This is a genomic window from Natronomonas aquatica (assembly GCF_024449025.1).
GTDB lineage: Archaea > Halobacteriota > Halobacteria > Halobacteriales > Haloarculaceae > Natronomonas > Natronomonas aquatica.
The window spans coordinates 51,266-94,870 of sequence record NZ_JAHLKM010000008.1 but is presented as its reverse complement, the minus strand read 5'-3'; the positions used below and the strand labels follow the sequence as shown (position 1 = coordinate 94,870).

Below are 43,605 nucleotides of genomic sequence, written 5' to 3'. Positions count from 1 at the left end.
CTGGTGGGCGATGTCGATGGTGACACCTCGCTCTCGCTCCTCGGCGAGGTTGTCCATCACGTAGGCGAACTCGAAGCCGCCTTTGCCCTCTCTTCGGCTTCCTCTCGGTACTGCTCGATGACGTGTTCGGGTACGCTCCCCGTCTCGAAGAGGAGCCGCCCGACCATCGTGCTCTTTCCGTGGTCGACGTGGCCGATGACGGCCAGGTTCTGGTGTGGTTTGTCGCTCATTATTGTCTCACGCGCGGATGCGCTGTATCGGGATCATTTGTCGGTGCCCCGTAAAACGATTTCGAAAGGGATTCGCCCGAATCCGGGCGCCTCGGGCGGTTTGCGAGCCGATACCACGGGGAGCGACGACCGCTACGACAGTTCCGGTAGCCGGCCGATATCCGCGAGTACCGCACTCGCCGTCTCGGGGCCGCCGGCGCCCCGCCCCGAGATGTTCAACCGTCCGGCGTGGTTCGTCTCCAGTTGGACGATGTTGAGCGTCCCCGAGACCGCCAACGTTCCGTTTTCGGGGACGAGCCGCGGTCCGACACGGACGTTGCCGTCGGAGACCTCGCCGACAAGCCGGATCGTCCGGCCGTCCTCGGCGGCCAACTCCAGGGCGCTGCCCGGCAGATCCGCGATCCCTTCGACCTCCGCGTCGGCGAGCGTGTAGGTCCCCTCATAGAGGACGTTCGCGAGGATGACACACTTCAGCGCGGCGTCGGTTCCCTCGACGTCGAAGGCCGGGTCGGCCTCGGCGACCCCGAGGTCTTGGGCCTCCGCGAGTACGTGCTCGTAATCGATCCCCTCGGCGGCCATCCGGCTGAGTATGAAGTTCGCCGTCCCGTTGAGAACGCCGCGTGCCGCGGCCACCTGTCCGTTGAGGTCGTCGATCGTCGACAGGATCGGGATCGCGCCGCCGACGGCCGCCTCGAAGAGGACGGTCCCCCCGGAGTCGGCCTCCAGCGCCCGGACCTCGTCGTAGCGTTCGGCGACCGGTCCTTTGTTCGCCAACACAGCGTGACGGTCGCGTCCGAGCGCCCGCTCGACGTGCGAGAAGCCGGGCTCGGCATCCCCGAGCGTCGTCGGCGTCGCCTCGACGAGGACGTCGTAGTCGGCGCCGAGGACGGCTTCGGGCGTCCCGTCGCCGACGATCCCGCGCTTGCGCTTCCGGGAGACGACGCCGTCCGGATCCACTCCCCCGTCCTCGACGACGCCGCTCGAGGAGTCGGCGACCCCGACGACGTCGTGGCCGTACTCGCCGGCCAACTCGAGTACCGCGGTGCCGACGGCTCCGGCACCCATCACGGCGAGTCTCATGGCCCCTCCTCCGTTAGCGGCTCGATCAGACGCAGCCCCTTCTCGTCGGCGACCGTCCGGGCGGTCTCCAGAGCGTCGCCCGTCTGGCCCTCGATCGCCTCGAGTCTGAGCCGGGCACTGGATTCCCCTTCGGTTCCCTGCGGGGCCGAAAGCGACACGTCGCCGACCGAGACGCCGCCACACTCGGTGAACTGCCGGAGCGTATCCGAAAGATCCGTCGCCACGAGGTGGCCGACCAGGACGACGGTCAACTCCTCGCTGTAGCGCTCGGCGCCGGCCTGGATCACGTTGACGCCCGCCTCTCGGAGGGCCCCGACGATCGTCTCGAACTGTGTCTCCGTCGCCTCCAGGTCGACCTCGACCGGGATGTGCCCCCTGGGCGTGAGGTTCCCGCGCTCGTGGAAGATCGAAAGCAGGTTCCCCCCGTTGTTCGCGATCGGTTCGAGGGCGCGCAACAGCTCCCCCGGCTCGTCGACGAGTTCCAGCCGGACCGTATACGATCGGACGTCCGTCTCGCTCATCGGTTCACCTCCGTACGTTGATCCATTGTTCGTTTTCAAGACCGCCGGATATATGAACGCGGTCATTTACGCGGGCGATACCCTGTTCTTTGGCCGTCGTGACGTTCTCGCTGCCGCCGGCTTCGAGCGCTGTGATGGCGGCGTCGACACTGGCCGTGACTGGTCGTCCGGGCGATTCGTCGGTCGTTGCTTCGGTAGCTGTCGTGCGTTTTGACATCCGTTCGGCGGGTCTGTAGCGTCGCCGGCATACCGGCGATGGGGTTGGTTATCGGGCGTTTCGAACCGGACCGGATCGAGAATAGTATGATGGTGGGGCTACTTGAGAGCCCCAATAGTACCGTGGATGCCGACGACTGTGTTCCCGGAGTCACCGCTGTCGAAGCGTGCGTGCTCGGATGCGACACTCCGCGTCATGCGTTCGAAACAGGTGTCACCTGTGGTTATTAAACTTTCTGTCGCCGCCGCGGGCGGTGTTCAGATAAGGATGACGAGTGAGGCGGTGTGTTTTCTGAGTTGTTCATGCCCGAAAACACACGCCTCAGCGGTAGTATCGACCAGATCGAATTAGGTTTTGTGAAACGAGAAGCGACACCGAAATTGCTGATGAAACTCGGTATTCATCCCCATCTTGCTGGCTTGTCACTTTCGAATACAGTTTCTATTCTTGAAATATTTGGTGTCGAGCGGGCTCGATCAACCGTTCAGACCAGTACTTCCGAGGTTTATTACGGTAAAATTCACTCAGAAAGCGGTCGATAGCCAATTAAACCTCGGAAGTACTGCTATGACGCCCTCATCACTGTAGGCCAGCACAATGCTAAAGCCGTGGGGTTTCTCGCTGTTACCGCATGAGGCGGACGGTCGTAGCCGGTTCCCGACGAGCGACCGGATATTCGGTTTCTTTCGGCGTGTGAGTCTCCGTAGCGCCGTGTCGCGCTCTACTCGGAATCGATATCGAGTCGATTAGAAATTTGGATAATGTTTGTTTTAGGGATAGAATATTCATATAGAGCACCAATATCGGAGTATAACGAAACAATATGCTATCTATTCCCACGAAAGGTTTAATAAACTACACCGGGGATGTTCTGACGAAGCCCACATGTCATCCCGGACACTCACGGCGGCACTGACGCTGTACCGGAGCGGGACGCTCACACTCGAAGGCGCAGCCAAGCACGGCGACGTTTCGACGGCGAAAGTCGTATCGGCGCTACGCTCGCGGGGGATCGCGGTCCGTGAATGCGATCACGACGGGGTGGACGAACGTCGAATCAACTGACGGGTTCCCGAGAAACTACCTGATTCAAGCAGAGAGTCCCGTCGTTCACGGCGGGCGTGAATCCGACAACCCACCATACAGACAGAAGTTTTAATCCAATCAAACCCCTGTATTTAGATAGTTCACTTGGGAAAATTGGAAGTGGTTTGGCGTTCCTCCGTTATCAAAAACGCGAGCCTGCCCAACGTGAGACTCCGTCGTGAGGCTGAGTCAGGTCGATGGCACGGCCTGTGTGGTTCAAGCGGATACTCAAGCACACCACTCCCACCCGGGACCGACGAACAACACACAAACCAGAGTACCCGCGAGGGGAATCTTGCCTCCGGTGGTTCAGGAACGGCCTGTTCCATGCGAGAGGAAACCTCGGTGTTCACGCCGAGGAGGATGTCATACGCCGGCGATTACAGGGCGTTCTCGATCGAGGCGGCGACCTCCCGAGCCCGGTCGGCCAGCGGTTCCGAGACCTGGCCGGCCTCGACGGATTCGTCGAGTTCGTCGTCGTCGACCCGCCGGACCTCGCCGTCGGGGCCTTTCACGACGTCGACGTGGAGGTCGACGTACCGGACCGCGCCGGGGAAGACCTCGACGGGCGTACAGACGTTGACGTAGGTACCGCGGCGCTCGCCGTCGGCTCCTTTATAAACGGTCGCGTACCACCACCGCCCCTCGACGAACGTCGTCGTCGCGATGTCGCCTTCGACCCGCTCGACGCCGAGCGCGTCGTAGGTGCCGCCGCCGGACATCTCCCGTTCGAGCGTGATCGAACCGTCGGGATCGACCTCGGTGACCTCGCCGCGGCCAAGCGTGACGGTCCGGCCGTCCGGCTTGCCGTGTTCGATCGCGATCCGATCGCCCGCGACCGGCCCGAACTGCCGGGTAACGGCCCCGAACGGGAACTCGCCGGCCGGCTCACAGAGGGCCTCGACGAAATCGACCGCGGCGCTTGCGGCCTCGTCGGCGGCCTTCGTTCGGTGGTGGCCGGTCATAGTGGTCGCCACCCGGCGGCGATACTCGTCCAGTTCGAACCGGCTCTCGCGGCCGAACCACAGCCACGCGCCGGCCTGCGGGGCGACGATCCGGCCGGGATATTCATCCGCGTCGGCGACCGCCGCCGTGAGGGCCTCGGCCCGGTCGTTGACCCGCCGGAGCGCCTCGGCCATCGCATCGAGGGAAGCCTCCTCGGCGGCCGGCGACCACCGGGGCGTCCAGCCCTCGGCCGGGTCGACGGGGAGGAGCTGTGCCATCCGGGCGGTCTCGCCCCGCGAGCCGCTCCCGTCGCGGCGGAGTTCGACGAGACCGCCGGGAACGCGGAGATCGGTCGCGAGCGTCGGCCGACGGTCACTCCAGGGCGGGGCCGGGGACGCGACCTGTAGGCGGTAGCGGTCGCCCTCGTCGACGTAGCCGTCGACGCGATCGTAGGGGAGAAACCCCGACACCCGATCGCCGTCGACCGAGCCGAGATCGACGACCGCGCCGGAGCCGAGCGTCTCCGTGACCTCGCCGGCGAAAACGGCGCCTTTCGGCGCGGGCGCACGCCAGGCGAGCGTGTCCCGGCCGATCGACTCGAGCCGGCCCCGTAGCCCGGAGACGGCCTCGGGTTCGCCGGCCACGCCGATACCCAGCCGGTCGTCGGTCGTCCGGACCGTGGCGTCGGCGACGGCGGCCGGGAACGGCTCGTCGAACCGCTCGCGGATCGGCGGCGACGCCGAGACGATGTCGTGTTCGTCCCGGAGCAGCTCGGTGAGGGCGGTCGTGTAGATGCCGCGGATCCGGACGTTCATAGCTCGGTTCGGTCGGCCGCAAGGCGGACCCGATCGTGGATCTCCGGGCCGAGCGTCAACTCGACGACCGACTCCGAGAGGACGCGACCGTCCTCGACGTAGGCGCCCCACCCATCGAAGTGGACGTACCCCCGGAGGTCGGCGGCGTGGGTGTAGAGATCGACGCCGACGAGGTCGTGTTTGGGGAACTCCGCCGAGGAGTGAGCCATGTCCATATCCGAGTACACGGTATCGAGGTCCGCGAGAAAGCTCTCGATAGCGTCGGCCTCGGCGGCGGTCGCCTCGAGGACCGACCCGGAGACCTCGGCGATCTCCGCGGTCGAGAGCCCGAACTCCCGGAGCGCCGTCTGGGTGCGCTGGTCGAAGTGCATGCCCGCCGTTCGTGGCCGATCGTTGAAAGCGTCCCGGCTTCCCCCGGCCGGCGAGCAGCGGCGGGGGCGACGATAGGGCGGGAGACGGACGGTTGGCGGCGGAAAGGTTAGGGGGATACCGCGAGAGAGTCCTCGTATGAAAGATCCGGTCGAGACGCGAGCCGACGACTCGGAGGATCTCTACGACATCGCCGACTGGGAGCCACGGACCGCGCTCGATCGGCTCGCGATCCGGACGTATCGAGGGATCCTCAGGGCCGGACGGCGGTTCGTCGTCGCCCTCGGGGTGTTCATCCTGCTCGTCATTTTGGCCGTCAGCGGGGCCGGCGGGCTGATCATCGACGACCCCTTCATCCTCGGGCTGGCGGCGTTTTCGGCCGTTCCGGCCGGCGTCCTGGCGCTGTACATCTACCGGACCGATATCACGACTAGGGAACCGCCCGGATTGCTCCTGGCGACCTTCGTCCTCTCGGTGCTGTTTGCCGGCTTCGCGGCGATCATCAACACCGTCTTCGGCTTCGTCCAGCTGTTTCCGCTCGTGGGGATCGTCCTCTTTTTCTACCTCGTCGTCGGGCCGGTAGAGGAGTCGGTCAAACTGCTCGCCGTCTGGCTGTACCCGTACCGAGACAGCCGGTTCGACTCGGTCGTCGACGGCGCCGTCTACGGGGCGATGGCCGGGCTGGGCTTTGCCGCGATCGAGAACGTCCTCTATATCACCCAGAACCTCCAGACGCCGGCGTCGGTGCTGTTACAGACGAGTGGCGGCCTCGTGGGCGGGGTTACCGAAACGATCCAGGCGGGCGGGCAGATAGCCGCCGTCCGCGGGCTGGCGGGGCCGGGCCACGTCGTCTACTCGGCGTTCGCCGGCTACTATCTGGGACTGGCGAAGTTCAACCGCGAGAACGCCGGGCCGATCGTCGCCAAGGGACTGCTCATCGCGGCGTTCATCCACGCCACGTACAACACGCTGGTCGGACTGGTGCCGGGGCTCGTCAGCCTCCTCGTTCCCGGGGTGCCGGTCCTCGTGTTGTTCTTCGGGTTCGTCGTCGTCTACCAGGGCGTCTTCCTGTATATCCTCTACCGGAAGCTGAAACGCTACGAGGCGGCCTACCGGCAGGCCCACGAGGGCGCCGAGCGAGCCTCGGAGTTCGAGGTCGAGAAAACGGAGTTCGATCCGGCGACGCGGTGAGGCGGTGAAGCGGCGCCGACGGACGGTTACCGGAACTGCACGCCCAGATCCTGCAAGCCCTCGTTTTGCATCGCGACGTTTATCAGAAGCGGCGTCAGCGCCTCGATCTCCGGGGCGTTCGCGATGCCGCCGGCGTCGAGCGGACGGAGCCCCTCGATCTCCGCCGCGAGGTCCGAGACGGTCGCCGTCGCGTCGTCGTCCTCGCCGAAGACGAGCGTGTCCCACTCGAAGTCGTTGTCGAGGTCGGCCAGCCCGCCCGCCGGGAGGTTATGGAAGGCGCCGACCAGCGGGACGTCGTCGGGTTTCGCCGACGCCGCGAGGGCGGCGACGCTGCCGGCCCCGGGGCGGTTGTAGTGAAAGCCGTCCTCGTCGCGCCGCATCCCGACTGCCGGCGTGACCAGTACCGTCCCGGGGTCGAGACGACCGGCGACCGCCTCGACGGTGTCGACGAGGTGGTAGGCGGGCACGGCGAGGACGGCGACGTCGGCCCGATCGGCCGCCATCGCGTTCTCGAAGCCCTTGTAATCGGCCTCGATTCCGCGCTCGTCGAGTTCGGCGGCGTACGCCTCGGCCCGATCGCGCGCCTTCTCGGGGTCCCGAGAGCCGACGAGGAGTTCGTGGTCCGTATCGCGACCCCACCGGAGCGCGAGCCCGCGTCCGATGTCGCCGGTACCGCCGAGGAGTGCGATTCGCATACTCCTGTCTCCGGCCGGCGGCGGGTTAACGGTTGTGAGATCGGAGACCGTTGCCACGGACGGAACGGGAGGGCGATCACTCGATCAGGCCGGGCAGCTCGTTGATGCTCTCGATGACGATGTCGGCGCCGACGTTGCGGTACTTCCGGCGGCCGGTCTCCCCCCTGAGTCCCCCCGTGAGGACGCCGACGCTCCGGTAGGTCCGATCGGGGTCGGTCTCGACGGCGTTGTTTACCGTTCGGATATCGTCGAGGGTGTCGCCGACGAAGGCCGGCCGGTCGGCATCGAGCCGGTCTGCCAACTCGACGAGCGCGCCGGGGTCGGGTTTGCCTCCCTCCCAGTCGTCCATCGTGAACCGGCGCCTTTCGGGGATCGAGAGCCCGACGCGATCGAGGGCGATCTCGGCCTCCGCGGCCGGCCGCCCGGTGAGGACACCGAGGGGCCACGCCTCGAGCGCACGGCGGGTCTCCGCCTCGAGCAAAACCGGCTCGTCGTGAATGAATCCCTCGGTGTCCAGATCCGGCTCGCCGCCCTCGAGTTCTCGGTAGAGGTCGCTCCCCAGATACAGCTGCTGGAAGACGTCCCGGAGCCGCTCGCGGTCCCACTCCGAGAGGATCTGCTCGCGGGACGCCGGGTCGAGTTCGTCCGCGACGGCGGTCTCGGCAGCCGCCGGGCCGCCGCCGGAGGCCTTTATCAGCCCGGTGTAGGTCTCGATGCTGAGCCGCGGTTTCTCCCGGCTGGCCAGCACGTACAGCGCCGCGGCGTAGGTCAGCTCCCAGTCGTTGTTGAAGCCGCCGGCGTTCTTGAACAGCTGGATGTCGTCGTACTCGATCGTCTCGCCGTAGACGTGCTCGACCGATTCGACGATAGCCCGCCGGTAGGAGTCGGCGACGTCGACGAGGACGCCGTCGACATCCAGAACGATCGCGTCGGCGTTCATGTCGTGACTCCGAACAGCGTTCCCGCCGGAAGCGTCTCCGGGGTCGCCTCGACGACCGCCGGGTCGGCGCCGAGCGTGGTGAAAAGACAGTCCGCTCCGGCCGTTTCCGCCGCGTCGGCGAGCGGTCCCTGGAGTTCCGGCGGGCAATTGAGCGCATAGACCGCGTCGGCGCCGGCGTACAGCGACGGATCGGGGTCGGTCACGTCGTCGCGGACGAACCGGACCGTCGCGGGCACCGGCCGCTCGCGGAGGTCCGTCGCCGTGACGCGGCACCCGCGTTCGGCCAGCGCGGCCGCGACGTCGGGGCAGTCACCGACGCCGACTTCGATCAGTTCGTCGTATCGGGCCAGGCGGTCGACGAGCGTGGCCATCGGGTCGGGTTGCACGTCGGGATGTTTATGAGCAACGGTATCTAACAATTTCGCATGCACGTCGACATCGTGCCGGTCGGTGACCTCCCCGCGGTCGTAAAGCGGGAGGCATCGGGGGGGCTGCGGTCGGTCTACGACTGTGAGGTGACGATTCAGGACGGCCAGCCGATCCCCGACGGCGCCTACGACGCCGACCGCGAGCAGTACCGTGCCGAGGAGTTCATCGAACTCGCCGGGCGGATCGGCGACGGAGAAAAGAACATCGCAGTCACCGACAAGGACCTCTACTACCGCCGGCGAAACTACGTCTTCGGGCTGGCGTACCTCTCGGGGAACGGCTCGGTCATCTCGACGTACCGGCTCCAGACCTCTTCGGACGGCGGGTTCTCCGAGCGGTCCGCGGGCGATATCTTCGCCGACCGGGTCCGCAAGGAAGTCATCCACGAGATCGGACACACGCTCGGGTTGGAACACTGCGACAACTCCCGGTGTGTCATGAACTTCTCGCCGACGGTCCGGGAGGTCGACGTCAAGGAGGAACACCTCTGTGGGAGTTGTCAGCGGCTCGTGTTGTAACTCGGCGCTCACTCGTTTCGGACCAGCCGCTTCTTTCCGGCCCGCGAGAGCCCTTTGATCTCGTGTTCGCGGCGCATCGCGGCCGGGCGACCGTCGAAACGCTCCGTGTGAATTACCTCGACGGGCGTCCGCCCGCGGGTGTACTTTGCGCCCTCGCCCGCGTTGTGTTCGGCGAGGCGCCGCTCGACGTCCGTCGTGTAGCCAGTATAGAAGGTGCCGTCGGCACACTCGAGTACGTAGACGAAATGCGATCCGTCGGTCGGTGTCGGCATCGATATCAGTTGCCCGACGGCGGATAAAAGTCCGTGGATCGAACGGCTGCTCGCGGCCCGCTACGACCGTTCGCCGGCGCGGTCTCTGGAAACCTCTGCGATACCGGCGTTTGCGGAACAGTTGGGACACGCACGGACGCGTCCGCTCTCGTCGGCGAACACCCGGGCGAACCGCCCGGAAACGTGCGCGTCACAGTGGTCACATCTGGGCATTCTGTCCTCAGCGAGGGGTCACTCGCCTGTATTCATATGAAGGGCTTCGAGACATTAATACTCTCGGCAAACGGTACCAAACGACCGGATCCGAGGGGGTTAAGAGCCGTTATACCGAGCGAGCGTCGACGGTCGGAAGGCCGCAGGTCCCACCCCGGGATCGAGGCCCGCGGTCGAAACGATTTAAATAGGGAGCCGATCACCCCGATCCGGGGGGCACAGGGTGGGGGTGAACTACCCCTGCCTACTCACTCACGGCTATCGCTGTTCGTTCCTTGAGGCAGGGGCTTCCTGTTTCCACGACGGAACTTGCAGACACTTCATGGATGGCATCCGTGTCCACAGCGGTTCCAGTCTCCGCAGGCGTTGCTTCGGAGTGAACCACTCCTATCTTCCGCAAACCACGTTCCCAGACGTTCAACGCGGCATTATAGTCACGGTCGGTTTCAAAACCGCAACTCGGGCATGAGTGTTCCCGGACCCACAACGGCTTCTCGGTTTTCACACCACACTGATTGCATTCTTTCGTCGTGTCTTCCGGGTCAACTTCCACGACGTGACACCCACGCTTGTTACCGTGGTGTTTGAGAATAGTGATGAAGGCTCGCCATCCAACTTCGTGGGTGTTCCGACCGTTCTTGTCGTCTTCAAGCAGTGACTTCACGTTGAGGTCTTCCACAAACACAGCGTCGAACTCGCTGGTGTAGAACGCCGCAACCTTATGCTTGAAGTCCAGTTTCTTCTGCCGCATCCGCTTATGCACTTCAGCCACCGTCTGTCGCTGTTTTTCCCAGTTGTTCGACCGGTGTTCTTTCCGGGAGAGCTTCCGTTGCTCGCGTTCCAGCCGTTCTCGGTCACTGGATAGGTCGAGACGGCTGATTTGCCTGCCGTCAGAGTCATGGATGAAGTTCGTGATGCCGAGGTCCAACCCGACAGTATATTCAGTGTCTATCTCGCCGGGGTCGGGCTTCTCGGCGGCGTCTTGTTCGATGTTGAGGCAGGCATACCATGCACCCGTCTGGTCTTTTTTGACCGTGACGTGTTTCACGTCAACGTCGTCTGGGAGTGGTCGGTGGAGCCGTATCGGAACGTCGATGTTGTCGCCGTTGACTTTCTTGAGTGTCAGGAGTCCACGTCTATTGGGGCCACTCTTCTCATCGAGTTCGAAACCCCGTTGGCGATACGTGAAACTCCGATACTCATGTGGCGCTTTCCAGTTTAACGACCCAACCGAGTAGCCTTTCTGCCTGAGCTTCCCGAGGTTTTCGATGTTGGTGGCGATCTGCTCAACAGCCTGTTGAAGGACTGTCGAGTAGATGTTCGTCAGATCAGTCCACCAGTCTTTCAAATCGGGTATCTCATCTCTGACCTGTGTGACGCGCTGTTTGACAGTGCCCTCGGTTTCGGGTATCCGGTTGTAGCGGTGCAGACTGTGGTTGTAGAGTTGTCGCACGGTGTCACGCACCCAGTCCAGTTGCTCCCGCTGCTGACTGTCAGGAAACAACCGATACTTGAGTGCGTAATCCATGCGCCGTACCTTGATTATCTACCTGTAGAAACTTAAAAATAAGCATCCCTCGCAGGACGATTCATCCCCACCCTACTCGCTCCCATCGGGTCGCTCCTTGAGGGTAGGGGCTTCTCGCCCAATCTGCTAAACGGGCGATAGAAGCATCCATGCCGCCCGATTTTGGGAAAGTATATAAAGGGCCCGGAGAAACAAGACCCTGTATGGCAGACCTGATCGTCAAAGCCACTGTGAAGGAAGCGCTCGATGACATGAACGTTGCCTCGGACTTCTACGCCGCCCTCGACGACGAGGTCGAAGAACTGCTCGAGGACGCCGCCCGACGGGCAGAGGAGAACGACCGCAAGACGGTCCAGCCGCGCGACCTGTAAGGTCGACGGCGTTTACGTTTTTTATATCACCCGAAGAGCGGCGGGGCCGGACCGCGACTTACCGTGATCCGCGTTCGCGGACGTCGACGCCCGATTCGGTTCCGACGTGGATCTCCTCGGCCATTCCGACGAAGAGGCCGTGTTCGACGACGCCCGGCAGCGCCGCGAGGTCGGCAGCGAGATCGGCGGGCGTGGCGATCTCGCCGAACGCACAGTCGACGACGAGGTTGCCGTTGTCGGTGACGACCGGGCCGTCCTTGCGTTCGGCGGCCCGAAGCGTCGGGTCACCGCCGAGCGATTCGAGCGCCGGTTCGAGAACGGGGACGGCGTCGGGCAGCACCTCGATCGGGACCGGACGGTCCAGCGTGTCGGCGAGTTTCGTCCCGTCGGCGACGATCCAGAGGCGGCCGGCGGCCGTCGCAACGAGTTTCTCGCGGGCGTGGGCCGCGCCGCCGCCCTTTATCAGATCGAAGCCGGCGATTCGGTCGGCGCCGTCGATCGCGACGTCGGGTGCGGCGTCCTCGAGCGTCACGAGCGGGATCGACGCCTCGCGGGCGAGTTGTCTGGACTGATAGGAGGTCGGGATCGCACGGATATCGAGCCCCGACTCGACCCGCCGGCCCAGCGCACGGATCGCTTCGGCGGCCGTCGAGCCGGTGCCGAACCCGACGACCGAGCCGTCGGGAACGGCCGCGGCGGCGCTCTCGCCGGCCCGTCGTTTCTGTGTGTCCGTTCCGCCGGGCTGTTTCATGCCGGCGTCTCGGACCGACGCGGAAAAAGCACTTGTGGTGTATGCCGTGTGCTGTCGCCCGGACGGACGGGCAGAGTTTTGCCCGTGGCGCGAGTGCCGCCGATATGTTCGGAACCAGCGGGATCCGCGGGGCGGTCGGAACGGAGGTGACCGCCGCCCTGGCGCTTCGGGTGGGACGGGCCCTCGGCGCGGAGACCGACCGGGTCGTCGTGGGCCGGGATCCACGGGACAGCGGCGAAGTGCTCGTCGACGCGGCGGCGGCCGGGCTCCGGGAGCTCGGAACCGACGTGGTCGATCTGGGGATGGCCGCGACGCCGACGGTCGCACGGAGCGTCGGCTGGCTCGGAGCCGACGCCGGCCTCGCGGTGACGGCGAGTCACAACCCCCCCGAGGACAACGGGCTCAAGCTGTGGCAGCCCTCGGGGCAGGCCTACGACACCGCCGACCAGAACCGCATCGCGGAACGAATCGAGGCCGACGAGTACGACCTCCGGCCGTGGGACGGGCTCGGAACGCGGACCGCCGCCGACACGTCCGCCCGGCACGTCGGGACGCTCCTCGAGGCCGCAGGCGGGGCCGACGCGCTCGATCTCGAGATCGCCGTCGACCTCGGTAACGGCGCCGGCGGGGTCACCGTCGAGGCGCTCATCGAAGCCGGGTGTGCCGTCGAGACGCTCAACGCCCAGCCGGACGGACGGTTCCCGGGGCGGCCCTCCGAGCCGACCGAAGCGAACTGTCGCGCGCTCGCGGCGCTGGTCGCTGATGGCGCCTACGATCTGGGGATCGCCCACGACGGCGACGCCGACCGGACCCGGGCGGTCGCGGGCGACGGGACCTTCCTGTCGGGCGATGCGCTTTTGACGCTCTTTGCGGCCGACGCCGCCGAGGCGGGCCGGCGTGTCGCCGTCCCCGTCGATACCAGCCTCGCCGTCGAGGACTTTCTCGCCGACCGCGGCGTGGCCGTCACCCGGACGCCCGTCGGTGACGTCCACGTCGCCGAGGCCGCACGCGCCGAGGACGTCGCCTTCGGCGGGGAGCCCTCCGGCGCCTGGATCTGGCCCGAGGCGACGCTGTGTCCGGACGGCCCGCTCGCGGCGGTTCGGCTGGCGGCGCTCGCGGCGGCCGAACCGATCGGGAAGCGACTCGAGGCGATCCCCTCGTATCCGATCCGGCGGGCGAGTATCGAACGGACGGACAAGGCGGCGACGATGGCGGCCGTCGAAGCGGAGGTGCTGGAAACCTACGAGTCGGTCGGGACCCTCGATGGCGTCAGAGTCGAGCGCGACGACGGCTGGTTTCTGATCCGTGCCAGCGGTACCCAGCCGCTCGTTCGGCTCACGGCGGAAGCGCGCGCGTCGGGACGGGCCGAGGAGCTGCTCGCGGAGGCCCGTTCGCTCGTCGAAGACGCCGACGGCGGCGGCTAAACGTCACGAACACGAAAGAACGAAGAGTCGGGCGGTCAGGTCACGTCCGGCGGGTCGAACGGGCCTCGCGGACGTCCGATCCGTCCCGGATCTTGTCCTCACACTGTGGACAGACGCGCGGGTTCTCGACACCGTTCGGCGTGAAAACCCGTGCGTACGCTGCCGTCACGAACGCGCCGCAGTTCTGACATTCCGGCATACATACCTGGAAGGTCCGAATACACATAATTATAGTGTGAGAGACTGTACCGCGCCGGAACGGCCGTCACGGGGGCGCGGGCGGGCGGCGGTCAACACAGCTCTAGGAGCGCGTCGATCTCCTCTGCGGTGTTGAACGCGTGGACGGACGCCCGGATCACTCCCGAGGGGAGATCGCGGACAGCTATTTCAGCCGCCTCGGTTCGCTCGAGGAACGACCCGGTATCGTCGACCTCGAAGGCGACCAGCCCGGATTCGTAGACGTCTGGCGAGAGACACCTATCGCCGAGGCCCGCCTTGAGCCGATCGGTGAGCCGTTCGATCCGGGCCTCGACCGTGTCCATCCCGACCGACTCGAGCAGGTCGATCGCCTCGATCAGGCCGGCGTAGGGGGCGACCGCGTTCGTCGAGACCTCGAGACGGCTCGCATCGGGGTGATACTCCAGGCCCTCTCCGGTGGGATCGGTCACGCTCCGGTAGCCGATGTGGCGGGGGCGGAGCGCCGAAAGCGAGTCGGGGGCGACGTACACGAACCCGGCGCCCCACGGCCCGAGCAACCACTTGTGGCCCGACGCACAGACGACGTCGGCACCCCACGCCTCGACGTCGATCGGGTGCTGGCCGACCGTCTGGACGGCGTCGACGACGACGAGCGCGCCGGCGTCGTGGGCGATCTCGACAGCCTCGGCGACGGGGAGCCGCGTTCCGTGGAGCCAGCTTTCGGAACTCAGACAGACCAGCCGTGCCCCCTCGACGGCCTCCCGGTAGGCGTCCATCGGCAACCGACCCTCGGGACAGGAAACCGTCGTGACCTCGATGCCCGTCTCGGCGAGGCGCCGCCACGGCAACACGCCCGAAGGGTGTTCTAGGTCGGTCCGAACGACCCGATCGCCCGGTTCCCACTCGAGAGCGTTGGCGATCCGGCTGATCCCGTCGCCGGTCGCATCGACCAGCGCGATGTCGGCCGGGGTGGCGCCGACGTGGGGCGCGATCGCCCCCCGGGCTTTTTCCTTGAGGTCTGCGGCGGCGGTGTAGTGACCGACCGAGCAGACGTCGAATTCCTGGCGTCGCTGGGCGTCGGCGACCGCCTCGACGACGGGTTCGGGACACGGTCCGCTGGCGCCGGTGTTCAGGTACGCACACGACTGACAGGCGGGAATCTCCGCGCGGAGATCGGTCGGATCCATGGGCCGGGTTCGGCCGCCGGCGGAAAAGGTCTACCCCATCCCGTCGCCGACAGGGACGGTACTCCACAACCACAGTCGAGACGTAAACGGTTTATCCTATTGTCCCCCACTCGGAGACGACACAGATGGTCCCCCCAACGCGACGCAACCTCCTCCGGACAGCCGCCGCTTTGACCGCCGGGCTGGCCGGCTGTGGGCGGTTCACCGGCGAGGAGTCGAGCGTCTCGCGGTCGGCCTCGGACGGCCCCGGGCCGTCGACCCGCGGTGAGAACAGCGAAACCGACCCCGACAGCCTCCTGCTCCGGACCGACGCGGCCGAGCCGTCGATCCGGCTGGCAGGTGCCGACGGGACACCGGCCGGGGCGGACCGACAGTCCAGGTATCACACACACACGGTCGTCGACAGCGGATCGCGGGCCGAGAACCTCGTCGTCGCCGACGGCGCCGACGCGACGGCGGTCTCGTCGTTCATCTCGGCGACAGATTTCGAAAACGAGACGATCTATCTCGAGACGGTACGCGTCGCGGAGTGTTTCCGGCTGAAGCTCTGTTCGGTCTCGTGGGCCGTCGACGAGGTACAGACGAACTACGTGCGGCGTGGGCGCCCCTACGACGAGCGCTGTGCCGCCGACGCGGAGGTCTTCGAGTCACGGCTCGTCCGGATCCCCGCGAGCCTCGCCGAATCGGAGGTCAACGGCTACGGCTCCAGCATCAGCGGACGCGGGTCCTGCCACGGCGACGGTCCCGCCGGTGCCGAGGGCGCCGACGGCGGGTCCACGGAGGACGCGGCGAACGCCACCGACGGGGGGACGGAGCGATGACCGACCCGACCTGGACACGGCGGAGGGTCCTGCTTTCGGCCGGGGCGGCGGCGGCTCTTTCCGGCTGTAGCGGACTCGGCGGGCGATCGGACGACTCGGCCGAAGCGATCCCGATCACGCGGCTTCCGGACGTTCCCGATCCCGACGAGTCGACGCCGATCGTCGAAGCGGACCTCCCGGTCGACATCGAGCGCGACCGGCTGGCCGGAACCGCGAGCCGTGTGACGGACCTGCTCGGGCGGCTCCCGATGCCGCTGGGGCCGGAAGACATCCCCAACGGGCACGTCCGGGAGGAACTCGTTGCGGCGGCCGAACGGGCGACGGACCGCCTCGATGCGGCCCGATCGGCGGGAACGCGGCTGTCGGCGATGAGGTCGCTCCGGCGCGCACGGACCCAGGCTCGATACGCCGCGGCGGGGTGGGCCTTCGTCGCCGACGGGCGGACGGAGCCGGACCTGCGTTCGGCCCACCGGGAGACGCTGAACGAGGCGAACGCCTTCCGGTCGGAACACGAGTACCGCGGCGAGGATCCGGTCCGTGCCGTCGTCGTCCACGCCGGCATCGAAGAGACCATCGAGCGGATCTTCGGAGGTGATCCGGCACCCTACGGCGATCCCGGCGCGCTCCTGACGGTCGCCGAGTGGGGCGAGAGCGCGGAGTCGGCACGGGCGGGCCTCGAGGACAGCCGCTATCTGTACGGGCGGTTCGGGGCCTCCCTGCCGTCTGACGCCGGCGACCTCGCGTCGACGTTCGAGGCGTCGGCCGAATCGCTGACCGGGACGCTCGAACGCCACCTGGCGGAACTGCCGGCCGCCCCCGAGGAGAGCGACAGCCGATTGCGTATGCGGCTCGAAGGTCGCCTCCACGACGAGGCCGAATCGAGCGCCCGGAGCGCGAGAGACATCGAGAGCCCGGCACGGACGGTACAGTCCGCCACGGAGGCGCTCGTCGACATCCTCGCGTACGATCGGCTCCGAGACCGGATCGACGAGGGCGAGCGCTTCCGCGCCGAAACCGGCGAGGACGTCCGTGCGATACGATCCGAGGCACTTTCGGCCATCCGGACAGGGCTCGAGGAGAGCCCCCGTCCGGCGCTCGTCCGCGGCGCCCTCGCCGACGCGGCGTGGCTCGTGGTCCACGCCGACGACGAGTTGGCGCGTCAACACAGCAACGTCAGGCCCGCCGGCCTGGACGATACGATCCGGCGGTACGTCACGGCGACTCTGCGGGCCCGGAACGCCCCGGCCGCGTGCCGGGAGGTCCTCGACACGCTGGAGTCCTGAAGGCCTCCGAACCCGCCTCGACGGGCAGTTCTATCCGTCGGCGTCACGAAACGCCGTCCATGCCGACGGTCACGACTGACGGGACGCGGCTCCGATACGAACAGTCCGGGCCGGCCGATCGACCGGCTATCGCCTTCGTTCCGGACGTCGGGTTCGGCCCGTGGGTGTGGGGCTGGCAGGCGCCGACGCTCTCGGGACCGTACCGGACGCTCGTCTACGCGGCGCGCGGCACCGACGGGTCCGACCGGAGTAGCCCCTACACCCTCGATCGGTTCGCCGCCGATCTGGAGGCGGTCCTCGCCGCGGCCGGTCTCCGGCGGGTCCACCTCGTGGGGGCAGGGCTCGGCGGGATGGTCGCGCTCCGACACGCGAGGACGTACGGCCGCGCCCGGTCGCTTTCGCTTTTCGGCGTGCCGCCGTCGGGCGATCGGATCGACGCCGACGCGCTCGCGGCGCTGCACCCCTCGGACCCATCGCGGCTCCGGTCGTCGCTGTCGTTGGCGTTCACCGACCGGTTTCTGGCCGAGTCGAACGCCGTCGATCGGATCCTCGAGTGGCGGAAAACCGAGGACGCGGCCGGCGAGGCGCTCGCCGGACACCGCTCTGTGGCGCTGGGGTTCGATCCCGGACCGCTGTACGAACTGTCGGTCCCGGCGCTGGTCTTCCGTGGGACCGACGATCCGGTAGTGCCGAAGACGGCCGGCGAGACTCTCGCCGAGACGCTCCCGCGGGGACGCTTCGAGGCCGTCGAGGGCAAGCGGTGCTGTTATATCGAACACGCCGCGGCCGTGACTGACGCGATCGAGGGGTTCCTCGGCCGCGTCGAATCCGACGAGGTGTAACCGGCGTCGAACCGGGGCGAAGGGAACCGAGATCGGGGACGGGGGACGGGAGACGGGCTTCGGGGACAGGTCACTCGATCCGTTCGCGGAGGTCGGCCGTGACAGCCCCCGTTCCCGACGTGCCGCCGATGTCGGGGGTGCGCGGGGCGTCGGGGTCGGCGAGTTGGTCGGCCACCGCGTCCCGCAGCTTCGAGGCGGCCGAGGCCTCGCCGAGATGCTCGAAGAGAAGCGCCCACGATCGGACGGCGCCGATGGGGTTTGCGATCCCCTCGCCCGCGATGTCGAAGGCGCTGCCGTGGACCGGCTCGAACATCGAGGGGTGTTCGCGGGTCGGGTCGACGTTCGAGGAGGGCGCGAGGCCGAGGCTCCCGGAGATACCCGCACCGAGGTCGGTGAGGATGTCGCCGAAGAGGTTCGAGGCGACGAGCACGTCGAACTCCTCGGGCCGTCTGACGAGGTCCATACTGGCGGCGTCGACGAGCAGCCGCTCGACGGAAACCCCGGGGTACTCCGCGCCGACCTCGTCGACGATATCGTCCCAGAAGACCATCCCGTGGGCCTGTGCGTTGGACTTCGTGACGTTGGTGAGCTCGCCGTCGCGGTCGGCTGCGGCCTCGAAGGCCGCCCGAACGATTGTCTCGGTTCCCTCGCGCGTAAACAGCGCGCTCTGGACGGCGACTTCGTTGTCGAAGCCCCCGTACTCGCGACCGCCGATGTCGGCGTACTCGCCCTCCGTGTTCTGTCTGTAGACGACGAAATCGATCTCCCCGCCCGCATACTCCCGCAACGGGCTCGTAACCCCCTCGAACAGGTGGGTGGGACGCTCACAGACGTGCTGTTTGAACCCCTTCGTGATCTCGAGGCGGAGCCCGCCGAGCGTCACGTAGTCCGGCACTTCGGGGTGGCCCACGGCGCCGAGAAAGATCGCGTCGTGATCGCGGAGCCGATCGAGACCGTCCTCGGGCATCATGGCCCCCTCCGCGAGGTACCGTTCGGAACCCCACCCGTAGTCGGCGGTTTCGATCGACACGCCGGCGGCGTCGGCGGCCGCCTCGGCGACCGGCAACGAGCGATCGACGACTTCGGTGCCGATACCGTCTCCCGGGATGACTGCGATGTCGTTCGGCATCAGTTATCGGGCACCGTCGAAACATAAATCGGTTACGGTGTACGCCAAAGCGACTTCGGTAACGGTAAAGAGTTTCTCCCGTCCGAAAAATTATTGTTATATAACTACTAACAGTTACCTGATTACCGAACCGTAATCGATATCTAATGCATCACACGATCGGAACTCCCCCATCGACGAGCCGAAGTATCCCCGCCGAGGAACCATCCGTCGCGGTCGGTGGTGAGCGTCGATGACCGGCCGGGAGCGGGTTTCGGACCGTCCGCCGGACGAACGGGAGATGGATCCGGACGGGACGACACGGGACGTCTGTCCGGAGTGCGACGGCGACGTCGTCGGCGGCGACCGCGAGGAGCGCGTCTGTACGGAGTGTGGGCTCGTCGTCGACGGCCAGCAGATCGACGCCGGCCCCGAGTGGCGCGCGTTCGACGCCGCCGAACGCGACCGGAAGTCCAGAGTCGGCGCCCCGACGACGAACACCATCCACGACAAGGGGCTCTCGACGACGATCGGGTTCGACGCGACCGACGCCTACGGCAACGCCCTCGGAGGACGGAAACGCAGACAGCTCCGGCGGCTGCGGACCTGGAACCGCCGGAGCCGAACGGAGGACGCCCAGGATCGAAACCTCAGACACGCCCTCGGAGAGATCGACCGGATGGCGTCGGCACTGGGGCTGCCCGAACCGGTCAGAGAGACCGCAAGCGCCATCTACCGGCGGGCGCTTTCGGCGGATCTCCTGCGGGGCCGATCGATCGAGGGGATGGCGAGCGCGGCGCTGTACGCCGCCTCCCGGCTGGAGCGCGTCTCCCGATCGGTCGACGAGGTGACGCGGGTCAGTCGGGTCGAACGCCTCGAGATCGAACGCGCCCATCGGTATCTGGCCCGGGAACTCGAACTCGAGATCCCGCCGGCCCACCCGGGCGAGTACATCGGCCGGTTCGCCTCCGAGCTCGACTGTCCGGAGTCGACCGAACGGCTCGCTCGCGACCTCATCGAGACGGTCGTCGAGGCGGGCATCCACAGCGGCAAGAGCCCGGTCGGGATCGCCGCGAGCGCGCTCTACGCGGCCGGGCGGCTGCGCGACGACGGGCTGACGCAGGCGGACGTCTCGGAGGCGGCCGACGTCAGCAAGGTGACGATCCGGAACCGCTACCGGGAGGTGCTCTCGGTCGCGGAGATCGAGTGAGACGGGCGGAAACGACCCGGCGAGTCAATCGAGCCACTCGGGGAAACTCCCCTCGATGAGCGTCCCCGACTGGGCGTCGATGTAGTCGGCCTGCATCCCCCAGATCGCCTGTCCGAACGGCTCGCCGTCCTCCATCCGCGCTTTCACGCGGTCGTGTTTCCAGCGCGCCGGCGTCATCCGCCGGTCGACACGCTCTCTGAGCGGCTGGATGTAGCGGTTGGCCTCGGCGGCGTCGAGTCCCCGCAACTCGAGGCCGTCGCGGGCGAGTTCGAACAGTTCGGCGTAGATCTCCTCGGTGTCGGTCGTTTCGGTCCCGTCGGCGGTCACCCACGTCAGATCGGCCTCGAGCCCGTCGCGGACGGCCCGATAGAAGTTCGCCTCGGCACGCTCCCAGGGCTGATCGAAGACGGGGTGTTCGCGGCGGGGGAGACTCTCGAGCAGGCCGGCGAAGACGGCCAAAAGCGCGACGGTGCCCCGGACGGTCGGCTGGCCGGGCAGCGGCCGGAACTCGATGCGGGCGTTCGCGCTCTTGCGTGTCGATCCGTCGAAGACGGGGCGGACCCACCGCCAGAAGCTCCCGTGTGTGTGTCTGAAGTGGGCGAACTCGTCGTCGAAGCGGCCCTTCGGATCCAGATCGGCCGGCACGACCGTCGCGTCCTCGGCGATCCGGTCGATCGCCTCCTCGACGCTGTCGATGTCCTCGGGGAACGTCACCTTCTCGGCGTCGGTTGGATTCAGCACCGACTCGAAGACGGGGACCCGGTTTTCCATCCAGCACTCTTCGAGGACCGTCTCGCCGTCCTCGTCGTACAGATCCGGCGGGAAAAAGGGGGAGTTGACCGCGACGGCCAGGAGTGGCCCGGCGATCCGGAGCGCATACCGGAAGTTCTCCGGCAGGTCGCCGGCGTGGGCGACCTGATAGTGTGGCTGGATCGAAGTGATGAGACTCTCCGGCATCACGGTATCGGCCGAAAGCGAGACGTGTGGCGCCTCGAGTTGGAGTTCGGCGGCGTAGTCGGTGTTGGCCATCGCGTGATACCGAACCGCCCGCGACATGTTGGTCGCCATCCGGACCCCCTCCTCCTCGATGCTGTCGGTGAGATACTCGGAGGCCGTCTCGCCGATCGGCGGGACCGTCCAGAGGCCGTCGCTGACAAGCGCCATCCCCTCCCGGTTGACCTCGGTCCTGGCCGCATCGAGTTTCGCCTGTACCTCCGCCTCCTGTGCGCGGAGGCCGTACCGGGACAGCGGCTGGGGCGTCGTCGAGAGTTCGGCGTTGTGGAGCCCGAGTTCCTTCTCGAAGCCGATGTACTCCAACAGTCGGCGCGGCACCCGCATGAGAGCGTCCGTCTCGGCGTCGACGGCATAGAACTCGTACTCGAGGCCGACGATCGCCTGCGGGTTATCGAAGATCCCGTCGGCGACCGCCTCGCACAGCGCCTCGGCCTCGGCGTCGACCTTGGCTTCGAACGCATCGGGGTCGACGTCGAGTGCCTCCTTGATTTCGGCCGCGAGTTCCGAGGCTGACATACCGGCCTCTGTGAGCGGGAGGGATTTGAAACGTGTGGCTCGCCGGCGCGATCTACTCGAGCGCCTCGGCGAGCAGTTCGATCGGCGTCGGCGGCTCCTCGCTTTCGCCCTCGCGGTTGTGCAGTTGCGTCCGACACGACGCCCCGGGCGCGACGACGCGGTCGGGGTCGCTGTCGTCGATCTGACCGTAGAGGATCTCCGCGATCGCGTCGCTCATCGAGGCGTGTTCGGCCTCGTAGCCGAAGGAACCCGCCATCCCGCAACACCCCGAATCCAGCGGCTCGACCGCGTACCCGGCCCGACGGAGAACGCCGACGGCGTGGTGGTCCTTCTTCGTCGCTTTCTGGTGGCAGTGACCGTGATAAGCGAACGGCTCGTCGTCGGAGGAAAACGAAAGCCCCCTGTCGAGTCCGAAGGTATCGAGATACTCACAGACACCGTAGGTGTTGGCCGCGACCCGCTCGGTGACCGAATCGGGGTACAGATCGAGGTAATCCGACTGGAACATGACGGCGTCGGAGGGTTCGATCACGACCACGTCGTAGCCATCCTCGACGAGCGGGCCGAGGGCGTCGAGGTTCTCCCTGGCGGCCTCCCGGGCGGTATCGAGCATTCCCTTCGAGAAGGCCGGGCGGCCGGTGTCGCCGATCCCGTCGGGGACCGTCACCGCGACACCCGCCGCCTCAAGCACCTCGACGGCGGCCTTCGCCGCGTCCCGGTTGGTGTAGTTCGTGATCGTGTCGGGATACAGCACCGCTCGCCGGAGCGGCCCCTCGTCGGTGGCCGAACTCGCCCGCTCTGTCGAGGCGACCGCCCCGCCGCGATCCTCGAACCACTCGGCGAACGTCGTCCGGTGGAACCGCGGGAGCGGCCGCTCGGCGTCGATCCCGAGCGTCCGTTCGAGCAGCCACCGCGCGCCCGGCAGTTCCGAGGCGACGTTCGAAAGCGGCGCAGTCGCGCTCCCGAGGCGGGCGAGGAACTCGAAGTTCGCAAAGAGCCGATCGCGAAACGGCGCCCCCTCGCGCTCGTGGTGTTCGTGGGTCACCTCGGCTTTCAGTTTCGCCATGTCGACGCCGCTCGGACAATCGATCTTACAGCCCTTACAGCCGATACAGAGGTCGAGCACCTCCTCTCTGAACTCGGTCGTGAGCGCCTCCTCGGGGTCCAGTTGACCGCTCATCGCCTCCCGGAGGGCGTTGGCCCGGCCGCGGGTGCTCGTGATCTCCTCCTCGCTCGCCCGGTAGGTCGGACACATCACGCCGCCAGTCGTCTCCTGTGGCCCCCGACAGCCCCCACAGCCGTGACAGAGTTCGACCATCCCCTGCATCCCGTTTTCGTTGTCCCACTCGAGTGTGGACTCGAAGCCGGCTTCGAACCGGTATTCGGGATCGAACCGGAGGTTCTCGGTCATGTCGGTTGGGTTCTCCGCCCGGAAGACGACCTGTCCGGGGTTCAAAAGCCAGTCGGGATCGAACGCCGTTTTGAGTTGCTTGAACGTCTCCCAGAGTTCGTCGCCGTAGAGTTTGTGGTTCCACTGGGTGCGGGCACGGCCATCGCCGTGCTCGCCCGACACCGAGCCGTCGTATTTCACGACGAGATCGGTCACCGCGTCCGCGATCGACTCCATCGTCTCGACACCCTCGACGGACTTGGTGTTGATGAGCGGCCGGATGTGTAACACTCCCGGCCCGGCGTGGGCGTAGAAACTGGCGTAGGTGTCGTGAGACTCGAGGATCTCCTTGAAATCGGCGACGAACTCCGGGAGGTTTGCCGGCGGGATCGCGGTGTCCTCGATGAACGAGCCGTGTTTCTCGTCGGTCGTCCGGCTGAGCAGGATCGGGAGCCCGGACTTGCGGAGCTTCCAGATCTTCTTCCGGCTCTCCTCGTCGTAGGCCTCGATGGCGTCGAAGGCGTAGGTTCCGACGTCGGCGTTCGCCTCGGGGACCGTCCCGTCGGGGTCGGCCTCCGGATCGTACTCGGGCAGCCGGTCGTCGAGCAGCGTGGCGACACTCTCTTTGGCCTCGGCGTTGCTGTCGGCGTAGAACTCCACGATGAGCACCGCTCCCGTCCCCTCGGGAAGTATCTCGGTGACGGGTTCGAACTCCGGGGTGTCACGGGCCAGATCGAGGAGGACGTCGTCCATCACTTCCGTCGCGGCCGGGCCGTGCTCGACGATCGGGGCGACATCGCGCATCGCGGCGTCGAGGGATTCGTAGGCCAAAAGCGTCATGCCCTTCGTCTCGGGGATCGGCTCCAGCGACACCGTCGCCTCGGTGACGACGGCCAGCGTCCCCTCGCTGCCGCAAAGCAACTTCGCGACGTTTACCGTCCCGCCCTCGGCGTCGGGTTCGCCGATGCCCCGTTCGGCCCCGCGTACGTCCTCTAAGAGCCAATCGAGGTTATACCCCGAGACGTTCCGTTTCAGATCGGGGTACCGGTCCTCGATCAGATCGCCCTCCTCGTCGATGACCCGGGCGATCTCGGCGTAGATCGCCGCCTCGAGACCCTCGCCCTCGGCCAGTTCCGGCAGCTCCTCCAGTGGGACTTCCCCGAAGGTCGTCACGGTCCCGTCGGCCAGAACCGCCTCGACCGATTCGACGTAGGCGTCGGTCTTGCCGTACTGCAGCGAGTGGGCGCCCGTCGAGTTGTTGCCGATCGCGCCGCCGAGGGCGCTTTTGTCCCCCCAGGCCGGATCGGGCGCGAACTTCAGGCCGTGGGGTTTGACCGTCTCGTTGAGCGTGCCGAGATAGATCCCGGGCTGGGCCGTCGCCGTTCCGGCGTCGGGGTCGACCCCCACGAGGTCGTCCATGTGTCGGGTGAAATCGAGGACGACCGCCTCGTTGACCGTCTGTCCGGCGAGGCTGGTACCGCCGCCCCGGGGGAGGACCGGAACGCCGCGTTCGGCGCAAAAAGAGATCGTCGCGGCGACGTCGTCGGTCGATTCCGGGAAGACGACGCCGATCGGCGTCATCTCGTAGATGCTGGCGTCGGTCGCGTACATCGACCGCGAGTACGAGTCGAACCGAACGTCGCCGTCGACGACCGCCTCGAGGCCCGATAGCAGGTCGGGTCGCTCGACCGCGTCGTTCCGATAGTCGTATCCGGCCCTGGCGTCTGCCGCCGGATCCCCTCCAGTGGTCGGCACACCGTGTTTCGACATGGCTAAAGAAACGGCGGGCGGGGTAATCAGGGTGACGACAACTCGATCGTGGCCTCTTCGATCGCTTCGGTCGTCACTTCGTAGACGGTCCCGCCGACCTCGTAGTAGCCGTCGGGGGACCCGAACACGGGATTGATACCGGTGTACTCCTCGATCCGGACGGTTTCGGCGTCGAACTCGATCGCCAGCGCGACGGCGTCCCGGAGTTGGTCGTTCCGGAGGACCTGTTCGGCGATCAGCCGCGTCATTTCCCCATCGGTCGGGAGATCCCCGTCCGAGCCGGCGTCTCCGATCCGACGGAGTTCGTACGCGGCGAGTTGGCCCGTCTCGGGATCGCCCCGGTCGGATTCGGCGAGGAGGGTATCGCCCTCCCGGCGCGTCCCGACAATCGCGTTCGTCGGCGTGATCGACAGCGCGGGCGCGTCGACGTCGAACGTCGCGCCGAAGGCGTACGTTCCGTCGTCGTAGCCGCCCTCGAACCAGCCCCGGGCGCGGAAAGCGTACTGTCCCCCGCCCAGCGCCTCCAGCGAGAGGTCCTCGGTCCCGGTCTCGCCGCTTCGGTCGACCGGCTCGCTCGCATCGACCGCGTCATCGGCGACGGCCAGCCGCCAGGTGTGCGTTCCGCCAGGATCGATCGCCATCAGCGGCTCCGGATACTCCTGTGGCGCGATGTGGAACCACTCGCCGTCGACGCGCTTGTCGAGCCGCCAGTTGTGAACCCACCCCGAGGTCAAGCCTCGGGGCTTCCTGCTTCTACGACGCGCTTTGCAGGAACCGAGAGGGTTCCCGTAGGGAGCGCAGTCTGCACAGGCGTTGATTCGGAGCGTCCCGCCCCTAGCTGTGAGCGACCACGAGAAAGGATGTTCTTCGCCGCGTTCAGGTCCCTGTCCTCAGTATGACCGCACGCTGGACAGGAATGTTCTCGAATCCAGAGTGGTTTCGACGTTTCCACACCGCACTCCGAACACTCTTTGGTCGTTCCTGCTGGTTCGACTCGAACGACCTGAGTGCCATGCAGGTCGGCTTTGTACTCCAAGAGGTCCAGAAACCGCGACCATGCGGCGTCCTGTTTGTTCTTGGCGTTCTGGCTGGTTTCCAGCATCGGCTTCACGTCCAAATCCTCGACTGCCACCAAGTCGTACTCCCGAACCAGCCACGTCGTGAGTTTGTGCTGGTAGTCCAGCACTTCCCGCTTGATTTGCCGCTTCGCCGTGGCGACCTTCTGCCGTTGTTTCTCCCAGTTGGTCGACCCGTGTTCTTTCCGATCGAGTTTCCGTTGTTCGCGCCCGTAGCGGTCATACTCGTCGGACAGGTCGAGCATATCCACCGCCGTATCGTCGCTGGTGTGGATGTACGAGAGAATCCCGAGGTCCACGCCCACGCAGTCGGCAGAGTCGAGCGTATCTGGACTGGGTTTTTCCGGAAGGTCCTCGTCCGGGCGTTCCGTGACGAGACACACGAACCAGTCGCCGGTTCGCTCCTTCTTCAACACGACGCGCTTGATGTTCTCGGTCGCGGGAAGCTCCCGGTGCGCTCGAATCGGGATGTAGCCGATTTTTGAGAGTCGAAGTGTTGCGTATCCGTCTTGACCCGTGGTGTGATTCACGTCGAAGCCTTCAGACTGATACGCGACTGACCGACGTTCGCCGCTTCCCTGCCACTTCAATCGCCCTGTCTTGTGGCCGTTCTCCCGCCGCCCCTTCTGCGTCTCGACGTTCTTGTGTATCTCCGAAACGGTCTGTTGAGCGGCGTGTGCCGAGACTTCCGAAAAGAGCGGCCACTGCTGTTTCCAGTCGGTGAGTTTGCGGTGCTGGTCGTAGGCGCTTGGCCGGTTTCCGTAGTCGTAGGAGTAGTAGTCGCGGATGGCGTGGTTCCGTATCTGCCGATGGATTTCGATGTGACGCCACGTGGTTCGAAAGAGCGAAGCTCTTTCGTCATCACGAAACGGCGAAGCCGTTTCGAACGACTTCGCTGGCAGTTTCCTCGTCGGGATATGCACGACAGCGAAGCGTTACATCCATCTGAGTTAGTCCAGTCGTTCGACAGTGAGTTTGATTCGGTCGCCCGGTTCAATACCGAGCGGTTCGCGCACATCTTCGGGAATCGTGACCTGTCCCCGGTCACGGACAGTCGGGTAACATTCCATTTCTGTCTGGCCCATACGCACTCATTCAGATTCGATCGAAGTAAACATTTCGATACCGTGGGCCAGTGGGCCGGGAGAGACATCCCGGCGGCTGGTCGGCCACTGTCGGCTTCACCCCCGGGGTCAAGCCCCGAGGCACTCGCCTCGTACCGCCTGTAGAAGTTCGTCGCGAACCGCCGTTCGGACCGGTTGGCGAACTCGAAAGCGATCGCTGCCCCGCGTTCGGCCGTCTCCGCCCCGGGTTCGAGGACCAGTTCGAACGCCCCGATGTCACGCTCGTGGGCGACGATCGCGTCGTAACAGATGACGTGATCGTCCGGGTACGCCGGACACTCGCCGGCGAGATCAGCCGAGGCGATCAGGGGGATCTCGTCCTCGCCGGTCGAGCCGTCTCCGGTCGAGCCGTCGGACGTGTTCGGGTCGTCAGTCGAGTTCCCGTTCGGGTCGTCAGTCGAGTCGTCTGTCGTGTCGTCGTTTCCGTCGCCATCGGGACAGCCCGCGAGGGCTGCGCTGCCGACGGCGACGAGGAGGGCTCGGCGTCGCATACGATCGGAATAGCCCCCGCCGGCGGTATATGTCTTCAGATTCACGCGGGGACGAGACTGTAGGCGTGGCCGGGTTCGTGGAGCTGGAAGGGATCGTCGCTCCAGTACCCCGAGATGTCGCCCCGCTCGGCGAAGAAGATCCGATCGCCGTCGTCGTGGGGGACGGCCGCGCTGGTGACGTGACCGACGCCCTCGATGCGCCAACGCACTTTGCCGGTGGCCTTGTCCAGAGCGTACAGGTGCGTGTCGTAGGAGCCGACCAGCACGGTCTCTCGGGTGACCGTGAGCGACCCGAGGACGGTCCCGCCGACGTGGGTCGACCACAGCTCCTCGCCGGTTTCGGTGTCCAGCGCGTGAACGTACCGGTCGTCGCCGCCGACGTAGACGATCCCGGTGTCGGGGTCGATCGCGGGGTTGGACATGATGATCCGGTCGGTCTCGAAGCGCCACTCCTCGGTGCCGTCCGCCAGATCGAGCCGGTAGAAGTTGCCGTCCCACGAGCCGACGAAGGCGCCGCCCTCGTAGGTCGGGATCGTCCCCTTGATCTCGGCGCCGGTCTGGAACTCCCAGGCCGGTTCCAGCGAGGGGAACTCCCAGCAGTAACACACCCCGTCGTTCGAGCCGATCAGCATCCGTTCGGTCGCGGGATCGATCGCCGGCGAAGGGTGGGGCATTCCCCACAGGCGGCTGTCGTTCCACAGCGGTTTGCCGGTCGTCGCGTCCAGGGCCCACATCGTCCCCGAGGGCTCCTGCCAGGGGTAGTTGTACTCGGCGACCACGTAGATGACGCCGTCCCAGTAGGCCGGGCTCGAGCCGATCGCGATCGCCCCGTGGAGCCGCCAGTTCGAGGTCTTCCAGACGCGACGGCCCGTCTCGACGTCGTAGGCGTACATCGAGCCGTCGTAGCCGCCGATGTAGGCCGTCCCGTCGACGACAAGCGGCGTCCCGTGGAAGCCGAGGCTTCTCGATGCGCCCGTCTCGACGGTCCATCGCTTCTCGCCGTCGGGGGTCACCGCGTGCAGTTTGCCCGTATCGGAGGGGATCAACACCGTCTCGCCGTCAGGGGTCGGCCGGGGGCTCGATTTGGCGGCGGTGTGGCCGATCCCGTTGACCGGCATCGACCACTCGATCTCGACGGCGTCTGGAACGACCGCGTCGGGGTAGTATCCGAGCCGACGCAGCCCGCGTCTGAACATCGTGATCCCGTCGTCGTCCGGGTACGTCTCGTCGTACGGGAGGATCTCGGGGTCGAAATCGGCCCCCGATCGGTCGTACTCACCCCGGAGTCGATGCCACCCGATCGCGCCGAGCGACGCCGCGCCGAACCCCGCGAGGAGGCGGCGACGGGAGACGCCCCGTCGGTCCGATCCGTCTGCCATTACCCGAGGCGAGAGCCGCCGACGGTATAGGCGTCCCGGTCGCCGCAGAGCGCGGGTCGTGTCCTACAGATTCAGCTCCGGCGTGTCGAAGGCACCCTCGTTGGCTTCGGGATCGTAGTTCTTGATCGCGCTCATGACGAGTTCGAGCGTTCCCGCCGGGCTCCACCGCGCCGTGTTGATCGCGAGATCGTAAAACGAGCGGTTGCTCAGGTCGACCCCGTAGTAGGCGGCGTAGCGCTTCTCCTCGATGACCTCCCGGACCCGCATCTCCGCGGAGACCTCCTCGCGGTCGGCCGTGCGCTCGACCCGGACCTCCTCGGGGGCGTCAAGCCAGATCCGCAGATCGGCGTGGCCCGCCGCGAGATAGCCGGCCAGCCGCGATTCGAGGAGGAACGCCTTCTCGGCCTCGCCCCACTTCTCGGCGATGCCCCGGAGGCGCCGATCGAGTTCGCGGTCGAGTTCGGCGTCGCTGCTGGCCTCGGCGGTGAGCTGTGAGAGGCTCATCCCGCGTTCCTCGGCGATCTCGCGGAAGACCTCGCCGCCGGAGACGTAGCCACAATCGAGCCGCTCGGAGAGCGCCTCACACAGCGTCGTCACGCCACAGCCCGGCGGTCCCGAGACGGTGAGAAAAAGATCGGTATCGATGCGTTCGGCGTCGCGTCCGTCGTCCGACATGCCCCGAGGTTCGGAGGGCGCTCGAATAAACCCCGTCATCGGGGGGCGCTCGAACGAACCTCGCCATCCGGTGTGCGAAGAGCAGCCACGCTCGCTCCGATGATCTACGTTTATCTGTTTCCGGATCCCCCCTCCATCTACGATGACAGATTCCGGGCTGATACACCCGTCACCCGAGACGGCACTCCCCAACCCCGCCGACGCCGACAACGTCGTCTATCAACCATCGCCCGACCAACTCCGAGCGTTCTCCCGGAACCTCGAAACCGGAACCGAATTCGGCGCCCCGGCCTACGTGAGCCAACAGCGCTCCCGATGTGCCGACAAAACCAAAAACGCCCTCGACGACCCCTTCGACGCACCCGATTACGCCCACATCGATACCGCGCTCGAAGCCGCCCGCGAACGCGAAATGATCTGTCTCGACCGCCGAATCGGACGCCACCCCGAGCACGCCTCCGTCGGCCGCTACTACGTCCCCAAACCCTACGCCCGCATCGCACTCACCGTCACGAAACTCTTCGAACCCGCCGACGACGACGACGCCGAACCCGAATTCCTCACCGTCCAACTCCCCGACTACGACGAAACCGCCATCCGCATCCTCCCCGATACGGGCGTCACCGCCGTCCTCGGCAGCGACTACTCCGGCGAAGCCAAAAAGTCGTTCCTCCGACTCTTCATGCGCCGCGCCAAAGAACACGGCGGCCTCGGCCTCCACGCCGGCAGCAAACGAGTGAGATTGAAAAACGACGCAGGCGACCTCGAGGACGTCGGCCAACTGTTCCTCGGACTGTCCGCGACCGGCAAATCCACCCTGACCGCCCACGGACTGTGGCTCGACGAGCCCGAAACCGCGACGATGCTCCAAGACGACGTCTGTGGCCTCCTCCCCGACGGCACCGTCGCCGGCAGCGAAGCCAACGGCCTCTACATCAAAACACACGGCCTCGACCCAAACGAACAACCCGAAATGTACGCCGCCGCAACACACGAGTCGGCCGTCCTGGAAAACGTCGCCGTCGACGAGGACGGCACCGTCGCGTTCGACAGCGACCGATACACCGCCAACGGCCGGGCAGCGATCCGCCGCGAACACCTCGATTCCGCCGGCGAGGAGATCGACCTCGGATCCGTCGACCAGGTCTTTTTCATCACGCGCAACCCCGTGATGCCGCCCGTCGCCAAACTCTCGCCCGGAGAAGCCGCCGCCGCGTTCATGCTCGGCGAATCCATCCAGACCAGCGCCGGCGACCCCTCGAAAGCCGGCGAATCGATCCGTGTCGTCGGCACCAACCCCTTCATCATCGGCCCCGAGGGCGAGGAAGGCAACCGGTTCCGCCAACTCATCACCGACCTCGACCTCGAGTGCTTCCTCCTCAACACGGGATGTCTCGGCGACGACGCCAAAGACATCGGCGTCGAAGAGTCGGTGACACTTTTGCGCGAAATCGCCCGCGGAACCGTCGAGTGGACTGACAACGACGCGATCGGACTCACCGTCCCTCAGACCGTCCCCGGCATGGACATCGAGCAGTTCAGAGTCCCAGATCACGTCGACGACTACGAACAAAAGCTCCAGCGCCTGCGCGCCGAACGACGCGAATATCTCAACGCATTCGAACAACTCGACAAAGATATCCGAAACGCCGTCTACTGAAAGCTCCGGTCGGACGGCGGGCACGGGAGCGGATTAGCGACGCTCGTTCTCCTCGATACCCGAGACAACCCTGCTCGACGATACGGCGGACGACCCGGGAGACCACTCGGTGATACCACCCAGTAGAAAATTTTAAGCCCGGGTGCGGTGACCCACGGGCATGAGCGGAGACACGTCCACGGGCGTCGCGTCGGTTTCGCGGGGACGGCTCGGAGAGTACGTCGCCGAGATGGGGCCTTCGTGGATCGCGGGCGCCATCGCCGCGGGGCCGGCGTCGATGGCCACCCTCGTGACGGCGGGGGCGACGTTCGGCTACGCGTTGCTTTGGGTGGTGGTGCTCTCGGCGCTCTCGGGGGCGCTCGCCCAGTATCTCGCGATGCGGCTCGGGCTGTTGACCGAGACCGGGATCGTCGACGCCGTCGAGACCCACCTGGGCGAGGGGTGGGCCTGGGTTCTGGTCTCCGATGCGGTGCTGGCGGCGGGGCTGGCACAGCTCGTCATCATGAAGACGCTCGCCGACGTGAGCGAGACCGTCACGGGCGTCGACGCCCGGATCTGGGGCGTCGCGTGGGCCCTCGTGCTCGCGGTCGGGCTCGCCGGGCGGGGGTACCGGTTCCTGGAGATCGTCGCGAAACTGCTCGTCACCGCCGTCGTGGTCGCGTTTCTGGCCTCGCTCGTCGTGGTTCCAGTCGACGTCGGGAGCGCGGCCGGCGGGGTCGTCCCGGGGTTCCCCGGCGGGCTGGACAGCGCCCTCGTGGCGGCGGGGATCCTCGGCGGCGCGGTCCATATCACCCTGATCACGATGCACTCCTACACGATGCGGGCGCGGGGCTGGACGGCCCGCGATTACGGCCTCGCGAGTTTCGACGTCGGGTCCTCGATGCTCGTCGCCTTCGGGATCTACAGCCTCGCAGTCTTTCTGGTCGCGGCGAGCGTCCTCCATACCCCGGAGGTCGCCGCCGGGGAGCTCACAGCCATCTCGGCGTCGCAGGCGCTCGGGCCGCTCGTCGGGCCGAGCGCCGAGTGGCTGTTCCTGCTCGGGTTGTGGGCCGCGGCCGTCTCGACGCTGGGCGGGAACACGATCGTGCCGCCGTATCTCGTCGCGGACAAACTCGGCTGGGGCACGGACGTCTCCGACTCGCGGTACCGGGGGCTGTTGGTCGCCGTCGCGCTGATCTCGGCCGCCGGGGCGTTCATCGGCGGCGCGTTCTTCCCGCTTTTGGTGCTCGTACTCGCCTTCGGCCTCGTGGGGACGCCCTTCGCGCTTCTGGTGGTGCTGTACCTGTTGAACTCCGAGGCCGTCCCCGAGCGGAACTCGCGGCTCGCGAACGTCGGCGGGGTCACGCTCGTCGGCATCACCGCGGTACTCGCCGGGAACTTCATCCGCGAGCAGATCGCCTCCGGGCTCGGCGGCCTCTCGGGGTTCGTCGTGGCCTTCGCGGGCGTGATGGTGCTTGCGATGGTCGGCCTCGGCGGGAAGTTCCTGCGCTCTCGATACGCATGAGCGACGGTGATTCGGCCGCGAAGGCGGCCGAACGGGTCGGGAACGTTAACTCCGGCGGCACGAAGGGGCGAGCATGAGCGAAGGGACGGCGCTCCTCACCGGCGGTTCGGGATCGATCGGACGAGCGATCGCCGCGGAATTATCGAGGGACGGACTGGACGTCGCAGTCGGGTACCACAGCGACGAGTCGGGTGCGAGGGCGGCCGCAGAGACGGTCGAATCAAACGGGGGCAGGGCGGCGATACTGCAGGGCGACGTGGGCGATCCGGACGACGCGCGGGAACTCGTCGACGGCGCCCGCGAGTTGGGGCCGCTGTCGGTGCTCGTCAACGCCGCGGGCGTCGCCGATCCGGGGCCGCTCGAGTCGGCGCCCGAACGGATCGGCTGAGTGCTCTCGGTCAACGTCGAGGGAGCGATCAACAACGCGGCGGCGGCCGTCGATCCGCTCAGGGAGACGGAGGGAGCGATCGTCAACGTCGCGAGCGTCGCGGCCGAGATCGGGAGCGTCGACGTCACGTACGCGGCGTCGAAGGCGGGAATACTCGGCGTGACGCGGTCGCTGGCGCGCGAACTCGGCGACGACGACGTTACTGTCAACGCCGTCTGTCCCGGCGCGACCCGTGGGCCCCGCATCGAGGACGTCATCGAAAACCAGGCCGAACAGCGGGGGATCAGCTACGAGGCGGCGAAACGGAAGGTCTTCACCGACGACACCGCGCTCGATCGGCTGACCGAACCCGAGGACGTCGCCGAGACGGTCGCCTACCTGGCCAGCGAACGCGCCCGGAACGTGACGGCCCAGGACATCAACGTTGACGCCGGTACCGTCTGGTATTGAGGGGAACAATCGAACCGCTGTCGGGCGGTCCGCCGCCGATCCGACGCGGGATCAGCGGATGACGGTGACCGGCACCGGGATCCGGTCGACGACGCGTTCGGCGACGCTTCCGACGAAGAACCGCTCGATGAGGTCCTGGCTGTGGCTCCCGATGACGACGTGATCGATCCCGTGTTCGGTGACGTACTCGAGGATCTCCTTCGAGGGGCGGCCCTTCCGTATGGCCGTCGAGAGCTGGACGTCGTGCTCGTCGGTGAACTCCTCGGCGTCTTCGAGGATCCGCTCTCCCTCTGTCTCGCGCTGTTCGTAAATGTCCCCGAGTTTGACCCCCACGTACTGCTCGGGCTGGTGGGCGACGGTCGTGTCAACGATGAAAAGCGCCGTGATCTCCGCCTCGGGAAACCGCTCACAGGCGAACGCGAGGGCGTCCGTCGAGAGCTTCGACCCGTCGTAGGGAACCAGTACAGCGGCCATAGCGACGGTTTTGTCGCCCCTTTATTTAAAATCACCCAGGTGAATTTAAATGATATCGTGATAATTACCCGCGTATGTCCGAATTCGGTGCGTTGTCGCTCTTGCCACCGCTCTTGGCGATCGCGCTCGCCATCGTTACCCGGAAAGCAGTGCTGTCGCTGTTCCTCGGTATCTGGTCCGGGGCCGTCATCCTCACGGGCGGGGTCGGTCTGGGACAGACCTTCGGTTGGATCGCCTCGGCGATCGGGGAGAGCGTCTTCCACGCTCAGATCATCATCTTCACGCTGCTTTTGGGGTCGGCGGTGGCGATGATGTGGCGGCTCGGGGGATCACACGCCGTCCGGGCCTGGGCGGCCGAACGGGTCGATACCAAGCGTAAAGCCGGCCTCTCGGCGTGGCTTCTGGGTATCGTGCTGTTTTTCGATGACTACGCCAACACGGCCGTCGTCGGGAGCACGATGAAGGACATCTCGGACAACCTGAACATCTCTCGGGAGAAGCTCTCGTATCTCGTCGACTCGACGGCGGCACCGGTCGCGACGCTCGCCATCTCCTCGTGGGTCGCCTTCCAGCTATCGATGATCGAGTCGGGGTACGAGGCGACGGATCTGGCCGCAAGCGAGATTCCCGATTCCTTCACGGTGTTCCTGGAATCCATCCCCTACAACATGTACGCGATCTTGGCCATCGCGATGGTCGGCATCATCGTCCTCACCGGCCGGGATTACGGGGAGATGCTCGCCGCCGAGCACCGGGCCGCCGAGACCGGGAAGGTGACGCGCGACGACGCCCGCCCGATGCAGGACGTCGAGGCCGAACTCGGCGAGCCGAACGTCGACGATGCCCGGCTGATCTCGTTCATCCTGCCCATCGTCGTCCTCATCGGGGTCACCATCGGATCGGCGCTGTACACCGGCTACGAACCCGGCGCGTCGCTGTACGACGTGGTGGCCGGAGCCGACTACGCCCTGGCGCTCATCTTCGGATCGTTCGCCATGGTGGCGACCACCTACGCCCTCGGCTACGTCTACAGCATCCTGTCGCTGAGCGAAAGCGTCGACACGACCATCGACGGCTTCGGGATCATGCTGACCGCGGTGACCATCCTGGTGCTCGCGTGGGGCATCGGCAACGTCGTTTCGCCGGTCGAGGAGGGCGGCCTCGGGACGGGGGCCTACGTCGCCGATTTCGTCGAGGCGTTCCTCTCCCCCGAGGTCCTGCCAGTCGTCGTGCTGTTTACCGCCGCCTTCATCGCCTTCTCGACCGGGAGCTCCTGGGGAACGATGGGGATCGTGACGCCGGTCGCCGTGCCCGTCGCCTGGAACCTCACCGGCAGCCACACCATGGTCGCGGTCATGGTCGGGATGGTGTTCTCGGGGTCGATTTTCGGCGACCACGCCTCGCCCATCTCCGATACCACTGTCCTGTCGTCGACCTTCACCGGGGCCGACCTCATCGATCACGTCCGGACCCAGTTCTACTACGCGTTCACGGTCGTCCTGGTGGCCGCCGGGCTGATGTTGGTGTGGGGCTTTACCCGTATCACGCCGTTCGTCCTGCTGCCGGTCGGCGTCCTCGCGCTCGTCGGCATCGTCTACGGGCTCTCGGAGTTCGACGCCCGGCGGCGCGACGTCGAACCCAAGGCGACACAGGGGTCCCCGGAAGTGGTACCCGGCGACGACTGAGACGGACTGGTGTGAGTTACTGGGTATCGTCGATCGTGTCGAGCCGGTGGCTTCGAGGGTTCGGTATCGAAAAATATAGTCCATCCTGGCGGTGAAATTCCGATGTTTGAATCTCGAGACGGTACGCGCTAGAAAACCGAAAGATTCCCTGTTCATTCGAAGTTACTCGCGGCGGCCTTCGCAGTCTGTGATAACAGCATCAAGTTCATCCGTCGGCCGCCTCCACGACCGGGCCGGGAGTCCAGTCAGTCGTCCGCGGGCGCCTCTACGTCCAGTTCGTCCAGCAGCGTCCGGGCGGCCTGCGCGGAGGAGCCCGGCCCGCGAGCAGTTATGAGATCGCCGTCCACGGTGACGCTGGTGTCGGCGTCGAGTTCGGCGTCCCAGTCGGCATCCGCCGCCCGTACCTCGTCTTCGACCCAGTACGGCAGTTTGCGTCCGTCCGGCATGAGGTCGTCCTCGTCGACGATTCCCTCCTCCCACTCGTTTGGGAACCCCGTGACGGCTCGACCCTCGACCAAGAATCCCCCGTCGTCGCGGGTGAACGCCAGGAGGCCGACGGCGTGACAGACGACCAGCGCCTTCCCTTCGGTTCCAGCGACGGCGTTCCGGAGTAGGCGCCGGGCGTGACTATCCTGGTTGACGTCCCATTCGGTGCCGTGGCCGCCGGGGAAGACAATCGCATCGTAGTCTACCGCCGTCGCCTTCGCCAGCCGCACCGGGTCGTTCAGTTCCGGGTGGTTCTCCTGTACCTCGCGGACCTGATTGGCGGTTTCTTCGCCGACGTTGTCGGGATCGACCGACCGTTCGTCGACGACCGGCGGCTCGCCGGTCGGCGTTGCGACCGTCACGTCGAGGTCGTGCTCCTCGAGCGTGGTCAGTGGCTCGATGCATTCTTCGCCCCAGTACCCATGCTCGCTGACAACGAACAGTGTGCTCGTCATACCGATCTAATGTCCCCTAGCGGCAAAAGCCCATCCCAGGACGGGCACGAGCGCTGGCGGTCGAGGCCGTCTACGGCACGAGACGACGGCGGTTGCTGTAAGGATTCGAACGCCCAAAGTAATAGTCCATCCTGGATTCGAACCAGGGTCGTCAGCCCCAGAAGCTGACAGGATTGGCCGCTACCCCAATGGACTGCACTCGGAACCAAGTAAGTGGGAAACTAAACGCTATCGGTTTTTCTCCTGGCGTGGTGTTCTACGCGATGACAATTCGCACAGAGCAACACACAGTTGTCGATCTCCCGGCGGATATCGTCGAGCGATCGCCTCTCGGATAGCATCCTTGCGATCCCCACCGTTTTCTCTCCCTCGTGATGAAAATCGAGACAGGCAGGATCAGAGGCATCACATCGCGCACATCCATCGCTGTGGTATTTGTACGCCGTAACCCACGCCCGACGCTGTTTGCGAATCCGGGTATCCGACGTATTCCGTATCGTCGCCTCAATGCGCTCCGGATCCTTGGGCGTCACCGGTTTCGATATCTCATCGTGTTCTTTCCGGTGGCAATTCGCACAGAGGACAGTACATCGTTCGATCTCGGCTCTGATACGACGTTTTGAATAACCGTGGTTGACCATCTGAGAGACACCGGCGACCTTTGACTCTGGGTGATGAAAGTCGATTGCCGCCGAACGACCTTCGGCACATCGTTCGCAAGCGTACTGTTTACGTTTCAATTGAGAGAACCACTCCCGGAGTTGCTTCCGGCGACACTCCTTCGTCTCGATTCGGTCCTGCTTGTTTTTGTAGTACCACCGTTGTTGTGCCGTGAGATCGGCCCAGTCCTCGTTATCGGGGATAGTGACCGACTCGGGTTTTGGCTGAACATCTATTCCACCGTTTTCGTCCTGGGTATATGTTCGAAGTCCAGCCCGCCCTTTCGCCTCATTCCAACTCCCGAGAATTCGACAGATGGTCGTCGATGCCGGCGTCAATCCAAGCTCATCATACTGTTTCTTGGTCGGCGATTCGCCGAGCCGCTCGGCCGCCTCCCGGAGCGCATCGAGACACTCCGCCTCCGTCGTCGTCGCCATATTTTCGTCTCGTTCGTTACAATATAAAAAGCCAGCCACGAGGCGAAACTGAAGAGGAGTCTCCGTCGCCGGCGAACCGACACCGACATACTCCCGTCGCCACCACGAACGCGTATGTACGTCGGACGGTTCATCGTCGTCGCGCCGGATCGGGCTGGCTATCGGGTCTCCTCGCGGTCGTTTCCGAACCGGAAGGTAATCGAACGCGACGGGACGCTCACGGTCGTCCCGACAGCGGAGGCCCCGGAGACGGACAACCCATACATCTCGTATAACTGCCTGCGGACGACCGAAGACGACGAGTTTGCGGTGATCGGCAACGGGACGCAGGTCGACCCGATCACCGAGAAACTCGAGTCCGGATATCCGCCCCGGGACGCCCTGGCGGAGTCGTTGCTCGCCCTGGATTACGAGAAGGACGACTACGACACCCCCCGGATCGCCGGCGTCGTCGGCGAGGAGAGCTACGTCGGGATCGTCCGGCGGGACGCGCTTCTCGTCGAGGCACTCGGGGAGCCGACGCTCGTCGCCACCTACGAGAAGGACAGCCCCGAGGCGACGACGCTCGAAGCGACCGAACCGGACGCGATGGCCCGGGAACTCTACGAACGGGGTTTCGAACACCCGGTCTGTGGGGCCGCCGTCGCCCGGACCGAGGGAGCGTTCCGGACGGGTATGTATAACGGCGAGTGAGCGGGCGGTCAGTCCGCCCCGGTCAGCAGTAACAGTGCGTACTCGCCGCGGACGGCCCCCTCGTCGTGGTATTTTACGGGCTCTTCGATCAGCGCCCGGCGGCCGTCCTCGAGGGCCGCTGCCGTGAGGACGCCGTCGGTGGGGCCGCTCTCGAGGAGCCCCTCGGAGACCTCGAAGAAACGAAAGCCGTGGACGCCCGGATCGCGATCCCGGAAGTGCTGGGCGACGGGCGCGAGCAGCCGATCGCCGTCGGTCGCGATTTCGTGGCAGAACCCACCCACGTCGGCGTGCCAGCACCGTTCACCGTCGGGCGTGTAGCCGAACGCCGACTGTTCGTTCGGGTGTCGTTCGTCGGTTTCGCGGCCCTCCCTCGGAAAGGAGTTGCCGGTCAGAAAGACGACGCCGGATCCGTCGGCGTGGACGTGGTTCGGGTACGTGTACACCTCGTCGCCCTCCGGCCGCGGCGTGCCGAGATCGACCCGCCAGCGGACGTCCCCAGCGGCGAGCCGATAGCCGCAGTAGTCGGCGTGGCTCGTCACGACGAGGTCACCGCCGGCCGCCGCGACGTCGCCGACCCGGCGGGTCGCGCTCCGGTCGGGATCCCACGTCCATCGCGTTGCACCGTCGCCATCGAGGACGACGAGCCCGTCGTCGTGGGCCCCCGGACAGCGGTTGTACGCGACCGCGACGCCGCCGTCGAACGGCGCGAGCGCGATCGGCGAGGCGTCGGCGTCGTAGCGCCACCGAACCGACCCGTCGGGCGCGAGCGCGTACACCGAACTCTCGAAGTGCCGCTCCCCATCGCGGCGTTCATAACGTCTGGCAGCGACGTAGGCCGTGTCTGTCGAGACGGCGGCGTCGACGACCATCGGCAGGAAAAACCGCGTCTCTTTGGTCGGCTCGCCGAGAACGTCGGCGGCGTCGTGTCGCCACCGCTCGTTGCCGTCTACGAGCAGGCGAATTCCGCCCCGGGCCGATCGTTCGCCGATCAGCACGCCCCCCTCGAAGGGGACGAGCGTGATCGCGCTTCCGGACCCCTCGAAGGACCACCGCCGGGTCCCGTCGGGATCGAACGCCTCGACGGTGCCGGAGGCGAGCCCGACGACAGGTCCCGCTTCGGTCAGCGTCACGCCCGACCGACGGCCGGCCTGCCGGGAGCCGCAGGGGTCGACGTCACCGAGATCGATCCGACGGCCAGTGGGGGACGATCCCGGGGGACGGGGCGTGTCACTCATCGACGGGGAACGTCTCGTGGAGCGTGTGGTGGCTGTCGCCGAGGTCTTCCAGGAACGCCCCGCCGTGGTCCAAAAGACGGTCGAGCGCGCCGGCTGCGTCCCTGACGGCGACCACCCGCCCCCGGAGGTAGTCGTACTCGGGATCGGCCTCATCGGTCGCCGCGACCTCCGATTCGAGTTCGACAAGGGCGGTATCGAGGTGTCGTCGACAGGCGGCGAGGCTGTCGGCGTCGGCGAGCGCGGCGATGTGCGGTTCGGGGCTCTCGCCGAGTTCCTCGCGGGCGTGTTTCCGTGTGGCGTCGTCGCCGACGCCGAGGCTGTTCATCAGGCCGAGTCGGAGCGCTTCGATTTCGTGACAGGTCATAACTAAAGGGTTTGATCGACGAGATCGGAGACGATTCCGTCGTGGTCGATAGCGGCCGCCAGCCGGTCGGCGTCGTCCGGTTCGACGGAGCCGTACCAGACGCCGTCGGGGTAGACGGCGACGTTCGGCCCCTCGCCGCAGCGATCCAGACACGACGAGCGGGTGATCCGGGCGTCGACGTCCAGCCCGTCGACCGCCTGGCGGAGCCGTTCTAACACCTGGACGGCACCCTGGCCGGCACAGGTCCGGTTCGTGCAGACGGCGACGTGTTTGTCCGGCGCGTCGTGGGCGTGGGGGTCCTCGCCGACGTCGGAGCGGTCCTCGTGGGCCGCCCGGTGAGTCATCGCGCGCAGCATGGCCCGCGCGCCGCCGGCGTCGGCCTCGAAGCCGTCCATCTCGACTTTGTACTTGCAGGTGTCACACGACATCGAGACGTCGCCGCTGCGGGCCTCCTCGAAGCGGTCGGCGAGCACCTCCAGCAGGCGCTCGTCGGTGCCGAGCGGGTCGCCACAGCCGGCGACGGCGTAGGGATACTCGTCGTCGAACTCGGCGGTCCGCTCGCGGATCCGGCCGGTCAACACCCCGTCGCCGAGCATGTAGGGTACGACGACGACGGCGTCGGGGCGCCGTTTCGAGACGGTATGGAGGGCGTCCTCGAGGAGCGGTTCGGTCACACCGATGAACGCGGCCTCGACGTCGGCGAAATCGCGGCCCTCATAGAGCAGACGCGCCAGTTTGTGGACGTCGCCGTTCGAGTCCGGATCGGAGGAACCGCGGGCACAGAGGACGACCAGCACGTCGTCTTCGGTTCGATCGACGCCGAGGTCGTCCTCGACTTCGGCGACCCGATCGTCGAGCAGCTCGACGATCGCCGGATGGACGCCGAGGTGCCGGCCGCTGTGGACGGCGATATCGTGTTCGGCCCGCGCCTCGTTGACCACCAGCGGGACGTCCGCCTTGACGTGGCTGGCGGCGAAAAGCGACAGCGGGACGACGGTGACGTCCGAGACCGAGGGCGCAAGCGAGGCGATCGCCTCGGCGATCGAGGGCTCTTCGAGTTCGATAAAGCCCGCGTTCGTCGGCAGACCCAGCCGCCCCTCGAGTCCGGCGGCCAGTTCGCGGACCTGTTCGTTCGATCTCTCCCGCCGGGAGCCGTGGCCGGCCAACACGACGGCTTCGCTGTCTAACATTAGTACGCAGTCGCCTCCTCGATGCTCCGCCGTAGCTTCCGGCGCCGGCTCGGCGCGAGAAGCCCCGTCGTTTCGCTGTTCTCATAGAGCCACCGGCCGACTGCCGGCGCGGCGTCGTCGTCGATCCCGAACCAGTACCCGCCCGAGGAGGTCTCGGAGATCCCGCCGTACGGCGCCCCGATGTCGGCCTTATCGAGCAGCGACTGGACCCGCTCGAGGAGCTTCCGGTCGTCGTGAACGAAGGAGATCCCGACGGTCCCCGCGGAGGACTTGAAACAGACGGTGCCACAGCCCTCGAGCAGGCCGCGGAGGAGTTGGCGGTCGTGATCGGCGAGCGCGTCGAGTCGGTACCCGCCCGACGCTCCCGAAAGCGGCAGCCCGAAGGCCGCGGCGGCGCGGTCGCCGACGGCGCCGTGGAGTTGGACCGTGTAGCTGTCCTCGCTGCGGGTGATCGAGGTGTCGTGGGCGTACTCTCGTTCGATAGTATCGTGATCGACGGCGTCGGCCCCGGCGATCGCCGCGAGCCGGTCGGCGGCCACCTCGTCGGTCGTCCGCACGGTGACGCCCGCCGTCGTCACCTCGCCGTCACCGATGACTCGACCCCAGAAGTACGCCGTCTCGGGGTGGGCATCGAGCAGGTCGCTCGGCGCATCGAAATCGAGTCGGTCGGCCTCGGCGCTCGTCTCGTCCGAGGAGCCACCGGGCTCGTTTTCCAGACTCACGCTTCGGGCACCTCCCGAACCGCGATCGCGTCAGTCGGACAGGCCGCCGCGGCGTCCTCGGCGTCTGAGAGCCGGTCGTCGTCGAACGTCGCGGTCAGTTCGTCGCCGTTCCGCTCGCTGTCCGGCAGCGTTACCAACCCGTCTTCGGACTCCTCGAACCGATCGTCCCGGACGAGACAGGCGAAGATCCCGTCGCAGGCCGCCAGGTCGACCGTGATTTCGTATTCTGTCATGTCAGTAGTCGTATTTCGTCTCGTAGCCACGGGGCGTCACCATCCGGTCTTCGAAGACGTAGGTGTCCTCGTTGCCGACGATGATCGTCGTCGTCATGTCGATGATGTCCTCCTCGCCCAGTTCGGGCAGCGTTTCGAGATCGGTAAGCATCGTCTCCTCGTCGTCGCGGGAGGCGCCGTGAACGATCCCGACCGGCGTGTCGGGGTCGCGATGCTCGAGCAGGATCTCACAGCAGGTCTGGAAGTTTTCCCGCCGCTTGCGGCTCCAGGGGTTATAAATCGCGATCGTAAAGCCCTCGCCGGCGACGGCTTCGAGCCGCGATTCGATCTCCGCCATCGGCGTGAGGTGATCGGACAGCGACACCGAGACGGTGTCGTTCACGAGCGGGGCGCCGAGGCGGGCGCCACACGACTGTGCGGCCGGGACGCCGGGGACGACCTCGAAGTCGACCGCGTCGGCGCTGCCGCCCTTCGATTCGAGGATCTCGAGCGCCAGTCCCGACAGCGCATAGACGTTCGGGTCGCCCGAGCCGATGATCGCGACGTCGTTGCCGGCCAGCGTCCGGTCGATCGCCTCCTCGGTCCGGGAGACCTCCCCGCACATCGGCGTCGAGTAGATGTCCTCGGCATCGTCGGTGATCTCGTCCGGAAGCAGGTCGACGTAGGTCCGGTAGCCGACGATGTGTTCGGCATCGGCGAGTGCGGCCTTCGCCCGGGCCGTCATGCCCTCTGGCTGTCCCGGACCGAGCCCGACAGTGATCAGTTTCCCGGGATCGGCTTTGAAATCGTCGGCGCTCGCGCCGACCTCTTCCTCGTCGTCACTCGAGGCACCACACCCCGAACTCGATTCCGAGGACGAAGACGCGCCGCATTTGCTCGTCGAGTCGCTCTCAGTCGTCGTCGCGCCGCCGCATTTCGAACTCGAATCAGTTTCCGTCGTCGATGCCTCCGCCGTCTCTGTGGTGTCGTCGGTGCTCATTATCAGAAGTCCTCCACCTCGCGGCCGCCGCGCGGCGTCACGAGGTAGTGCTCGTAGTCGTTTTCCCATTCGTGGCTCTCTGCGGTCCCGACGAGGATCGAGGTGCCCATGCCGCCGACTTCGTCGGCGTGTTCCTCGGTCTCGCCGAGCGTCGTGATCGTGTGGGTCTCGTCCTCGAGGTTGCGTCCGGCCGCGCCGCGGCCGGCGTCGTTGAAGATGGCGACCGGCACGTCGTCGGATCGCTCCTCGCGGATCACGTCGATCGCCCGCTCGTGGTCGCGCCAGCAGTTATAAAGGACGATGACGAACCC

General features: G+C 66.3%; 44 protein-coding genes, 1 tRNA gene and 4 pseudogenes. 16 read left to right on the top strand and 33 right to left on the bottom strand.

What is annotated here, in order from left to right; translation table 11 throughout:
- The 3 genes and pseudogenes from KM295_RS08585 to KM295_RS08575 all read right to left on the bottom strand — a co-directional run.
- Positions 1–230, bottom strand: a pseudogene (locus KM295_RS08585) (GTP-binding protein); the annotation flags it as partial.
- 132 nt (positions 231–362) lie between these two features.
- The gene (locus tag KM295_RS08580; RefSeq protein ID WP_256029531.1) at positions 363–1,310 is read right to left on the bottom strand and encodes a homoserine dehydrogenase; all 948 of its coding nucleotides are present in this window, start codon (positions 1,308–1,310) and stop codon (positions 363–365) included.
- On the bottom strand, positions 1,307–1,831 hold the full coding sequence (locus KM295_RS08575) for an amino acid-binding protein (RefSeq protein WP_256029530.1): 525 nt from the start codon (positions 1,829–1,831) through the stop codon (positions 1,307–1,309). The genes KM295_RS08580 and KM295_RS08575 overlap by 4 nt, the downstream gene beginning before the upstream one ends.
- A 519-nt stretch (positions 1,832–2,350) precedes the next feature.
- Between KM295_RS08575 and KM295_RS08570 the strand changes: the two are divergent.
- Both KM295_RS08570 and KM295_RS08565 read left to right on the top strand, forming a co-directional pair.
- Positions 2,351–2,587 (top strand): annotated as a pseudogene (locus tag KM295_RS08570) (IS6 family transposase); the annotation flags it as partial.
- Positions 2,588–2,933: 346 nt separating this feature from the next.
- Positions 2,934–3,113: a DUF7317 family protein gene (locus KM295_RS08565; protein WP_256029529.1), complete on the top strand. Its 180-nt coding sequence runs from the start codon at positions 2,934–2,936 to the stop codon at positions 3,111–3,113.
- A 401-nt stretch (positions 3,114–3,514) separates the two neighbouring features.
- On the opposite strand, the gene KM295_RS08560 is transcribed toward KM295_RS08565, so the two are convergent.
- Positions 3,515–4,894, bottom strand: a complete 1,380-nt coding sequence (locus KM295_RS08560) for a ribonuclease FAU-1 family protein (protein ID WP_256029528.1) — start codon at positions 4,892–4,894, stop codon at positions 3,515–3,517.
- The gene (locus tag KM295_RS08555) at positions 4,891–5,265 is read right to left on the bottom strand and encodes a DUF7532 family protein (protein ID WP_256029527.1); all 375 of its coding nucleotides are present in this window, start codon (positions 5,263–5,265) and stop codon (positions 4,891–4,893) included. Before KM295_RS08555 ends, KM295_RS08560 begins: the two co-directional genes overlap by 4 nt.
- Before the next feature lie 136 nt (positions 5,266–5,401).
- On the opposite strand from KM295_RS08555, the gene KM295_RS08550 reads away from it, so the two are divergent.
- A complete protein-coding gene (locus tag KM295_RS08550; protein WP_256029526.1) occupies positions 5,402–6,454 on the top strand; it encodes a PrsW family intramembrane metalloprotease in 1,053 nt (350 codons plus the stop codon).
- A gap of 26 nt (positions 6,455–6,480) precedes the next feature.
- On the opposite strand, the gene npdG is transcribed toward KM295_RS08550, so the two are convergent.
- The 3 genes from npdG to KM295_RS08535 form a co-directional block, all read right to left on the bottom strand.
- The gene (npdG, locus tag KM295_RS08545) at positions 6,481–7,149 is read right to left on the bottom strand and encodes an NADPH-dependent F420 reductase (RefSeq protein WP_256029525.1); all 669 of its coding nucleotides are present in this window, start codon (positions 7,147–7,149) and stop codon (positions 6,481–6,483) included.
- 76 nt (positions 7,150–7,225) lie between these two features.
- Positions 7,226–8,089 carry a TIGR01548 family HAD-type hydrolase gene (locus KM295_RS08540; protein ID WP_256029524.1) on the bottom strand — a complete coding sequence of 288 codons (864 nt, stop codon included), beginning with the start codon at positions 8,087–8,089 and terminating at the stop codon, positions 7,226–7,228.
- Positions 8,086–8,460: a UPF0146 family protein gene (locus tag KM295_RS08535; RefSeq protein WP_256029523.1), complete on the bottom strand. Its 375-nt coding sequence runs from the start codon at positions 8,458–8,460 to the stop codon at positions 8,086–8,088. The genes KM295_RS08540 and KM295_RS08535 overlap by 4 nt, the downstream gene beginning before the upstream one ends.
- A 54-nt stretch (positions 8,461–8,514) precedes the next feature.
- Here KM295_RS08535 and KM295_RS08530 point away from each other — a divergent pair, with 54 nt between their 5' ends.
- On the top strand, positions 8,515–9,036 hold the full coding sequence (locus KM295_RS08530) for an archaemetzincin family Zn-dependent metalloprotease (RefSeq protein ID WP_256029522.1): 522 nt from the start codon (positions 8,515–8,517) through the stop codon (positions 9,034–9,036).
- A gap of 8 nt (positions 9,037–9,044) precedes the next feature.
- Here the strand turns inward: KM295_RS08530 and KM295_RS08525 are convergent, their stop codons facing one another.
- From KM295_RS08525 to KM295_RS08520, 3 genes are all read right to left on the bottom strand, one after another.
- Positions 9,045–9,308: a GIY-YIG nuclease family protein gene (locus tag KM295_RS08525; protein ID WP_256029521.1), complete on the bottom strand. Its 264-nt coding sequence runs from the start codon at positions 9,306–9,308 to the stop codon at positions 9,045–9,047.
- Between the two features lie 60 nt (positions 9,309–9,368).
- Positions 9,369–9,521: a DUF7563 family protein gene (locus KM295_RS17045; RefSeq protein ID WP_418904772.1), complete on the bottom strand. Its 153-nt coding sequence runs from the start codon at positions 9,519–9,521 to the stop codon at positions 9,369–9,371.
- A 244-nt stretch (positions 9,522–9,765) separates the two neighbouring features.
- On the bottom strand, positions 9,766–11,049 hold the full coding sequence (locus tag KM295_RS08520; protein WP_256029520.1) for an RNA-guided endonuclease InsQ/TnpB family protein: 1,284 nt from the start codon (positions 11,047–11,049) through the stop codon (positions 9,766–9,768).
- Positions 11,050–11,252: 203 nt separating this feature from the next.
- Between KM295_RS08520 and KM295_RS08515 the strand changes: the two genes are divergently transcribed.
- Positions 11,253–11,420: a DUF1931 domain-containing protein gene (locus tag KM295_RS08515; RefSeq protein ID WP_256029519.1), complete on the top strand. Its 168-nt coding sequence runs from the start codon at positions 11,253–11,255 to the stop codon at positions 11,418–11,420.
- A 58-nt stretch (positions 11,421–11,478) separates the two neighbouring features.
- Here the strand turns inward: KM295_RS08515 and rpiA are convergent, their stop codons facing one another.
- Positions 11,479–12,171 (bottom strand): ribose-5-phosphate isomerase RpiA, encoded by a 693-nt coding sequence (rpiA, locus tag KM295_RS08510; protein ID WP_256029518.1) that lies wholly within the window; start codon positions 12,169–12,171, stop codon positions 11,479–11,481.
- A gap of 104 nt (positions 12,172–12,275) precedes the next feature.
- Here rpiA and glmM point away from each other — a divergent pair, with 104 nt between their 5' ends.
- A complete protein-coding gene (glmM, locus tag KM295_RS08505; protein ID WP_256029517.1) occupies positions 12,276–13,595 on the top strand; it encodes a phosphoglucosamine mutase in 1,320 nt (439 codons plus the stop codon).
- Positions 13,596–13,635: 40 nt separating this feature from the next.
- On the opposite strand, the gene KM295_RS08500 is transcribed toward glmM, so the two are convergent.
- Positions 13,636–13,794 (bottom strand): DUF7563 family protein, encoded by a 159-nt coding sequence (locus KM295_RS08500; RefSeq protein ID WP_011322121.1) that lies wholly within the window; start codon positions 13,792–13,794, stop codon positions 13,636–13,638.
- A gap of 91 nt (positions 13,795–13,885) precedes the next feature.
- Positions 13,886–14,980, bottom strand: coding sequence for an aminotransferase class V-fold PLP-dependent enzyme (locus tag KM295_RS08495; protein WP_256029516.1), 1,095 nt, complete (start codon positions 14,978–14,980; stop codon positions 13,886–13,888).
- 125 nt (positions 14,981–15,105) lie between these two features.
- On the opposite strand from KM295_RS08495, the gene KM295_RS08490 reads away from it, so the two are divergent.
- From KM295_RS08490 to KM295_RS08480, 3 genes are read left to right on the top strand one after another with little or no spacing between them, the layout of a single operon-like run.
- Positions 15,106–15,801: a hypothetical protein gene (locus tag KM295_RS08490; RefSeq protein WP_256029515.1), complete on the top strand. Its 696-nt coding sequence runs from the start codon at positions 15,106–15,108 to the stop codon at positions 15,799–15,801.
- Positions 15,798–17,084 carry a hypothetical protein gene (locus tag KM295_RS08485; protein WP_256029514.1) on the top strand — a complete coding sequence of 429 codons (1,287 nt, stop codon included), beginning with the start codon at positions 15,798–15,800 and terminating at the stop codon, positions 17,082–17,084. The genes KM295_RS08490 and KM295_RS08485 overlap by 4 nt, the downstream gene beginning before the upstream one ends.
- Positions 17,085–17,143: 59 nt before the next feature.
- Entirely contained in the window at positions 17,144–17,926 is a 783-nt protein-coding gene (locus tag KM295_RS08480; RefSeq protein ID WP_256029513.1) for an alpha/beta fold hydrolase, read from the top strand.
- Between the two features lie 70 nt (positions 17,927–17,996).
- Here the strand turns inward: KM295_RS08480 and KM295_RS08475 are convergent, their stop codons facing one another.
- The gene (locus tag KM295_RS08475; RefSeq protein WP_256029512.1) at positions 17,997–19,055 is read right to left on the bottom strand and encodes an isocitrate/isopropylmalate dehydrogenase family protein; all 1,059 of its coding nucleotides are present in this window, start codon (positions 19,053–19,055) and stop codon (positions 17,997–17,999) included.
- Positions 19,056–19,287: 232 nt separating this feature from the next.
- On the opposite strand from KM295_RS08475, the gene KM295_RS08470 reads away from it, so the two are divergent.
- Complete coding sequence (locus tag KM295_RS08470) at positions 19,288–20,244, top strand: transcription initiation factor IIB (protein ID WP_418904771.1); 957 nt, start codon at positions 19,288–19,290, stop codon at positions 20,242–20,244.
- Between the two features lie 24 nt (positions 20,245–20,268).
- Here KM295_RS08470 and KM295_RS08465 read toward each other — a convergent pair whose 3' ends face one another.
- Genes KM295_RS08465 through KM295_RS08445 form a run of 5 tightly spaced genes read right to left on the bottom strand, consistent with a single transcriptional unit; the run spans position 20,269 to position 27,095 of the window.
- A complete protein-coding gene (locus KM295_RS08465) occupies positions 20,269–21,774 on the bottom strand; it encodes a glutamate-cysteine ligase family protein (protein WP_256029511.1) in 1,506 nt (501 codons plus the stop codon).
- A gap of 52 nt (positions 21,775–21,826) precedes the next feature.
- Entirely contained in the window at positions 21,827–24,934 is a 3,108-nt protein-coding gene (locus tag KM295_RS08460) for an FAD-binding and (Fe-S)-binding domain-containing protein (protein ID WP_256029510.1), read from the bottom strand.
- 26 nt (positions 24,935–24,960) lie between these two features.
- The gene (locus tag KM295_RS08455) at positions 24,961–25,668 is read right to left on the bottom strand and encodes a hypothetical protein (RefSeq protein ID WP_256029509.1); all 708 of its coding nucleotides are present in this window, start codon (positions 25,666–25,668) and stop codon (positions 24,961–24,963) included.
- The gene (locus KM295_RS08450; RefSeq protein WP_256029508.1) at positions 25,665–26,933 is read right to left on the bottom strand and encodes an RNA-guided endonuclease InsQ/TnpB family protein; all 1,269 of its coding nucleotides are present in this window, start codon (positions 26,931–26,933) and stop codon (positions 25,665–25,667) included. Before KM295_RS08450 ends, KM295_RS08455 begins: the two co-directional genes overlap by 4 nt.
- Before the next feature lie 27 nt (positions 26,934–26,960).
- Positions 26,961–27,095: an AbrB/MazE/SpoVT family DNA-binding domain-containing protein gene (locus tag KM295_RS08445; protein ID WP_004059453.1), complete on the bottom strand. Its 135-nt coding sequence runs from the start codon at positions 27,093–27,095 to the stop codon at positions 26,961–26,963.
- Positions 27,096–27,145: 50 nt separating this feature from the next.
- Here KM295_RS08445 and KM295_RS08440 point away from each other — a divergent pair, with 50 nt between their 5' ends.
- Positions 27,146–27,688, top strand: a complete 543-nt coding sequence (locus KM295_RS08440; protein ID WP_256029507.1) for a hypothetical protein — start codon at positions 27,146–27,148, stop codon at positions 27,686–27,688.
- Here the strand turns inward: KM295_RS08440 and KM295_RS08435 are convergent.
- Together KM295_RS08435 and cmk are read right to left on the bottom strand one after the other, a co-directional pair.
- Entirely contained in the window at positions 27,667–29,004 is a 1,338-nt protein-coding gene (locus tag KM295_RS08435) for an outer membrane protein assembly factor BamB family protein (RefSeq protein WP_256029506.1), read from the bottom strand. The two genes, KM295_RS08440 and KM295_RS08435, sit on opposite strands and share 22 nt — an antisense overlap.
- Before the next feature lie 63 nt (positions 29,005–29,067).
- A complete protein-coding gene (gene cmk / locus KM295_RS08430; protein ID WP_256029505.1) occupies positions 29,068–29,679 on the bottom strand; it encodes a (d)CMP kinase in 612 nt (203 codons plus the stop codon).
- Positions 29,680–29,821: 142 nt separating this feature from the next.
- Here cmk and KM295_RS08425 point away from each other — a divergent pair, with 142 nt between their 5' ends.
- From KM295_RS08425 to KM295_RS08415, 3 genes and pseudogenes are all read left to right on the top strand, one after another.
- The gene (locus KM295_RS08425; RefSeq protein ID WP_256029504.1) at positions 29,822–31,339 is read left to right on the top strand and encodes a phosphoenolpyruvate carboxykinase (ATP); all 1,518 of its coding nucleotides are present in this window, start codon (positions 29,822–29,824) and stop codon (positions 31,337–31,339) included.
- Positions 31,340–31,499: 160 nt separating this feature from the next.
- Positions 31,500–32,843, top strand: a complete 1,344-nt coding sequence (locus KM295_RS08420) for an NRAMP family divalent metal transporter (protein ID WP_256029503.1) — start codon at positions 31,500–31,502, stop codon at positions 32,841–32,843.
- 73 nt (positions 32,844–32,916) lie between these two features.
- Positions 32,917–33,681 (top strand): annotated as a pseudogene (locus KM295_RS08415) (SDR family NAD(P)-dependent oxidoreductase).
- A 51-nt stretch (positions 33,682–33,732) separates the two neighbouring features.
- Here the strand turns inward: KM295_RS08415 and KM295_RS08410 are convergent.
- Positions 33,733–34,155 carry a universal stress protein gene (locus KM295_RS08410; protein WP_256029502.1) on the bottom strand — a complete coding sequence of 141 codons (423 nt, stop codon included), beginning with the start codon at positions 34,153–34,155 and terminating at the stop codon, positions 33,733–33,735.
- A gap of 74 nt (positions 34,156–34,229) precedes the next feature.
- On the opposite strand from KM295_RS08410, the gene KM295_RS08405 reads away from it, so the two are divergent.
- Positions 34,230–35,840 carry a Na+/H+ antiporter NhaC family protein gene (locus tag KM295_RS08405; RefSeq protein ID WP_256029501.1) on the top strand — a complete coding sequence of 537 codons (1,611 nt, stop codon included), beginning with the start codon at positions 34,230–34,232 and terminating at the stop codon, positions 35,838–35,840.
- A 245-nt stretch (positions 35,841–36,085) separates the two neighbouring features.
- On the opposite strand, the gene KM295_RS08400 is transcribed toward KM295_RS08405, so the two are convergent.
- The 3 genes from KM295_RS08400 to KM295_RS08390 form a co-directional block, all read right to left on the bottom strand.
- Positions 36,086–36,781 (bottom strand): DJ-1/PfpI family protein, encoded by a 696-nt coding sequence (locus tag KM295_RS08400; RefSeq protein WP_256029500.1) that lies wholly within the window; start codon positions 36,779–36,781, stop codon positions 36,086–36,088.
- Between the two features lie 122 nt (positions 36,782–36,903).
- Positions 36,904–36,976, bottom strand: a tRNA-Gln gene (locus KM295_RS08395).
- Positions 36,977–37,002: 26 nt separating this feature from the next.
- The gene (locus KM295_RS08390) at positions 37,003–37,878 is read right to left on the bottom strand and encodes a homing endonuclease associated repeat-containing protein (protein ID WP_256029499.1); all 876 of its coding nucleotides are present in this window, start codon (positions 37,876–37,878) and stop codon (positions 37,003–37,005) included.
- Positions 37,879–37,992: 114 nt separating this feature from the next.
- On the opposite strand from KM295_RS08390, the gene KM295_RS08385 reads away from it, so the two are divergent.
- Positions 37,993–38,571 (top strand): IMP cyclohydrolase, encoded by a 579-nt coding sequence (locus tag KM295_RS08385; RefSeq protein WP_256029498.1) that lies wholly within the window; start codon positions 37,993–37,995, stop codon positions 38,569–38,571.
- Between the two features lie 8 nt (positions 38,572–38,579).
- On the opposite strand, the gene KM295_RS08380 is transcribed toward KM295_RS08385, so the two are convergent.
- The 7 genes and pseudogenes from KM295_RS08380 to KM295_RS08350 form a co-directional block, all read right to left on the bottom strand.
- A complete protein-coding gene (locus tag KM295_RS08380; RefSeq protein ID WP_256029497.1) occupies positions 38,580–39,806 on the bottom strand; it encodes an outer membrane protein assembly factor BamB family protein in 1,227 nt (408 codons plus the stop codon).
- On the bottom strand, positions 39,799–40,170 hold the full coding sequence (locus tag KM295_RS08375; RefSeq protein WP_256029496.1) for a DUF3209 family protein: 372 nt from the start codon (positions 40,168–40,170) through the stop codon (positions 39,799–39,801). The genes KM295_RS08380 and KM295_RS08375 overlap by 8 nt, the downstream gene beginning before the upstream one ends.
- 2 nt (positions 40,171–40,172) lie before the next feature.
- Positions 40,173–41,360, bottom strand: a complete 1,188-nt coding sequence (locus KM295_RS08370; RefSeq protein ID WP_256029495.1) for a CbiX/SirB N-terminal domain-containing protein — start codon at positions 41,358–41,360, stop codon at positions 40,173–40,175.
- On the bottom strand, positions 41,360–41,998 hold the full coding sequence (locus KM295_RS08365) for a cobalamin biosynthesis protein (RefSeq protein WP_256029534.1): 639 nt from the start codon (positions 41,996–41,998) through the stop codon (positions 41,360–41,362). The genes KM295_RS08370 and KM295_RS08365 overlap by 1 nt, the downstream gene beginning before the upstream one ends.
- An 80-nt stretch (positions 41,999–42,078) precedes the next feature.
- Positions 42,079–42,315, bottom strand: a complete 237-nt coding sequence (locus KM295_RS08360) for a ferredoxin (RefSeq protein ID WP_256029494.1) — start codon at positions 42,313–42,315, stop codon at positions 42,079–42,081.
- A gap of 1 nt (position 42,316) precedes the next feature.
- Positions 42,317–43,294 (bottom strand): precorrin-3B C(17)-methyltransferase, encoded by a 978-nt coding sequence (gene cobJ / locus KM295_RS08355; protein WP_256029493.1) that lies wholly within the window; start codon positions 43,292–43,294, stop codon positions 42,317–42,319.
- 2 nt (positions 43,295–43,296) lie between these two features.
- Positions 43,297–43,605, bottom strand: a pseudogene (locus tag KM295_RS08350) (precorrin-3B C(17)-methyltransferase); the annotation flags it as partial.

Coding starts and splice junctions, on each gene's coding strand:
- KM295_RS08490 (WP_256029515.1), top strand. CDS start 15,106: ATGGTCCCCCCAACGCGACGCAACCTCCTCCGGACAGCCGCCGCTTTG.
- cmk (WP_256029505.1), bottom strand. CDS start 29,679: ATGTCGGACGACGGACGCGACGCCGAACGCATCGATACCGATCTTTTT.
- KM295_RS08405 (WP_256029501.1), top strand. CDS start 34,230: ATGTCCGAATTCGGTGCGTTGTCGCTCTTGCCACCGCTCTTGGCGATC.
- KM295_RS08390 (WP_256029499.1), bottom strand. CDS start 37,878: ATGGCGACGACGACGGAGGCGGAGTGTCTCGATGCGCTCCGGGAGGCG.
- KM295_RS08375 (WP_256029496.1), bottom strand. CDS start 40,170: ATGACCTGTCACGAAATCGAAGCGCTCCGACTCGGCCTGATGAACAGC.
- KM295_RS08460 (WP_256029510.1), bottom strand. CDS start 24,934: ATGTCGAAACACGGTGTGCCGACCACTGGAGGGGATCCGGCGGCAGAC.
- KM295_RS08515 (WP_256029519.1), top strand. CDS start 11,253: ATGGCAGACCTGATCGTCAAAGCCACTGTGAAGGAAGCGCTCGATGAC.
- KM295_RS08370 (WP_256029495.1), bottom strand. CDS start 41,360: ATGTTAGACAGCGAAGCCGTCGTGTTGGCCGGCCACGGCTCCCGGCGG.
- KM295_RS08555 (WP_256029527.1), bottom strand. CDS start 5,265: ATGCACTTCGACCAGCGCACCCAGACGGCGCTCCGGGAGTTCGGGCTC.
- KM295_RS08380 (WP_256029497.1), bottom strand. CDS start 39,806: ATGAGTGACACGCCCCGTCCCCCGGGATCGTCCCCCACTGGCCGTCGG.
- KM295_RS08485 (WP_256029514.1), top strand. CDS start 15,798: ATGACCGACCCGACCTGGACACGGCGGAGGGTCCTGCTTTCGGCCGGG.
- KM295_RS08500 (WP_011322121.1), bottom strand. CDS start 13,794: ATGCCGGAATGTCAGAACTGCGGCGCGTTCGTGACGGCAGCGTACGCA.
- KM295_RS08480 (WP_256029513.1), top strand. CDS start 17,144: ATGCCGACGGTCACGACTGACGGGACGCGGCTCCGATACGAACAGTCC.
- KM295_RS08550 (WP_256029526.1), top strand. CDS start 5,402: ATGAAAGATCCGGTCGAGACGCGAGCCGACGACTCGGAGGATCTCTAC.
- cobJ (WP_256029493.1), bottom strand. CDS start 43,294: ATGAGCACCGACGACACCACAGAGACGGCGGAGGCATCGACGACGGAA.
- KM295_RS08525 (WP_256029521.1), bottom strand. CDS start 9,308: ATGCCGACACCGACCGACGGATCGCATTTCGTCTACGTACTCGAGTGT.
- KM295_RS08410 (WP_256029502.1), bottom strand. CDS start 34,155: ATGGCCGCTGTACTGGTTCCCTACGACGGGTCGAAGCTCTCGACGGAC.
- KM295_RS08495 (WP_256029516.1), bottom strand. CDS start 14,980: ATGGATCCGACCGATCTCCGCGCGGAGATTCCCGCCTGTCAGTCGTGT.
- KM295_RS08580 (WP_256029531.1), bottom strand. CDS start 1,310: ATGAGACTCGCCGTGATGGGTGCCGGAGCCGTCGGCACCGCGGTACTC.
- KM295_RS17045 (WP_418904772.1), bottom strand. CDS start 9,521: ATGCCCAGATGTGACCACTGTGACGCGCACGTTTCCGGGCGGTTCGCC.
- KM295_RS08540 (WP_256029524.1), bottom strand. CDS start 8,089: ATGAACGCCGACGCGATCGTTCTGGATGTCGACGGCGTCCTCGTCGAC.
- KM295_RS08385 (WP_256029498.1), top strand. CDS start 37,993: ATGTACGTCGGACGGTTCATCGTCGTCGCGCCGGATCGGGCTGGCTAT.
- npdG (WP_256029525.1), bottom strand. CDS start 7,149: ATGCGAATCGCACTCCTCGGCGGTACCGGCGACATCGGACGCGGGCTC.
- KM295_RS08475 (WP_256029512.1), bottom strand. CDS start 19,055: ATGCCGAACGACATCGCAGTCATCCCGGGAGACGGTATCGGCACCGAA.
- KM295_RS08420 (WP_256029503.1), top strand. CDS start 31,500: ATGAGCGGAGACACGTCCACGGGCGTCGCGTCGGTTTCGCGGGGACGG.
- KM295_RS08565 (WP_256029529.1), top strand. CDS start 2,934: ATGTCATCCCGGACACTCACGGCGGCACTGACGCTGTACCGGAGCGGG.
- KM295_RS08400 (WP_256029500.1), bottom strand. CDS start 36,781: ATGACGAGCACACTGTTCGTTGTCAGCGAGCATGGGTACTGGGGCGAA.
- KM295_RS08470 (WP_418904771.1), top strand. CDS start 19,288: ATGACCGGCCGGGAGCGGGTTTCGGACCGTCCGCCGGACGAACGGGAG.
- KM295_RS08465 (WP_256029511.1), bottom strand. CDS start 21,774: ATGTCAGCCTCGGAACTCGCGGCCGAAATCAAGGAGGCACTCGACGTC.
- KM295_RS08575 (WP_256029530.1), bottom strand. CDS start 1,831: ATGAGCGAGACGGACGTCCGATCGTATACGGTCCGGCTGGAACTCGTC.
- KM295_RS08560 (WP_256029528.1), bottom strand. CDS start 4,894: ATGAACGTCCGGATCCGCGGCATCTACACGACCGCCCTCACCGAGCTG.
- rpiA (WP_256029518.1), bottom strand. CDS start 12,171: ATGAAACAGCCCGGCGGAACGGACACACAGAAACGACGGGCCGGCGAG.
- KM295_RS08360 (WP_256029494.1), bottom strand. CDS start 42,315: ATGACAGAATACGAAATCACGGTCGACCTGGCGGCCTGCGACGGGATC.
- glmM (WP_256029517.1), top strand. CDS start 12,276: ATGTTCGGAACCAGCGGGATCCGCGGGGCGGTCGGAACGGAGGTGACC.
- KM295_RS08445 (WP_004059453.1), bottom strand. CDS start 27,095: ATGGGCCAGACAGAAATGGAATGTTACCCGACTGTCCGTGACCGGGGA.
- KM295_RS08535 (WP_256029523.1), bottom strand. CDS start 8,460: ATGGCCACGCTCGTCGACCGCCTGGCCCGATACGACGAACTGATCGAA.
- KM295_RS08530 (WP_256029522.1), top strand. CDS start 8,515: ATGCACGTCGACATCGTGCCGGTCGGTGACCTCCCCGCGGTCGTAAAG.
- KM295_RS08520 (WP_256029520.1), bottom strand. CDS start 11,049: ATGGATTACGCACTCAAGTATCGGTTGTTTCCTGACAGTCAGCAGCGG.
- KM295_RS08425 (WP_256029504.1), top strand. CDS start 29,822: ATGACAGATTCCGGGCTGATACACCCGTCACCCGAGACGGCACTCCCC.
- KM295_RS08435 (WP_256029506.1), bottom strand. CDS start 29,004: ATGGCAGACGGATCGGACCGACGGGGCGTCTCCCGTCGCCGCCTCCTC.